General features: G+C 55.0%; 48 protein-coding genes (1 of these 48 running past the window's edge). 22 read left to right on the forward strand and 26 right to left on the reverse strand.

Translation table 11 applies throughout. The annotated features are described in order from the left end of the window. A partial coding sequence (locus HXY34_05040) for an FAD-binding oxidoreductase (protein NWF95484.1) occupies positions 1 to 937 on the reverse strand: 937 nt, incomplete at its 3' end. Positions 938 to 1,237: 300 nt separating this feature from the next. On the opposite strand from HXY34_05040, the gene HXY34_05045 reads away from it, so the two are divergent. Next, positions 1,238 to 1,855: a GTPase domain-containing protein gene (locus HXY34_05045; GenBank protein ID NWF95485.1), complete on the forward strand. Its 618-nt coding sequence runs from the start codon at positions 1,238 to 1,240 to the stop codon at positions 1,853 to 1,855. Positions 1,856 to 2,351: 496 nt separating this feature from the next. On the opposite strand, the gene HXY34_05050 is transcribed toward HXY34_05045, so the two are convergent. Continuing rightward, positions 2,352 to 4,070, reverse strand: coding sequence for a methylmalonyl-CoA mutase family protein (locus HXY34_05050; protein ID NWF95486.1), 1,719 nt, complete (start codon positions 4,068 to 4,070; stop codon positions 2,352 to 2,354). Between the two features lie 299 nt (positions 4,071 to 4,369). On the opposite strand from HXY34_05050, the gene HXY34_05055 reads away from it, so the two are divergent. The 4 genes from HXY34_05055 to HXY34_05070 all read left to right on the forward strand — a co-directional run bounded on the left by HXY34_05055 (position 4,370) and on the right by HXY34_05070 (position 9,469). After that, the gene (locus HXY34_05055; protein ID NWF95487.1) at positions 4,370 to 5,578 is read left to right on the forward strand and encodes a hypothetical protein; all 1,209 of its coding nucleotides are present in this window, start codon (positions 4,370 to 4,372) and stop codon (positions 5,576 to 5,578) included. 77 nt (positions 5,579 to 5,655) lie between these two features. Further along, on the forward strand, positions 5,656 to 7,230 hold the full coding sequence (locus HXY34_05060; protein ID NWF95488.1) for a hypothetical protein: 1,575 nt from the start codon (positions 5,656 to 5,658) through the stop codon (positions 7,228 to 7,230). Positions 7,231 to 7,467: 237 nt separating this feature from the next. Continuing rightward, positions 7,468 to 7,887 carry a hypothetical protein gene (locus HXY34_05065; GenBank protein ID NWF95489.1) on the forward strand — a complete coding sequence of 140 codons (420 nt, stop codon included), beginning with the start codon at positions 7,468 to 7,470 and terminating at the stop codon, positions 7,885 to 7,887. A 73-nt stretch (positions 7,888 to 7,960) separates the two neighbouring features. After that, positions 7,961 to 9,469 carry a hypothetical protein gene (locus HXY34_05070; protein NWF95490.1) on the forward strand — a complete coding sequence of 503 codons (1,509 nt, stop codon included), beginning with the start codon at positions 7,961 to 7,963 and terminating at the stop codon, positions 9,467 to 9,469. On the opposite strand, the gene HXY34_05075 is transcribed toward HXY34_05070, so the two are convergent. After that, positions 9,456 to 9,647: a MoaD/ThiS family protein gene (locus tag HXY34_05075; GenBank protein NWF95491.1), complete on the reverse strand. Its 192-nt coding sequence runs from the start codon at positions 9,645 to 9,647 to the stop codon at positions 9,456 to 9,458. The two genes, HXY34_05070 and HXY34_05075, sit on opposite strands and share 14 nt — an antisense overlap. 350 nt (positions 9,648 to 9,997) lie before the next feature. On the opposite strand from HXY34_05075, the gene HXY34_05080 reads away from it, so the two are divergent. The 3 genes from HXY34_05080 to HXY34_05090 are packed head-to-tail and all read left to right on the forward strand — an operon-like array spanning position 9,998 to position 12,644. Then, positions 9,998 to 11,041: a hydroxymethylglutaryl-CoA synthase gene (locus tag HXY34_05080; GenBank protein ID NWF95492.1), complete on the forward strand. Its 1,044-nt coding sequence runs from the start codon at positions 9,998 to 10,000 to the stop codon at positions 11,039 to 11,041. A 15-nt stretch (positions 11,042 to 11,056) separates the two neighbouring features. Further along, positions 11,057 to 12,217: a thiolase domain-containing protein gene (locus HXY34_05085; protein NWF95493.1), complete on the forward strand. Its 1,161-nt coding sequence runs from the start codon at positions 11,057 to 11,059 to the stop codon at positions 12,215 to 12,217. A gap of 49 nt (positions 12,218 to 12,266) precedes the next feature. After that, the gene (locus HXY34_05090; protein ID NWF95494.1) at positions 12,267 to 12,644 is read left to right on the forward strand and encodes a Zn-ribbon domain-containing OB-fold protein; all 378 of its coding nucleotides are present in this window, start codon (positions 12,267 to 12,269) and stop codon (positions 12,642 to 12,644) included. Between the two features lie 30 nt (positions 12,645 to 12,674). Here the strand turns inward: HXY34_05090 and HXY34_05095 are convergent, their stop codons facing one another. After that, a complete protein-coding gene (locus tag HXY34_05095; GenBank protein ID NWF95495.1) occupies positions 12,675 to 13,433 on the reverse strand; it encodes a metallophosphoesterase in 759 nt (252 codons plus the stop codon). A 70-nt stretch (positions 13,434 to 13,503) separates the two neighbouring features. Here HXY34_05095 and HXY34_05100 point away from each other — a divergent pair, with 70 nt between their 5' ends. Further along, complete coding sequence (locus HXY34_05100) at positions 13,504 to 14,496, forward strand: DUF359 domain-containing protein (GenBank protein NWF95496.1); 993 nt, start codon at positions 13,504 to 13,506, stop codon at positions 14,494 to 14,496. Position 14,497: 1 nt separating this feature from the next. Here HXY34_05100 and HXY34_05105 read toward each other — a convergent pair whose 3' ends face one another. The 5 genes from HXY34_05105 to HXY34_05125 all read right to left on the reverse strand — a co-directional run bounded on the left by HXY34_05105 (position 14,498) and on the right by HXY34_05125 (position 22,120). Continuing rightward, positions 14,498 to 16,012: an NAD(P)H-hydrate dehydratase gene (locus tag HXY34_05105; protein NWF95497.1), complete on the reverse strand. Its 1,515-nt coding sequence runs from the start codon at positions 16,010 to 16,012 to the stop codon at positions 14,498 to 14,500. A gap of 265 nt (positions 16,013 to 16,277) precedes the next feature. After that, positions 16,278 to 17,744, reverse strand: coding sequence for an NADPH-dependent glutamate synthase (gltA, locus tag HXY34_05110; protein NWF95498.1), 1,467 nt, complete (start codon positions 17,742 to 17,744; stop codon positions 16,278 to 16,280). Next, the gene (locus tag HXY34_05115) at positions 17,745 to 18,587 is read right to left on the reverse strand and encodes a sulfide/dihydroorotate dehydrogenase-like FAD/NAD-binding protein (protein ID NWF95499.1); all 843 of its coding nucleotides are present in this window, start codon (positions 18,585 to 18,587) and stop codon (positions 17,745 to 17,747) included. Between the two features lie 72 nt (positions 18,588 to 18,659). Next, positions 18,660 to 20,330, reverse strand: coding sequence for a VWA domain-containing protein (locus HXY34_05120; protein NWF95500.1), 1,671 nt, complete (start codon positions 20,328 to 20,330; stop codon positions 18,660 to 18,662). An 86-nt stretch (positions 20,331 to 20,416) separates the two neighbouring features. Next, positions 20,417 to 22,120, reverse strand: a complete 1,704-nt coding sequence (locus HXY34_05125; GenBank protein NWF95501.1) for an AAA family ATPase — start codon at positions 22,118 to 22,120, stop codon at positions 20,417 to 20,419. Between the two features lie 172 nt (positions 22,121 to 22,292). On the opposite strand from HXY34_05125, the gene HXY34_05130 reads away from it, so the two are divergent. From HXY34_05130 to HXY34_05140, 3 genes are read left to right on the forward strand one after another with little or no spacing between them, the layout of a single operon-like run. Beyond that, positions 22,293 to 23,321: an AAA family ATPase gene (locus HXY34_05130; protein ID NWF95502.1), complete on the forward strand. Its 1,029-nt coding sequence runs from the start codon at positions 22,293 to 22,295 to the stop codon at positions 23,319 to 23,321. A gap of 17 nt (positions 23,322 to 23,338) precedes the next feature. Further along, a complete protein-coding gene (locus HXY34_05135; protein NWF95503.1) occupies positions 23,339 to 26,710 on the forward strand; it encodes a chromosome segregation protein SMC in 3,372 nt (1,123 codons plus the stop codon). Positions 26,711 to 26,750: 40 nt separating this feature from the next. Then, positions 26,751 to 27,359: a hypothetical protein gene (locus tag HXY34_05140; protein ID NWF95504.1), complete on the forward strand. Its 609-nt coding sequence runs from the start codon at positions 26,751 to 26,753 to the stop codon at positions 27,357 to 27,359. 607 nt (positions 27,360 to 27,966) lie between these two features. On the opposite strand, the gene HXY34_05145 is transcribed toward HXY34_05140, so the two are convergent. Both HXY34_05145 and HXY34_05150 read right to left on the reverse strand, forming a co-directional pair. Next, positions 27,967 to 28,326, reverse strand: a complete 360-nt coding sequence (locus HXY34_05145) for a TFIIB-type zinc ribbon-containing protein (protein NWF95505.1) — start codon at positions 28,324 to 28,326, stop codon at positions 27,967 to 27,969. A gap of 53 nt (positions 28,327 to 28,379) precedes the next feature. Next, the gene (locus tag HXY34_05150; GenBank protein ID NWF95506.1) at positions 28,380 to 28,892 is read right to left on the reverse strand and encodes a hypothetical protein; all 513 of its coding nucleotides are present in this window, start codon (positions 28,890 to 28,892) and stop codon (positions 28,380 to 28,382) included. A gap of 699 nt (positions 28,893 to 29,591) precedes the next feature. On the opposite strand from HXY34_05150, the gene HXY34_05155 reads away from it, so the two are divergent. The 3 genes from HXY34_05155 (at position 29,592) to HXY34_05165 (ending at position 34,366) form a co-directional block, all read left to right on the forward strand. Then, positions 29,592 to 31,892: a sodium-translocating pyrophosphatase gene (locus HXY34_05155; GenBank protein ID NWF95507.1), complete on the forward strand. Its 2,301-nt coding sequence runs from the start codon at positions 29,592 to 29,594 to the stop codon at positions 31,890 to 31,892. 299 nt (positions 31,893 to 32,191) lie between these two features. Further along, complete coding sequence (locus HXY34_05160; protein ID NWF95508.1) at positions 32,192 to 32,482, forward strand: hypothetical protein; 291 nt, start codon at positions 32,192 to 32,194, stop codon at positions 32,480 to 32,482. A gap of 99 nt (positions 32,483 to 32,581) precedes the next feature. Beyond that, positions 32,582 to 34,366 (forward strand): hypothetical protein, encoded by a 1,785-nt coding sequence (locus tag HXY34_05165; protein NWF95509.1) that lies wholly within the window; start codon positions 32,582 to 32,584, stop codon positions 34,364 to 34,366. Between the two features lie 5 nt (positions 34,367 to 34,371). Here HXY34_05165 and HXY34_05170 read toward each other — a convergent pair whose 3' ends face one another. From HXY34_05170 to HXY34_05180, 3 genes are all read right to left on the reverse strand, one after another. Next, positions 34,372 to 35,574, reverse strand: a complete 1,203-nt coding sequence (locus HXY34_05170; GenBank protein NWF95510.1) for an aminotransferase class I/II-fold pyridoxal phosphate-dependent enzyme — start codon at positions 35,572 to 35,574, stop codon at positions 34,372 to 34,374. Positions 35,575 to 35,806: 232 nt separating this feature from the next. Then, complete coding sequence (locus HXY34_05175) at positions 35,807 to 36,196, reverse strand: roadblock/LC7 domain-containing protein (GenBank protein NWF95511.1); 390 nt, start codon at positions 36,194 to 36,196, stop codon at positions 35,807 to 35,809. Between the two features lie 88 nt (positions 36,197 to 36,284). Next, positions 36,285 to 37,307, reverse strand: coding sequence for a hypothetical protein (locus tag HXY34_05180; GenBank protein NWF95512.1), 1,023 nt, complete (start codon positions 37,305 to 37,307; stop codon positions 36,285 to 36,287). Positions 37,308 to 37,526: 219 nt separating this feature from the next. On the opposite strand from HXY34_05180, the gene HXY34_05185 reads away from it, so the two are divergent. Further along, a complete protein-coding gene (locus HXY34_05185) occupies positions 37,527 to 38,501 on the forward strand; it encodes a hypothetical protein (GenBank protein NWF95513.1) in 975 nt (324 codons plus the stop codon). Here the strand turns inward: HXY34_05185 and HXY34_05190 are convergent. From HXY34_05190 to HXY34_05200, 3 genes are read right to left on the reverse strand one after another with little or no spacing between them, the layout of a single operon-like run. Further along, on the reverse strand, positions 38,496 to 39,557 hold the full coding sequence (locus tag HXY34_05190; protein ID NWF95514.1) for an ABC transporter ATP-binding protein: 1,062 nt from the start codon (positions 39,555 to 39,557) through the stop codon (positions 38,496 to 38,498). The two genes, HXY34_05185 and HXY34_05190, sit on opposite strands and share 6 nt — an antisense overlap. Next, complete coding sequence (locus HXY34_05195; GenBank protein ID NWF95515.1) at positions 39,557 to 41,197, reverse strand: iron ABC transporter permease; 1,641 nt, start codon at positions 41,195 to 41,197, stop codon at positions 39,557 to 39,559. The genes HXY34_05190 and HXY34_05195 overlap by 1 nt, the downstream gene beginning before the upstream one ends. A gap of 14 nt (positions 41,198 to 41,211) precedes the next feature. Next, a complete protein-coding gene (locus HXY34_05200) occupies positions 41,212 to 42,336 on the reverse strand; it encodes a thiamine ABC transporter substrate-binding protein (protein NWF95516.1) in 1,125 nt (374 codons plus the stop codon). Here HXY34_05200 and HXY34_05205 point away from each other — a divergent pair. Next, positions 42,335 to 43,345 carry a hypothetical protein gene (locus HXY34_05205; GenBank protein NWF95517.1) on the forward strand — a complete coding sequence of 337 codons (1,011 nt, stop codon included), beginning with the start codon at positions 42,335 to 42,337 and terminating at the stop codon, positions 43,343 to 43,345. The two genes, HXY34_05200 and HXY34_05205, sit on opposite strands and share 2 nt — an antisense overlap. A gap of 58 nt (positions 43,346 to 43,403) precedes the next feature. Next, complete coding sequence (locus tag HXY34_05210; GenBank protein ID NWF95518.1) at positions 43,404 to 44,264, forward strand: GNAT family N-acetyltransferase; 861 nt, start codon at positions 43,404 to 43,406, stop codon at positions 44,262 to 44,264. Here HXY34_05210 and HXY34_05215 read toward each other — a convergent pair whose 3' ends face one another. Beyond that, complete coding sequence (locus HXY34_05215) at positions 44,265 to 45,836, reverse strand: hypothetical protein (protein NWF95519.1); 1,572 nt, start codon at positions 45,834 to 45,836, stop codon at positions 44,265 to 44,267. Between the two features lie 164 nt (positions 45,837 to 46,000). Between HXY34_05215 and HXY34_05220 the strand changes: the two genes are divergently transcribed. The 3 genes from HXY34_05220 to HXY34_05230 all read left to right on the forward strand — a co-directional run bounded on the left by HXY34_05220 (position 46,001) and on the right by HXY34_05230 (position 48,406). Further along, positions 46,001 to 46,546, forward strand: coding sequence for a GNAT family N-acetyltransferase (locus tag HXY34_05220; protein NWF95520.1), 546 nt, complete (start codon positions 46,001 to 46,003; stop codon positions 46,544 to 46,546). Between the two features lie 18 nt (positions 46,547 to 46,564). After that, positions 46,565 to 47,074 carry an amino acid-binding protein gene (locus HXY34_05225; protein NWF95521.1) on the forward strand — a complete coding sequence of 170 codons (510 nt, stop codon included), beginning with the start codon at positions 46,565 to 46,567 and terminating at the stop codon, positions 47,072 to 47,074. Positions 47,075 to 47,191: 117 nt separating this feature from the next. Next, entirely contained in the window at positions 47,192 to 48,406 is a 1,215-nt protein-coding gene (locus HXY34_05230; protein NWF95522.1) for an MFS transporter, read from the forward strand. Here HXY34_05230 and amrB read toward each other — a convergent pair. The 7 genes from amrB to HXY34_05265 all read right to left on the reverse strand — a co-directional run bounded on the left by amrB (position 48,382) and on the right by HXY34_05265 (position 56,321). Further along, positions 48,382 to 49,221: an AmmeMemoRadiSam system protein B gene (amrB, locus tag HXY34_05235; protein NWF95523.1), complete on the reverse strand. Its 840-nt coding sequence runs from the start codon at positions 49,219 to 49,221 to the stop codon at positions 48,382 to 48,384. The two genes, HXY34_05230 and amrB, sit on opposite strands and share 25 nt — an antisense overlap. A gap of 90 nt (positions 49,222 to 49,311) precedes the next feature. Continuing rightward, positions 49,312 to 50,592: a histidine--tRNA ligase gene (hisS, locus tag HXY34_05240; GenBank protein ID NWF95524.1), complete on the reverse strand. Its 1,281-nt coding sequence runs from the start codon at positions 50,590 to 50,592 to the stop codon at positions 49,312 to 49,314. Positions 50,593 to 50,774: 182 nt separating this feature from the next. Further along, entirely contained in the window at positions 50,775 to 52,109 is a 1,335-nt protein-coding gene (locus HXY34_05245) for an MgtC/SapB family protein (GenBank protein NWF95525.1), read from the reverse strand. A gap of 96 nt (positions 52,110 to 52,205) precedes the next feature. After that, a complete protein-coding gene (locus HXY34_05250; GenBank protein NWF95526.1) occupies positions 52,206 to 52,856 on the reverse strand; it encodes a DNA-directed RNA polymerase subunit K in 651 nt (216 codons plus the stop codon). Between the two features lie 38 nt (positions 52,857 to 52,894). Continuing rightward, positions 52,895 to 54,544 carry a thermosome subunit gene (locus HXY34_05255; protein NWF95527.1) on the reverse strand — a complete coding sequence of 550 codons (1,650 nt, stop codon included), beginning with the start codon at positions 54,542 to 54,544 and terminating at the stop codon, positions 52,895 to 52,897. A 366-nt stretch (positions 54,545 to 54,910) separates the two neighbouring features. Then, positions 54,911 to 55,828, reverse strand: a complete 918-nt coding sequence (locus tag HXY34_05260) for a DUF89 family protein (protein NWF95528.1) — start codon at positions 55,826 to 55,828, stop codon at positions 54,911 to 54,913. Continuing rightward, a complete protein-coding gene (locus HXY34_05265; GenBank protein NWF95529.1) occupies positions 55,818 to 56,321 on the reverse strand; it encodes a GNAT family N-acetyltransferase in 504 nt (167 codons plus the stop codon). Before HXY34_05265 ends, HXY34_05260 begins: the two co-directional genes overlap by 11 nt. Before the next feature lie 296 nt (positions 56,322 to 56,617). Between HXY34_05265 and HXY34_05270 the strand changes: the two genes are divergently transcribed. Beyond that, positions 56,618 to 57,193, forward strand: coding sequence for an AAA family ATPase (locus tag HXY34_05270; protein NWF95530.1), 576 nt, complete (start codon positions 56,618 to 56,620; stop codon positions 57,191 to 57,193). Positions 57,194 to 57,203: 10 nt separating this feature from the next. Here the strand turns inward: HXY34_05270 and HXY34_05275 are convergent, their stop codons facing one another. Further along, positions 57,204 to 57,671, reverse strand: the 3' portion of a protein-coding gene (locus HXY34_05275; protein ID NWF95531.1) for a hypothetical protein. The gene runs 141 nt beyond the window's last position; the window shows 468 of its 609 coding nt (coding positions 142-609); its start codon lies beyond the right edge, outside the window — the gene reads right to left on this strand; the stop codon is at positions 57,204 to 57,206.

Raw genomic sequence — 57,671 nt, forward strand, 5'->3', positions numbered from 1 at the left:
CCTTAGACCACGCCCAGACCTCGTAGTTCATCCAGTACTCGGAGATGCCTATCTTCTTGTAGAACTCGTAGTCGGTGGGCACGTTCGTCTTCGGCCAGCGAGTCATCACTAGCGGCCAGTTGCCACCCTGTACCATCACACACCTGTCGGCAATGCCCATCTCATGTTTCGACACATCCCATGTCGGCTTCACAATGTCATCCCAGTTCTGACCGCCATAGGCGACGACGGTCTTGTAGTGCGGATGGGGGACCATCTTGATAGCGGCCTTCGTGATTATGCCCATCGAACCCTGAGAGCCCAAGAACAGTCCATCTGGATTCGGGCCCAGCCCCCATCTGTAGTAGGGCTTTGCGCCTTCCAGAGCCCACGAACCCGTCCTGAAGATCTCTCCGGTGGGCAACACAACCTCAAGACCCATGATCATGTCCGCCTGTGGTCCATACACGCCAGTCACTAGCGAGAAGCCCCGCTCAATGGCGTCACCCAGAACAGTGGCGGCCGGCGGTGCCCCATCGGGAATTGGTGGTGCCCATTCAGGGTACTTGGTCTTGAAGATCCGCCATGCATCCCCGGACTTGACGCCGGGCTCCACGACCATGACGCGGTTCTCCGTATCGACCTCCATCCGATTCATTCGGGTCATGTCCATATAGATTCCGCCCGGTTCTATGGCAGGCAGTGCAAAGCCTCCGCTCAGACCCCCCGCAGCGGGAGTCACCGGACTCAGGTTCTCATTGGCGACTATGAGGATCTTGGACACCTGTTCGGCGTTCTCAGGTCGTACAATGACCTCCGGAACCACCGCTTCGAGGCCCATGATGCCCCGCGCCATGTAGCTGTGACGCAGTGGCTCGCTAGTTGTGACGTACTTCTCGCCACAAATGGCCTTCAGCTTCTTGACCACTGCGTCAGTAACGCGGTTGTATTCTGTCACGAGATAGTCCTCCTTGTGGGGTCAGTATTCCTCCATGGAGTCTTCGATGCTAGGTTGCGGCCATAAGAAATCCATCATAAATACGCATCGGGTTGCGGCAGCACCCGACCACATGGTTCACATGACAGACAGTTGGTCCATGATTGATGCATTAGAACACGTGTTCTACTGCGAACCGAAGATTCATTTACCCGAGTGCGATAGGCGCGCGAAGACTCGCGCAACGCGAGGATGGCTTGCCTAGACAGTCACATCAACCAATCGAGAGACTCGTCGCATTCCACAGGGGACTTCGAAACCATGACTCAGTACAAGCCATGCGACTACAAGGCGTTCATCACTGGGCCCTATCAGTCGGGCAAGACTCACCTCATTCACACCCTAGACCCAGACGCCATATCCATCGAGAGGCCGATGTTACGACCCCATCGAGGTCACTTGGGCAGCACAACTGCTGGATTCGACCTAGGCCGGGTCGTCTGGCTGCACAAGGACAACAAGGATCTCATACTGCCCAGGAGCGAATACGCAAAGAGCAATGGCCAGTACGCCGGCTGGACAGCCAAGGAAGTCGAACTACGTGGAGTCCCCGGTTCGCTACAGTACAGGCTAGTGAGAGACGCAATGCGTGCCAGGTCCGACCTCGTGCTCATGGTAGTTGACTCGTCTGACCCAGCGATGGCGGCAGACGCGCTCAAGATCCTTGAGGAGACCAGGGAAGGCTCAAACGGTACACACATCGAGTTCATTGCGAACAAGCAGGACCGAGAGGATGCCGCATCCCCGCGGGAGGTTGCCTCATGGCTCGGTGTACCAGACGTAATGGGGCTCTCTGCAACCGACTATGAGCAGTGCAAGGAGGCACTTGTGGGTGCCCTGAGGAAGCTCGAAAAGAAGAAGAACTCTGAGCCGAAGTGACAGGGGATAGTACCGAGGGACAGAGTTCAAGAATACACGGACCATAGCGTGCGTATGTCATGTGAAACATGCTGCACCATAGAGAGATATGGGAGGAGGGTGGCGACGGGCCGATTCATATGTATAGATTGCTGGAAGACTGCTGGCAAAGAGACCAACCGTGACAGACATCGTGTCAATCAGGATGAATGCAAGTGACCTCTTTCGTGTTCGAAGCAAGTCTTTTGAGGGACCAATGACGAATAGTCAGTGGTGGACCGATGCTGGTACAATGTAGTCGCACGCCCTCTGACTACTGACGCGCTCACCCGTGACCCAGACCGGCGTCGGCCACCGCTCTGCACCATGTCAGCCTGAGCAGGTCCTCTTTAGGTCCGCCTCTGCAGCAAGATGGCGGTGCTCGCTCGGGTCCTGCGACTTGAAGAACCGGCAGCACGTTGACTCCACACTGGTTGTCCAAGGCCAGTCTTGCTGTACGCCAGTGGATATGCAACTACTAGAATATCTTCGGCTCGTCCCACTCGCCGTACATCTCACGCCAGACGTCGAAGATCTCTCCGACGCTCGCGTATGCCTTGACCGCCTCGACTATGTGGGGCATCACGTTGTGACCCTGGTCCGTGGCTCTTCTCAGACCATCGAGCGCCTCGCGGACTGCTTGGTTGTCGCGCGTGCGTCGTATATGATTGAGCCGTTCAATCTGCTTGCGCTCCACCTCGGGGTCTATCTTCAGCACAGGAATGGAGATGTCTTCATTCTCCAGGACAAACTCATTGACGCCCACGATGACCCTCTTGCGTTCTTCAATCTCTCGCTGATACCTGAAGGCGGCGTCAGCTATCTCCTTCTGGAAGAAGCCCTTCTCAATCGCCGCAATCACACCTCCGAGTGCTTCGACTTGGTCAAAGTACTTGTATGCAGCCTCTTCCATCTCATTGGTGAGCGCTTCGACATAGTATGAGCCAGCGAGAGGGTCAATTGTGTTCGCCACGCCGCTCTCATATGCAAGAACCTGCTGAGTACGAAGGGCCACCCGCACCGCCTCCTCTGTGGGCAGGCACAGAGCCTCGTCCATCGAGTTGGTGTGCAAGGACTGAGTGCCACCTAGAACTGCTGCCAGGGCCTGGTATGCGGTCCGCACCGCATTCACCATCGGTTGCTGTGCGGTGAGAGAACAACCTGCCGTCTGTGTGTGGAACCGAAGCCACAGTGAACGTTCCTTCTTCGCTCCGAACCGTTCCTTCATCTCCCTGGCCCAGATCCTGCGAGCTGCACGGTACTTTGCGACCTCCTCAAAGATGTCGTTATGCGCGTTGAAGAAGAAGGAAAGACGCGGGGCGAATGTGTCTACATCGAGGCCTCTGTCAATACCCGCCTGGACATAGGTCATCCCGTTGAGCAGTGTGAAGGCGAGTTCTTGCACAGCGGTCGAACCGGCCTCGCGAATGTGATACCCGGAGATGGAGATGGTATTCCACCGGGGGATGTGCTCAGAGGCGTACTCCATGATGTCAGTGATGATTCGAAGAGATGGTTCAGGAGCGAGAATCCAGCTCTTCTGAGCCATGTATTCCTTCAAGATGTCGTTCTGTATGGTGCCTCCAATCTGATCTGACGAGACTCCCTGCTTCTGCGCAGCCACCATGTACATCGCTAGAAGGATTGACGCTGGCGCATTGATTGTCATGGAAGTGGTGACCTTGTCAAGAGGTATGCCCGAGAAGAGAATCTCCATGTCCTTGAGCGTGTCCACCGCCACGCCCAGCTTTCCCACCTCGCCATGTGCAAGTGGATGGTCGGACTCTCTTGCAAAGATTGTTGGGAGATGGAAGGCCACGCTCAGACCAGTCTGGCCATTGGCGAGCAGGAACTTGTACCGTGCGTTCGACTCCTCGGCAGTCCCCATACCTGAGAACTGCCTCATGGTCCACAGCCTCCCACGATACATCGTCGCCTGGACCCCTCGCGTGTACGGATACTGGCTTGGAAAGCCGAGGTCCCGTAGATAGTCGAAGTCCGGAATGTCCACAGGCGTGTAGAGTCGTCTCACAGGAACACTGGAAGTGGACACGAACTCGGAGCGCCGCTCAGGGTCACGTCGCATCTGCTCTGCGAGAGTAGTTGACTCCCAAGACTCCAGCGCCGAGCGGATGGCCTCAATCTCGGAGTCCTTCCTCTCAGCACCTCCTTCTTTGCCAGTTCTCAGAACGGCCATCGACATGTCTCCTTTTGGACGAACCTGTGCTTCGCTCAGCTCACCAGATATTAAGTGTTCGATTGGCGTGACTCTGTTGCATGAATGGCTCCGACCTGTCGCAAGGGCTGAGACTGGCATATGTGTTCGTCTTGTGTGCGGTACTCGTACGAGTCGGCCAGCGCGACGACCCTCTGCAACTCCGGACATGACTTCTGCAAGAGTCCGTTCTGGGGAAACGTTAATAACAGCTCCAAAGCCCGACGCACAGCGCGCTAGGCACAGTGCCTAGAGGATGTCACAGCGGATGGTTTTGACCCATGAACAAGGCCAAGGTTGCATGCGTGACCGTTGTACTGACTCTCGTACTGCTATCTATAGCTGTCCCGCCGGCTTCTGCGAATCCCGGTACTCGTCTTGACTCCCTGTATGCCTATCTGAATACGAGATATGACTCTGCGAACGAAGGTGGCTACTCTGTCTCCGGGGAAGTCATATCCCGGATTGGTTCCACCTACTCTGCTCTGGTCGCGCTTGATGAGCTGGGGTATCTCGCAACACGGCCCCCGTTGATTGACCTAGTAAAGACAAAGAACTTCACTACAAAGGTCCAGTACGAGTCTTCGAAGTATGAGATCAAGAACATCAACTATGGAGGTTGGGGCGACACCTTCGCAGTGAATGCAACCACAGTGACCACATATCAGGCCTTGAACTTGTGGGAACTGCTGATAAAGCACGACGATATTCCCAAGATGAGCTTGCTGAACATCAAGATAAACGAGGTCCCAGTCTTCATAAACCGGACACACTCAGTCTCAGGTGGGTTTGCCAACAGACCAAACGGTACAGCAGATGTCTTGTCCACATTCTACGCACTTTGGTCGCTCGACTATGTGATCAAGAAGAGCCCGCAGTCAAACAACTGGACCACGTGGCTGCCAAACCCTGACAACACTACCCAGTGGATACTCAGTTGCATGGATGGCAACGCATTCAAACTCAGTCCTGCTTCTAGGGTCACGGGGGTCACTGCTACAGCAGCAGCTCTGATGTCTCTCAAGATCCTTGACAAGTTGAACATGCTTAACAATACGCAGGGCATTCGCGACTGGCTTCTTGCACGGCAAGTGCAGACTGTATCGGTCGGTATGCATGTGGGCGGTTTCACGGAGGGTGTCGCCACAAACGACACGAATCTCATGAGTTCCTACTTCGCTCTGCTAGGGCTGGACGCCCTTAACGCTCTGGAACTGGTCAATGCGACTGGTGCGATTGACTTCATACTGGATTGTCAGTCCGCCGATGGCAGCTGGGGTCTGGTTCCTCAGATGACGACGGGCAAGATTGGGAACATTGGCATTGCAATCAAGGCCCTGAAAATGCTGGAGTCCAACGTCTACGGTCTCTTGCTCGAGCAGGATCCAAACCACCCTGCACCGTCTCTGGTCGACTGGAGAGTTGTGGTGATTGTCGCCGTGACTGCGACGGCTGTGATTGCTGCAGTCGTGTCGGTGCGGCGCGACTAGTAGTGACTCTTATTAGACCAATGTAGTGTGGGATTCGCAGGACGCGCGAGGTAGCAGTCATCCTGCGAGGTGCTTCAATGCCCGACCATACTCCCGACGATGAGAACATTCCGAGATACACCAGGGGATTCGAGTGGTTCACACATCTTGTGAGAACTGACATGAGAGGACGGCCTTGGAGGAAGCTCGGCCTCTTCTCCTACTATGATGCGCCCTATGTGGAGAGTGAACGTCTCTACCTGTCGCCAAAACAGGCGATGCTCGCGATGGCGGCTGATGTCAAGAGCCAAGGACGCAATGTGGTCATGGTTGTGGACGCGATGGAGAAGGCTGAGATGGGCCTGAGCACAAAGCAGGGCTTCGATCAGTTCATGGAGCTGTACGACGGCATCTTTCCGGACGCGGCAAAGTTCTATTTCGGGTCACGTGACTCGGACCGCACCTGGCTTCACGACTATCCCTCACTTAAGATTCCACTCCAGTGGGTGATTCAGCACCCTGTGGTCTTTGCAGAGGTGCTCTCGGACGCATCTCCGGTCGGAGAGATCGTGGGACCTGCTGATGCGTCCTTTGAGGACTTTGCTGGCATGACTGAAGTCCTTGTGGAGAAGCTTGGTCCTCCCTCGCTGTCAGAGGAAGTACTTGGGAAGATTCGAAGCACTGAGGCAAGCGAGTATGCAGGAGAAGCGGTTGGGCTCCTGACCGTCTTCATCAGTCCAGCGACAGCCGTGACGAGAAGCGTTCGATACTTGGGAAAGTTCGTGAGTCTGTTGAAGAACCGGCGGAAGCAAGAGGTGAAGGAAGTCTATGAGGAGTGGGCGCAGCGCGTGCGCGATGGCTACTCAGAAGAGAATCTGCGAAAGTACTTCGATGACGACCCATCATTTGAGTCCGAGCTCACAAAGGCAGTTGAAGAGGTCCGTCCTGTGCTCTTGGTCCTTGAGACCCGCGGAACATTGTACGACCTGTTCATGCCGCTCATAACCCAGCAGCTCGTTGAAGTGGTCGGCTACGTACGTCCGGAAGATCGGCCAAAGGAGGCTGTTGTGTCATCGAGCAGAAAGAGGTCCTCTAGTAGTGACTCGGGGTGGGACAGTGAGGAGCTCGCTTACGAAGAGATTGATACGCCTGATGGCGAGTCTGAGGAGAGTATCGCCGGGGCCGTCGCTCCCGACGTAGAGCTCTCTACAGACGTGGAGATGTCCTCTCAGGAGTTCGAGGGCAAGCCCGAGACAGTCCTGTTCCTAGATGCTGCCACTCACCTGTCCAAGTTCAACCGCTCTTTCAAGTTCTCGCTCAAGATACCGGAGCGCCACCCCAACATGTCGGTGGCAGCGTCCTTCTTCACCCAGCGGGAGAAGATCAGTCAGGCTCTACGAGACGCCGTTGTTGAGTATATGTCAGACAGAGCACTGGTCTTCGACCTTCACCCCGACCTGTTTGACGCCGTCACCGCCAACATCCCAATCTCCACAAAGGCGTGGCTCATGGGTCAGCTGCAGGAGATGGAGCGCATTCATGCCGCTGGGGGCGTGGCGTTCCTCGAATACTATGCTCCGCAGAAAAACAAGTGGACCCTCCGCTCTGTTGATAAGCCGGACCCCAAAGTCATACGTGAGATTCGGGGCTGGTTCAGAAAGAAAACCGACTGAAGACAGCCACAACCGTTCTGTACGGTTCGTCGCCAGTCGGAAACAGATGGACACCGAAGATGTACACAGCTGCCTCTGTCGTCCTTCACTAAAACCGGAACGCATTCAAGTGGAGGGAGTCGCCGTCCCGTGTTGAATCACCCCCTCTCTCATGTGACTCCACTTCACACGGTATTCCCACAAGAGATATAATCCCTGCATTCATGATACGGTCGGTCTCAGTCCGGAGGTATCCCATTGAGCAAACCAGACATGACACAGGCTAGGGTCATGAAGATCCAGAAGGGCACTGTCATCACATTGCCCAGTGATTTTGTCGATGCCATTGGTCAGCCTTACGCACTAGTTATACTGGTGATGAAAGACAAGAACGTGAAGCTCTATCCGGTCGATAGCGGCAATGTGATGTATCTCAAGTTGGAGATAGAGAAGCTAAGCAAGAGCTTCCTTGAGGAGCTCACGATGGTCTTCGAGAAGGCCGGACTTGAGGACATCCTGTTTACCAGCGGAATCTGTCAGGCTGCGAGTCAGTGCTACTATGAATGCTACTTCACTCCCGAGCAGTTGAAGATATCGCCCAGTGACTTGGAGTTGCACATGAAGCAGATATCCGGTGTGCAGAAAGTGATACTGAAGAAGGTCCCGCTAACTGGATAGTGTTGCCTGCGGGGAAGGCCTGCGTCCAGTCGCCGTCCTACTCACGAGGCGGGACAGACAAGGAGGTCATCCATTGGTAGCCTTCTGGGGTCTTCTCGACCACGATGGCGACTTGGCCCGATGCATTCGCAGTCGTGCAGCCTCGTTCGACCACTACTGCGGCCAGATGCAGACTCACTATGTGGATAGGCTCCCGTCTGAGAATGGAATCCTCTGCGTTCGCTCAGGCTCAGGACACGGACCTCTTGTCACTGTACACGAGCATGAAACAATGCTTGTGTACTCCACCTACGAACTGCCGGAGCGTTATGCACCGATCGCGGAGTTGACACTGAAGTCGCTTGGGCAAGTGCCGAGTGCGCTGCCTGACACTGAGGGTAATGGTGCTCATCTTGCCTTGCAGGTCTCGGCATCAGGGATTCGGTCCTATGCAACGCAGTACTTCATGTATCCGTTCTATGTGTGGACCTTGGATGGAAGTACTGTATTCTCATCGGAGCGGAAGTTGCTCTGGGGTCTCCCGGAACTGCGTTGTATTCGACTCGAACCCTCGCAGTGGTTGTTGATTGACTCCGCCGGACGGAAGCAGGTCGGCTCGGGCGGCCACACTCGCCCCTCGGTCTCACTGGTCTCCTCTCCCTCCGAACATGTCACTGCACTGAGCCGCCATCTGAGGAAGTCCTTCGAGCCCATCCGAGGACAAGGATGTGCCATTCTCTTCTCGGGGGGTGTGGACAGCTCCTTACTCGCACTGTTGGCGAATCAGGAGTGCGAGAGTGTGTCTCTGCTGACGACCTGCACAGAGGACTCTCTTGACGGAACGGCTGCCGAACGGGCGGCTGAACTACTTGGAATGGACTTTCACCGCATCTTGCTGGACCTTGACCTGGCATGGCAGATGCTTCCCGAGGTTGTCTTTGCTATCGAGTCGTGGGCGATGATGGATGTTGCAATTGCCCTGCCATTTGTACTGGCATCAAAATACGCATCGAAGCGAGGCATTGTACACGTTGTCTCTGGTCAGGGTCCCGATGAGCTCTTCGGGGGATATTCAAGACACGCTGAGACCTTCTTGAAGAGCGGGCCTCGGGAGCTGGACAATCAGCTGTGGTGTGATGTCTCTGTGACCCACCGAGTGAACATTGAACGTGACATCAAGGCAATCAACTGGGGGGGCTGTGAACCTTTCTTTCCCTATCTAGCACCGGAGTTCGTCCGTCACTCGATGTCCATCCCCTCAGAACAAAAGATCGTGGCACGAGATGGCGCCACTGTTGAGCGAAAGCATGTCTTCAGGGCATTAGCACGAAGTCTTGGTCTGGCGGAGTCACTGGCCTCCGCGTCAAAGCATGCGACTCAGTACAGCTCGGGTTCTGAGACCACAATCTCTGCTGCAATCAGGCGCTACGGACTGGAGGCAAGAGACATGACCCGGAGGCAGATGCACGCATACCAGCAGACGGTACTGGACTCCATGGCCACAGTAATGGGACTCAAGTCCGCTCCTCGGTCTCCAGCACGTCAACCCCACTTCGACACTGAGTCCATGCACCGATTCTTGGACCGGCTCAGCCACCAGTGATTGTTGGAAGCACAATCACAGAGTCGTCCTCGTTCAGGATGTCATTGAGCTTCAACCTCTTTCCGGCCAGGAGAACAACGTGGTCATGCGTCATGCCTAGCTCTGCCAGCAGCTCCGAAACGGTCTTCTGAGAGGTGATCTTGACAGTCTCGACTCTGATACGCGATAGTTCGGACAAGTGTTGCACCAATCAGACATCTCTCATCTGTCCTTATATCGTTACTTGATACGACTGTGTTTCCTTGATTCGCAGTACTGCTGGCTCCTGACTGGTCTCGATCCTCTGTATCACGCAAATCCATCCTCTATCGACGAATGCCGTAATTATACATGTACATCGTTATCGATATATACTGCCAGTGAGTCCGTACGAACGTCGTCATGACACTACAAAGTTGATTCCATTCGGTGAGAGCCGTTCTGCCTTGACATCTCTACAGGAACGTTCATAAGACGGATTCCTGCCGAAGCGGGAAAAATGACGTAACGTGATTCGGCGAACATCGAATGCAAGGAGAAATGCTGTGAATGGTGGGAATTGTTGGTTATGGCGTCTACATACCTCGATATCGCATAAAGACTGAGGATATCGCAAGTGTATGGGGCGAGGATGGCGCTGCAATGGCGTCAGGACTTGCCGTGTATGAGAAGTCCGTTCCTGGACCAGACGAGGATGTGGCCACCATCTCTACCGAGGCTGCACGGAACGCAGTCAAGTATGCCGGGATAAACCCAACCGAGATTGGCGCAGTATACGTCGGCTCTGAATCGCATCCGTACGCGGTCAAGCCGACCGGAACAATCGTGGCCGAGGCAATTGGTTGTTCCCCCCAGATGACCTGTGCTGACTTTGAGTTCGCCTGCAAGGCAGGCACGGCAGCAGTGCAAGTGTGCATGGGTCTAGTATCGTCGGACATGATCAAGTATGGTCTGGCCATTGGCTCAGACACTGCTCAGGGACGTCCCGGTGACGCTCTTGAGTATTCAGCGGCTGCTGGTGGTGCAGCAATACTCATCGGAAAGACCAATTCCGTCGCCACGATCGAGGCGACCGCATCCTTCACGACCGATACTCCTGACTTCTGGCGTCGAGAAGGCTCAGACTTTCCGAGTCACGGGGCGAGGTTCACGGGAGAACCTGCGTACTTTAGACATGTGGAAGAGGGCGCCAAGTTGTTGATGAGTCGTACGGGCCGTGGAATTGATGACTATGACTACTTTGTATTCCATATGCCCAACGGCAAGTTCCCTGCCATCGTGGGTCGGAACATCGGTGTACCCAAGGAGAAGTTGGAAGACAGCCTAGTGGTGAAGAGGATTGGAAACACCTACTCAGGGTCTTCAATGATAGGTCTGTGCAGGGTTCTGGACATCGCGAAACCTGGAGCGAGAATCTTCATGGTCTCGTACGGGTCTGGTGCGGGTAGTGATGCTTTCAGCATTCGTGTTGAGGACGAGATACTCAACCACCGGGGTAGAGTCCCCACTGTGGACGACTATATCGAGAGAAAGACATACATCAGCTATGCAGTGTACGCCAAGTATCGACGCAAGATCAAGGCTATCGGGTGAGGGAGGTATAGTAACATGACACGTAGAGTGGCAATAGTCGGAGTTGGAATCAGCAAATTCGGAGAGCTATGGGAAAAGAACCTTCGCGACATAACTCTTGAAGCTGGTATGTACGCGATATTTGATTCTCAAGTGTCCGGCAAAGACATCGACGCAGTCTGTATCGGAAACATGAGCGCAGGAAGATTCACGGGCCAAGAGCATCTTGGAGCCCTCGCGGTGGACATGGGTGGTCTTGGACACATCCCATCCTACAGCGTGGAGGCTGCCTGCGCAAGTGGCGGTGCAGCAGTGCGACAGGCGTACATGTCAATACTGTCAGGTGAACACAAGGTCATGCTGGTGCTTGGCTGTGAGAAGATGAGCGACGTCAGCCAGACCGAGGCCATGAACACAATCGGGGTTGCAAGCGATTGGGAGTGGGAAGGGCTGTTCGGAGCGACTTTCCCGGCCCTCTATGCCTTCATGGCCCGTCGTCACATGCACGAATACGGTACAACAGAAGAACAGCTCGCGAAGGTGGCTGTGAAGAACCATGCAAACGCTGTGCACAATCCGTGGGCTCAGTTTCAGAAGGCAGTCTCATTGGATACCGTGATGACATCCGGCCTGCTGGCGGACCCAATTCGAGTGCTTCACTCCTCGCCGGTGTCTGACGGTGCTGCAGGGCTCGTCATGTGCTCTGAGGACATAGCGAAGAAGTTCACGGACACGCCTGTCTACATAGAGGCATCAACTCAGGCCAGCGACACACTTGCACTTCACGACCGTCGTGACATATGTACCATGGATGCTGTGGTCATTTCTGCAAGGGATGCTCTGAAGGAGATTGGGGCCACGGTCGACGACATCGATGTATTCGAGCTGCATGACAGCTTCACAATCAGCGAGATCACACTCACCGAGGACATTGGGCTGTGCAAGAAGGGTGAGGGTGGCAAGATACTTGACGAAGGCCTCACACAGATAGGCGGCAAGTATCCTGTGAACACATCCGGTGGTCTGAAGGCACGGGGGCATCCGATTGGAGCAACTGGTGTCGCTCAGGTTGTCGAGCTGGTACTCCAGCTGAGAGGCGATGCCGAGAAGCGGCAGGTGGACGGAGCGGAGAAAGCGATGGCTGTGAACATCGGCGGCACGGGTGCAACGTCCATTGTTCATGTACTTGGGAGGTGATTTGGTGGCAGAGAGAGGTGTTGCAGGTGTCTGGAGAAAGGAGAAGGCCATGTACAGCATCGTCGGCAATCACTGTACGACATGCGGTACTTACTACTTCCCGCCGAGACCGGTCTGTCCGGAGTGCCGGCGCAAGGGTCATCTAGAGGAACACAAGTTCAAGGGACTTGGCAAGGTCCACACCTTCGCGATAGTCCGTCAGGCTCCGGATGACTTCAAGCGTCAGGTACCGTACATCATCGCACAGGTTGAGCTTGACGAAGGAGCGAGGCTGACTGCTCAGATAGTCAATTGCGATATTGACGCAGTAGAGATTGGTATGCGGGTCCGTGCGTGCTTCAGGAAAATAACCGAATTCGGACCCGAGGGTATCATCGTCTATGGATACAAGTTTGAACCAACCATGAAGGTCACTGGTCACAAGTAGCCTCATGACGGGGGCTCGGGACAGAGCCCCTCACACCTTTTCTGAGTACACGACCTCTTCGACTTCTTCTTCCACGTCAACTGACGATGTGTCGGTGTTCCAGAGGTCTAGACTGGTGACTCGCTCTGTCGCTGGAAAGGCGACATTCAAGACCAGAGTCGTACCCACTCTGGCCTCATGAACAGTCGCATTGTGAACGTGTCCATGAATGACTAGGTCAGGTTGTTCGTTCCTGACAGCGGAATAGAACTTACGGCTGCCAAGCCAAGAGAATGTCTTGGACTCCTCCCCCTCGCATGTCTCGAGGCAGGGACTGTAGTGCATTAGCAGTATCCTTCTATCGACAACTCCTCTGAGTTCTCTGAGGAGGGACACGGCTCTCTCTGCTCTTCTTTCAAAGATGATCCTGGGTTGCGGCATATTGCGCTTCTGCCATAATGTGGGCTTGTCCAGCGAGCCCTGAGTGCCCACAATCCCCACTGTCGTCTTCCCAATCTCAAGTACCGTGGACTGCTCGTCGAGGAATGTCACACGGTCCCCGGTAGACGCCCTGAGCTTGGTGCGTGTGTCAATGTATTCCTCATTACCAAAGCATGCAACAATCGGCACGTCATCTCCAATCTGTTGCTCTATTGTATCGAGCACCCTTGGAAACTCCGCGGACATGCCCCTATTCACCATGTCCCCGGCCATCAGAAAGATGTCGGGTTTCCGACAGCCTCGGAGTGCAGCTGCAAACTCCGTGAGATACCTGGGGCAATGGACATCCGCTACGGCCAGTATTCTCATCTCTGCACTTCGTGGTTTTCAGCGTGAACACATATTAAAGGTTGTATCGGCGACCTAACATGTGACCAAGATGCAGACTGCTACCTGGGCTCTGAACCTGTTTGATAGGCTTCACCTTGGCCACCACGTGCTGATCGAACGACTCTCTGAGATGCCCAATCCGTCTGCATGTGTGCTGGACGGACCTCTCATCGACAGCGAACTTGAGCTACGTGCCATTGTGCAGCCTGCTGACATCCGTGTCGCTAGGCTCCAGGCCTTTCTTCGCGATGAGGGTCTTTCCGAGACAGTTGCGGTGTCCTTAATCAATGATATCGACCAACTGACAAGGGCCGAGAGCCGGACGCGCTTCATGATGTTCGAAGGTCCATGCTGTGCGGAGATACAGGCGGGGGTACTGGAGCGTTGGAGCGGTGTTCGTGATGCGAGAGACGCCTTCGAGTTATTGAAGCCAGTGCGAGCCAGCGATGGTGACAAGCTCTCGTCCGCGCGAATACGAAAAGGTGAGATAGACCGTCTTGGAAGACGTCTCAAGGGAACGCGGGAGCCTGCCCGGCGTCTTGAGGTTCAAGACCGAGCTTATCTCCAGGCGCCGAAGGGGCGGTTGTATCACACTCGTGACGGTCCCCCAGAGGTACAGGTTGCGTCCGAGCTTGTCAAGACTTCTCCTCCAAGAGTGATTGCAGTGGGCGATGTGACAAGTGCGACGCTGGCAGCGCAAGGAGCCCATGTGGACCTGAGCATAGTCGACGGCGCGACCAAGCGAGGCGCATTTAGTGGACGCCCGACCTCGGAGTGTGAGTACCACATCTACAACCCGCCGGCAGTGATTTACCCTGAGGCGTGGTCGACAATCGACACCGCACTTGACAGCCGGGAGAAGTCCGTGATCCTAGTTGACGGGGAAGAGGACCTGCTTGGATTCCCGGTCGTCCTGCTGGCTCCAGAGGGCTCTGTCATGCTCTACGGACAGCCAGACGCGGGAATAGTCTGGGTACCGGTGAACCGAGAGAACAAGTCACTGGCGAGGGCTCTGCTGGAAAGGATGCCCACAGTCGCCTGACCTATCCTCTCATTGCTACAGGTATCTTCGCGATGCAATCAGTGGCCGTTATGTGGTTGCCCAGTTCCTGATATGCTGCCTCTCCAGCGAGTCCGGACACAAATGCAGCCGCTGCTGCAGCCTCGAATGCGTCTCTTCTCCTTGCCATCATCGCTGAGGAGATCCCAGTAAGCACATCGCCAGTCCCTCCAACAGTCATGGCTGGCACTCCTGTCTTGTTGAGCTTGTGGCGGCCGTCCGGATGAGCGATGACATCTATTGGACCCTTCAGGAGTATGACTGAGTCATACTTGGCTGCTGCCTCTCTTGCCCTCCTGATGCGCTCTTGAATGTCTGGACGAGGCTCCGACTTCTGACCCAAGAGGATCTGGAGTTCTCCCCAGTGTGGCGTCAGGATGCACCTTGAAGGGTCCATCTTGATACCGATGCCGGGGAGCGCTTTGAGTCCATCTGCATCGACTACGACTCCCATGTCTAGACTCAAGACTCGCTTCAGCAGGTCTTGAACTCCCCTGATGGTCTCCGGGGCCATGCCCAAGCCGGGTCCGATGGAGACCACATTCGCACCTCTTGCCGCTTCGACTGCCATGTCGACGGAGGTGACATCAAAGACACGAGTGGGGAGCGATTCCACCATCAGATTCGGGCTGTATGACCTTATCGGTGTCACTACTGCCTGAGGCACAAGCACCCTCACTAGATCAGCGCCTGTCCGAAGTGCTGCAAGACCGGTCAGGGCAGGGGCACCTGAGTACACATCGCTCCCTCCGATGACGAGGACTCGACCGTAGTCGCCCTTCTTCGAGTCCGCAGGTCTGGGACGGTTGAACAGCCAGAGGTCTCCGGGCCCACACATCTTGGCGGCTTCGGGTGGAATGCCTATGCGTGCCACTACCAGCTCTCCAACGAACTCCTTTGCCAGCAGCAGTCCCGTCTTTGGAGCATGGAGTGTGATGGTCACATCCGCTATGATGGCCGGGCCAAGTGCTTGTCCACTGTCTGAATCGACCCCGGTGGGCACGTCTATGGAGTACTTCCTCGCGCCGGATGCGTTGAAAGCCTTGACAGCGGTAAGCATTGGCTCGCGAACCTTGCTCTTCTGGCCAAAGCCCAGCATCGCATCAACGAGGACGTCCGCCTGGCCTGCTGAGTTGTAGCTCCTGACGTCCGACTCGGTCAGCAGAGTCGTCTTGACAATACCATCGATGTTCTTGAGGATGCCCCAATTCAGCTCTGTGTCCTTGCTCGTGAAGGCCTTCTCTGAGCCGATGAGGCCCACCTCGACGTTCGCACCGGCTTCATGGAGGTGCCGTGCAGCGACCATTCCGTCGCCACCATTGCCACCTGTGCCGCACAGAATGACAATCCGTTTCTGCTCAACGGTCTCTCTCTTTTCGATGGCCCTTGCGACTTCCCTGCCAGCCTGCTGCATCAGCATTCCAAGTGTGATACCAAGATGCTGGGCATTCAGTTCGAGTACCCGCATCTGCTCTGCTGTCATGGGCTCAGTTCTCACAGGCAACACCTCTTATCACACCGTTCATTTTTAGTTGGACAAAATTGGACACAGGAGTCTTGTCACTCCCAGGAGACGGCACTGGGGTCACTCCTCGAGGTCTCATGAGGTGTCGAACCGACCTCGAGCTCTCAGCTCCCGCACGGAGGTATATATGCATCACGCAGTGATGTCCAAGACCGTCCAACTTCTGGGCAGCTGCTGCCTACCCACTGTTGCATACTAATGAATGTGATTGGTCGCCTATGTGGAGGACGCGAGTCGTTCAAGTGTCTTCTTGTTTCTTTTCAGGCCTCTTGGCTGGCTTTTCTTTGCCGCCATTCTTCGACAGGTATTGGTGTATACCTCTCGCTGCTCGCTTGCCCGCACCCATTGCGCTGATTACCGTTGCGGCCCCAGTCACAATATCACCGCCAGCAAACACACCAGGAATTCTTGTCATTCCAGTCTCTTCATCGATGATGACAGTCCCCCATGGATTGACTTCCAGTCCCGGCGTCGTCTGGGGAATTATCGGGTTGGGAGAGTTACCAATCGCGACTATCACTGTGTCAATGTCAAGCACGAATTCGGAGTTCGGAATCACAACGGGTCTGCGTCTGCCTGACTCGTCAGGAGGTCCCAGTTCCATTCTGGTGCAGGTCATACCTATGACCCTGTTCTTGTCATCTCCCAGTATCTCGGTGGGATTGATCAGGAATTGAAACCTCACTCCTTCCTCTTCAGCGTGGTGAATCTCCTCCAGACGCGCTGGCATCTCTTCCCGTGACCTGCGATAGAGAACATAGACTTCGGCCGCACCCAGCCGCAATGCAGTTCTTGCAGCGTCCATGGCGACATTGCCGCCCCCTATGACTGCCACCTTCTTACCAATCCGCACGGGCGTGTCATACTCCGGGAATCTGTAGGCCTTCATCAGGTTGACTCTGGTGAGGAATTCGTTCGCGGAGAAGACATCGACAAGGTTCTCACCTCGTATCTTCATGAAGTTGGGCGCACCAGCTCCGGTGCCGATGAACACGGCCGAGTAGCCATCCTGCTCAAGGAGCTCTGGTATTGTCTTGATTTTTCCGATGACGTAGTTGTACTTGATCTCCGCTCCGAGTTTCATCAGATAGTCCACTTCTGCCTCCACAATGCTCTTTGGCAGTCTGAACTCGGGGATTCCGTACATGAGAACACCCCCGGGCTTGTGGAACGCCTCGAACACAGTGACATCGTAGCCCATCTTGAGGAGGTCTCCGGCGCATGTGAGTCCCGCCGGACCCGAACCAATCACTGCTATCTTCTTTCCGAGCTTCGGTGGCAGCTCTGGCAATGTCTCGCCCTTTGCCCTTGCATAGTCCGCCACGAACCTCTCCAGTCGACCGATTGCAATAGGCTCGTTGCGCACTCCACGGATGCAGGACTGCTCGCACTGAGTCTCTTGAGGGCAGACCCGCCCGCAGACTGCAGGAAGGCTGTTGGTCTCCTTTATCTTCGCCGCTGCAGCCATGAAGTCGCCCTTGCGAATCAGTTCAATGAATTCCTTGATGGGCACCTCGACTGGACAACCGCTCACACACTTTGGGTTGCGACATTGAAGGCACTTCTCTGCCTCAGCCATGGCCTCTTCTGCTGTGTATCCCAAGGCCACCTCATTGAAGTTGCGCCTCCGGACATTCGGGTCCTGTTCTTTCATAGGGGTCTTCTTTGTGGGGGGCTTTCGCTCCTTCTTTGGTCCCTCGCTCATCTATGCCATGCCTCCGCGTTCCTTTATCCACCGTCCGGTGGAAACTGCTTCTTCCTCCCAGTATGCATTCAGGCGCCCCATGAGCTCGCTGTAGTCGACGAGGTGTCCATCGAACTCAGGACCGTCGACGCAGGCAAACTTCATCTGACCGCCCACTGTGACTCGGCAGGCGCCACACATCCCTGTTCCATCTACCATTATGCTGTTCAGGCTCACCCACGTCGGGATCTTCTTCGGCTCGGTGGTCCTGCTCACGAACTTCATCATTGGCACGGGCCCGACCGCAAATACGAGGTCAATCTTCCGGCCCTTCTGAATCAGGTCGGCAAGGACGGCTGTGACAAAGCCATGCACTCCACAAGACCCATCGTCGGTGGTTTCATAGAACTCATCGCTGATGTCGTACATCTCCTTTCTGTAGAGGAGAAGGTCCATGCTGCGCGCGCCGTTTATTGTGATGAGATAGTTGCCTGCTGCCTTGAAAGCCCTAGCAACGGGATAACAGATTGCACTGCCACACCCACCTCCTACGGTCACAACAGTACCGTAGTACTTGTCCGTCGGTGTAGGCTTGCCAAGTGGCCCCACGAAATCGAGAATCTTGTCTCCGATGTTCAATGTGCCAAGAAGCTTCGTAGACTTGCCGACCTCTTGAAAGACTATGGTGATGTCGCCCTTCTCTCTATCAAAGTCGGCAATCGTGAGTGGAAATCGCTCACCTGTTTCGTTGACTCTGATCATCACGAATTGGCCAGGTCTGCAGACCTTTGCTACATCAGGAGCTCTCACGACCATCATCTTGGTCATGGGATTAAGGATCTGCTTGAACTTGATCTCGTACATCGAGCCACAATCCCTGTATATGGAAACAGCCCCTTGCGTCCGGGGGTTCTCCGTCGGCTGCACAACAGGGTCTTATATAGCTTGGTCCCTAGACCATCGTCTGTAGAGCTGTCCCACTTCACGAATCACGATGCCGCACAGGTCCTTGGGCGTTGTGACTGGGACTGCTGATGCGCCCGCTGTTCTCAGGGCTTCAAGCGTCTCTTCGCGGGCTTCTCCAATATGGAACACGTAGAACTGGTGTCCCTGTGCTGACAGCCTCTCAACTGAGTCCACGAACTGGTCCCAGTTGGCGATGTCTGCGTCGGTCATGACTAGGACCAGCACCCTGCCTTCCGACTCTCCGCAGACTCTGGCTATATCCTTGACCGGAGCCACTGTACCACCCCCCTGATATGACAACAGGATGTCTTCGACTTCCTGTCGGCTCCTGGTGAAAGTGCATGTGCGGATGTCGTCTGAGAAGTTGATTACAGCAACACGCTGGTTCCTCTTGAAGGCAAACTCGACTGCGGCGAAAGCAGAGAGTAGAGCCATGTGATAGGGCCCTGATACTCTCTTCGCCGTCATCGACCACGTCATGGATCCGCTGGAGTCTATAACAATCAACAGGTCCGGATACTCTTCGGCCTCACTGTTGCCCAGCAACTCTGTTCGCTTCCACTTCCTAGTGGACATGTTCGGGACAATCACAGGAAACGCCTGCAAGGACTGGACAATGTCGAGCTCCTCAATCGGGTCTCCCAAGCGCCAGATGTCTTGACTCAGAGGCAAAGACCCTGAGGGCCTCTGCTCCCTCACATCGATTGAGACCATGCCTCTTGCTTTTGCTCTGTACCAGAATCTTGTCCAATTCCTTCCCTTAGTATCCATGCCAGCAAGCAGCAGTACCCCACGCAGGTCTCTTAATGACCCTCCCCTCTGCTCCACTTCCCTTGCGAGCCTCTCCATCTCCGTGTCGCTGTCGCTGGTTCTCGTGCCCTCGATGCATCTCTTAGCCATGTCCCCATTCCTGACTTCAAGAGGGTTGCCCATGAGGCGGTCGATGTCATCAGCCACCTTTTGACTCTGGTCAGTAGTGGATGAGGCTCCCCCAGAAGCCTTTCCTCTGAGACCGAGCCCCTCTGAGGACTCCTGACTCCCCACTTTGGGCAGCCATTCCTTCACTATCTTCGCTATCTTCTCTGTTGCAACAGGCCATTGTGTTTCACGTTCCAGACACTCGCGTGCTACCCCCACTATTTCAGTGGCTGCCTTTGCGGTCCTATCATCCACATTGCATGTCGGTGGCAGCGGAAACCCCCACATCATCCTGTATGTGGCCACAGTCAGAGTCCAGAGCTGGCTGTGTTCATGTGTACGTAGAGCCGCGTCATGGATTGATGTGACGATTCTGTCGTAAGTCAGGGCTTGATGCTTTTTCAATAGCCTGGAGTCCACAACCAGGTCTGCAAACAGATTACAGGTGAACATTGCAAGGTCCGAACTCAGATGTCTACTGGCTGCAGCAAACATCATGCCGCTGGACACGCCGTCGTAAGGACAGAACACATAGTGCTGTATCTCATGCTGCGACACAGAGCGCATGAATGCCTCGCACTCTCCCTGCGTCAGGTGTACTGGTACTCCAGCAGTGTTCAGGTGCACGGTCCACGTTGCAGAGTCTATGTAGAAGTAGCTGCTCTTGTCCGGTTCGTACTCTATCACCGGCTCGGGCAAGGGTGGATGGTAGTGGTCTGCCACCGCCTGCAGCCAGCCTCTTCGTGATGCATCCAGTAGCCAGTCGGGGGGTAGGGTTTCACCTGACTCGGCAGCCAGTTGTCCTCACCTCACTCGCGTAGAGCAGCCTCTATGTCGTTCCGGAGTCCGAGTGCTTCCACGCCTCCGGATATCTCAAGGAACACCGCAGAGTCGGGGGAGTTTCCGGTCACGTATACCACCAGTGTGAGATGCTGAGTTCTGATCACTTTCCTCTTCGGTGGCTGCAGGGTTTCCTTGAGAATCTGGGTCATGCCCGGATACTTGAGGCTTATTGTAGTCCAGAGCTCTTGCCACTTCTCGAAGTTGAGGGTGAAGGTGGCGAGTGTCAGTCTATGGAGTGCCTCGGACACCCTTGCTAGGAGCATTGCACGGTTTGGAAAGTCCGTCTGTGCGGCCAGGTGCTCCTCAACTCGCGACAGTTCCTTCACATCCTTGTTCCCAATCCCCCTCTCGATTCTGTGGACGACCTCCATATAACTGGACTTGGTGAGCTCCTTTGCAAGGTCCACATAATCAAGCATCACTATCAGGTCACTCCGCGCCATCTCCTCGAGCTCCTTGAGTTCCTTCTTGGATGCCTCCCCTCGTTTCAGGCGCTCTACCAGAGCGATGGAGGGTTCCCGTTGCGTGAACCTTGATGCTGCCAGTTCGACAAGATGTTCTGCGAACTTGAATCGGTCTCCGTAGTAAGGTGATTTCGTCAACTCTTCTCGGACGAACTCGATTCTGTGCCAGAAGACGAGCGGTGCAAGCGCTTTGACTATCTCAAGGGACACCTCTGGAGCCTCAACAAGCCAAGCCAGGGCCTTGCTATACCGATTCAGGTCCTTTGCTGCTCGTACACTGAGTGGTACTGTCACCTTGTTGCAGATGCTCTTGGCAGTGTTGAAGTGGCAGCCGTCACAGAGACCGGTCTCAACAGTCAGTCCGTGTGCCTGGCTCTTGTCAGCCCTGATGCAGGCTCCAAACTCCCGAACTAGGGATCTCATGAACTCCGATGCTACTGAGGACACAGGCACCTTGTCAGCAAGGTTCCATATTGTCAGGAGGTCCTCCTCACTGAGAATCGCAGGCACCTGCCAGAGCTCATCATATCCGAAGAGCCGCTCGTCTCGCGATGCCAGTATCAGCTCAAGATCGTTTATGGTGGGCATGGTGATGGGCACAGCCATACCGAACCTGTCTCTGAACGGAGGCGACAGGTCGAAGGTGCCTGAGTCTGCAGGATTCATCGTCGCGTACAGGCAGTACTCTTCGCAGCGCTTCACTTCGTCATAGTACTTGAGTTCGCCCTCTGCCAGCATGGAGAGAAGGATGTTCTGTGCGTGAGGAGTGAGGCGGTTCACTTCATCGATTATCTTCCAGAAGCCCGTCACGAACTTCCGCCAGACGACCACTTCAACCCCGTCCTTCATGAGCGGACCGGGTCGAAGCGTGGCGACCATCTTCTCTTCTGTGAGCTGGGGATGTCCCCTGATGACCCCGTCCTCGATGTCATTCAGACTCTGTCCGGTCATCATCCGACCGAGCAGCTTGCACAGAGTGGTCTTCCCGCCTCCATGTCCTCCCACCAGTAGCATCGCAGAACGTGGCACGATTTCATTGAGGACGCAGGCTCCAGCGATGAGTGGGAGTCGTGTGGTCTTCTTGTCTCCACTGATCGACCTGTATCTTATGGTCAGAGCAGAAGAGTGAACGAAGAGACCACGACTCTCCACTGTGGATATGACCGACCACACATGCTGCCTGAGACGGTCGCCAGGAGTGCTCATAGTATGCTCGGTGTGGCTGCCGCACACTCAGTTATGGTGTCTTCGGTCGGTAGCGCCATTCGGTATGCAGGGCCGAAGCGACTATATGCAGTTGTCTTGCTCTTGTAATGCCGACGCCGGGGGTCCGACTTTGGAAAGAGACAGTCCTGCAGCCGAGGTCTTGCGCCTCGTCATGCCCGAAGAAGTGGCTTCAGAACGCATTCAGCAGCGTTCACTGGTTGAAGCAGCTGATGCCTTTGTCGCATCACTGCGAAGGTTCTCCGAGCTGAAGGAAGGCCTGCTAGAACGCGGTCTGGAGTTCGGAGGACGCACGCTTCTCATGGGTCCGGTAGGCACCCACTTCAGGTCCTTCTCGGACAGAGTGGCATCTGAACTCCCTATCAAGATGGTTGTAGTCCGGAATGAACGTGTCTTGGCCGAGCCCGCGAGTCTTTCGGAGTCCATCAGCACCGTGATGGAGTTCGCACGAAGGAACTCTCCTGCACTCGTCCTGATTCCAGAGATTGATGAGCTCTCAGGCATTGGCAGACTTGCCGATGCGATTCTTCGTTCAGAGCTCAGCGGCTACAGCTGGGTCAAGGACGAGGTGCTTGTCCTGTCTTGGACGACAAGGCCGGAGGGTCTGAGTAGGGAACTGACAACGGTCTTCGACCGTGTCCTGCTGTTCGACTATCCATCCTCGGAGGAGCGACTGCAAGTCCTTGAGTCCGTTCTGGATGGGCGTTCCGACCTGGACCTCCCGGCGTTGGCGGAGCTGACCAGTGGATGGGGTTTCGCTGACATGGTGCATCTTGCAACAAGCCTTTATCTCTCTGGAAGCAAAGGCAATGAAAAGGTGTCAGGGTCGAATATGGAGGAGCTGGTGGGTGGAAGTGGGGTGACCCCCATGGGTGATGCACGGACCTTCAGAAGCGTGGTCTCTCGCATTCAGGGGATGGTTCCCACGGAAGAGGTGAAGCTGGAGTCTCTGTACCCCGACGACTTTCTCGACCAGCTCTACCTGATGGCGGTGGGCGACGACTACTCACGGACTCACAGAGTGATTGAGACCCTAAACGCGGGGACTCCGATTGGTCCATCAGACCGTGAATTCCTCAGCAAGTATCCGTTCTTGCTTGTGGGCACGCCAGAAGACCGGCTCACACGGATGCTCAGAGCCAAGAAGAGCAAAGACCGTCTGAGCAGAATCGTGGGACGATAGAACGAAGGGACGGACTCATGTCAGGCCGGCATGTCACTATTGCATCGGTGCGGCTGAAGAACTTCCTCTCCTTCTATGAGGGGCTAGTGGTACTCGACCCCGGCTTGAACGTGATTCTGGGTCCCAATGGCTCGGGCAAGACCTCGGTCTTCCATGCTGTGAAGTTCGCACTGGGCTCTAACCAACGTGAGAACAGATACGCAAAGTGGAGCGACTTCATACGTCATGGTGCATCCATGGCTGAGGTCGAAGTCACACTCATGGTCGACGGTAAAGCGACTCGATTCCTTCGAAAGATTGACCGCGACGGTATCCCGCGTGCCTACATGGACGGACGGAGGATCAAGGCTGCAGAGCACCGTGTCATCGTACAAGCACTTGGTCTCGATGTGGACAACACGCTGGTATTCATGCCACAGGAACGAATCAATGCTCTCAGAGACCTCAACCCTCTTGAGGTGCGAAAGCTGGTCGAAGAGGGGACGGGTCTAGCGGCTCTGAGGGACCGGATTGCCGCTCAGGAGGTTGAGGTCGCTCTGGACCGGCAGCGTCTGGAGTCGGCCGTCTCGGAGTCAGAACTCGTGAAGAGGGAACTGGACCTACTACAGAAGGACCTCGAGCGCCTCCAGAAGAAGCGTGAACTACAGAGAGAAGAACGAGCCCTCGGGATTGAAGTGAGATGGGCCTCGCTCGAAGACGTCCGCCAGCGTGCCAGCACGGTCAGGAGTGAGATGGCAGAAAGAGAGGCAGGACTGGTCTCGCTCGACGCGGAGCACAAAGCTGTTGGTGAGCAGGTAGCTGCCGCGGAACGGGCGACTGCAGCCCTTGAGACGAAGGCAGAGGAACTTCAGATGGAACTGGGAAAGATTGACGCCCGGCTCCAAGAGGAGGAACTGAAGCTCCAGAGGCTGCAGGACGACAGCAAGAAGGCAGTGGTGGAGGTTCGTCAGCTTGAGAAGGATGTGGTGAGCGCAAAGAGGCGACGAGAGAAGACGTCCCAAGACCTGGTCCGGGCGTCGAAGGCAAAGGAGCAGTATGAAGAGTCTGTGCGGCTGCTTCGTGCACAGACGGAGGAACTGGAGAAGGAGCGAGCGGAGATTGACGCAAAGCTCGAAGCCTTTGCAGAGTGGAACGCTCGGCGTGCTCAGGCCCACGGAGTGTACCGATCGTTGCAGGCCGAGGCGGAGGGCAAGGAAGTACTTCTCAGAAGTCTGAATGAGCGGCTACAGAACGAGCAGGCCGAGTACCAGAGCATCCAGACTCGCTGGGGCAACATCTGGTCTACTCTTGAATCGATGGATGAGAAGGAACTTGTAAAGAAGAAAGGTCATCTTGAAGCTCGACTCGCCGCTCTCAACGAGGAGCGATTCAGGGAGACGAGCCGTGCTTCCCAGATTCAGAAGGAGGTGGAGGAACTCAGAGGGCGCATATCCGAGTCATCCCGGCGAATTCCTGACACTGTCCGACAGCTGAGAGAAGCGATTGATGAACACAAGATTGGCAGCGCGGCTGGACCACTGATTGCACTGGTGGGGCAGGAGAGCCAGTACTCTGCTGCACTGGAGGGCGTCCTCTTCAACGATCTCGCCTTCGCCTTCATCGTGAAGGACAGTGCAGACTTCTCTCTGTTGGAGAAGCTGAGAAACAACCTCGAGTCCCCTTCTCCTCTCATTCTCGTCAGTCAAGATGTGGTCCTGCAGGAACGTCCCGTGCTTCCCCCCGCAAAAGGCGTGTTGGGGTGGTTGTGGGACCTCGTGGGGCTGGACGCTCCAACCACAGACATGTTTCGTAGAGCCATTGGCGACTTCGTCCTTGTAAGTGACTATCGCACGGCGTCACGTCTTGCACAGAAGGAAGGTCTTTCCGCGGTCACGCTCTCCGGCCAGGTAGTGCTGAGAGAGGGCGGACGGACAGTCAGTCATCCGGCGAGAACACCCACAGGGGTCCTGTCGACAGCACCACTCCAGAGTAGACTGTCGCGAGCCTTGAAAGAGCTGGAGGCGGCCAACAAGAAGGTCACTGAGCTGGTGACCCAGAGCGAACAGGTGACAAGGGAGCGTGAGGCAGTCCTCGACCTGATTAGTCAAATCACCCGCTGGAGTGGGACCTGGGAAAGACGAAAGCAGCTCCTTGACAGCATCCCCCAGTTGGAGGAGAGAGTTGCAGCAGTCGATGACGAACTCAAGTCCCTTCAGCAACGCCTTGGAAAGGCGGAGAGAGACCTCCGGTCACTGGATGCTTCTCAGCCGCCAGAACGCAGTAGACTCGTTGGGGAGCTGTCCGCTGTAAGAATGAAGCAACGAGGAGTCCAGTCAGATCTCTCGAAGGCAGAAGAGGCTCTCAGCTCAGCCGAGCGTGACGAGGTGACACTGCGGTCTGAGCTCAGGAGTATTGACGAGACCGTCACAGCGCTCAGCGACCGACTCGAGGAGCTGAGAGAGGAGCTCCGCTCTTCGAAGGATACGGCTTCTCTCATCCACCAGACAATTGAAACACTGCGTGACGGCCGGGAGGCAACGAAGAATGCCCATCAGGAGGTCAAGCTACAGATTCAGCGCTCACGAGAGACCGCGAAGGTTCTCACCAGTCGACTTGTGGAACTCAGTCTGTCCATGCGGGAGCGCCGACAACAGGCGAATCAAGCCCGGCGTCAGCTCAACGCACTTGAGCAGGAGGCTCGGGAATTAGAGGACTCGTTGAAGGGCGAGCCCAGACCCGACCGGGTTCGCGCGCTTGCCACGGTGCGCGACGAGCTGGTACGGGTTCGTCACCGGCTTGACGAATACCATGATGTGACGGAGGCTGTCGCTCAGACCGAGAGTGAGTTGAAGGGACGACTACAAGGGCTCGCTGCTCGTGTTGCAGAGTTGAGAGAAGAGCTCTCTGCCGCAGAGACCGCAGTGATGAACATCCGGTCTCAGTACCACCATGGGATGTATGATATTCTCTCGCGAGTCGAAGCGGAAGTAAACCGCGTCTTGAGCATTGTCAGTTTTGCGGCCAGTGTCAGGTTCGAGCTTGTTGAAACTGATGGCGAATACGGAGTGGAGTTTAAGACACGAATCAAGAGTGACCAGTTCTCGAAGATCAGTGCAGGGTCCGGTGGAGAGCGTTCCCTGATAGCTATTGCTCTGATACTGGCTCTGCAGCGATTCAGTGCGGCCCCGGTGTACGCTCTGGATGAGATTGACATCTTCCTGGATGCGACCAATACTGAGATGGTAAGTATGCTGCTTCATGACTCCTCAAGACGCAGCCAGTTCATCTTGTTCACGCCTGCCAAGAGCACTCACCTCCTGAAGCATGCCGACAGAAGAATTGGTATTGTCGCTCCAAGGGGTACAGAGCCCTCCGTGGTGATTGAGAGCCCGGAGTTTGCAGTCCAGTAGAGGGGAACGATACATGTCGACCATCGAGGAGCTGTCGCGAATGGTCCTTGAACTGGCGGAGTCAATCAGGACTGGCAAGACCGACGCCCTTGAGTATCGACTGACAGAGCACTATAGAGCCCTGTGCGAGTCGGCGGCGTGTGTCGACAGCAGAATCGACGTTGACGAGGTGCTCAACAGCATCCTTACTGCAAAGGTGACAAGGGTTGAGGAGATTGCCCGGGTAATAGGTACTCCCGAGGTCTATGTCAACCGTATCAAGGCTCTCTCTGCATCACAACTGGCCGGACTCATCGCATATCGTTCTCCTGTCGTCATGCACAGACTGGACCGAGAAGGGCTCGAACGGTCGCTTGAACGCCTGACTCAGCTCATTGATGCTCATGGCCGACCGAGACCAGCCGATCCCGTTCCATTGATGTCCGGTCTGCCCAACGACTTCAAGTTCACCTCAGAGGAGTCCGTCTTTCTCGCTGACCTAGAGGCCTTCAAGAAGAGAATACCTAAGGGAATGCGCCTCTCTGTCGCGGAAGTCGTGAAGAGCGATGACTTCGACGAGTTCCTTCGTCGATTCCTCTTCGTCATCGTTCTTGTCGCTCGAGGTATGGTTGACTATGACCCTGTGACCAAGACACTGAAGCGTGTCTAGTACATCATCCACTACGCTCAGGACGGAATTCGGATCGCACTCCCTTCTCGGAGACAGGCGGAGGTGCCATGCATGACAGTTTCTGATTCGCTCGAATCGTTCAACCAACACACGCACGAGCAGCCCCGACTTGATAGCCAGAGGACTTGAAGAAGGAGAGGTGTGGGCCGCGGTCCAGAAGAGAAGAGAAAGTAGGTATTCGCGTGGTTAGGAGGGGGATTAGGGAGATATGAAGTAGCTTCTGAACCTCAACCCACAATAGTGAATCCAACTCTTTGTTTTAAAAACGTTCGTGATTATGCATATAGTCGAACTCCACTCTCTCACAGGTTGAGGCTTGTTCAGGAGGTCAAGCGACTATCTGACAAGTGGTCCGTTTCTGTTTGTGGGTGTTCTGACCTCGTTCTGGTACGCTATCGCCTCTGCAAGCGGAGCGGTACTCGGTTTCTCATCACAGGTTGTGTCTTCTGACCGAGATGCTGGTGTGCGGAACCTACTGAGAGGATGCTCATGTAGTACTGCTGAGGTGAATGAGACCGTGCGCCAGACAGACCCGGAAACCAAGATGTCCCTCACTGATTCTGCGGGGACTCCCCAGACACGGGTACTAGTATCCCCACTCTTGTCCCAGTCTCTGTCGATACCAGCGCTGGCCGTATCGACTCAGGCGGTAGCTGCCGGCTTGCTCTTCAAGTATGCCCATGCCAATCATGCTCTGCAGCACACCATAGAGCTGTTCCTCTGAGGAACCTGTCAGTTCCCTTAGCCTTCCAAAGGTCAGTGCACCCTCTCGCTTCAGGATCTGCGCCACTTCGAACTTGCCGACCGCGCGGGTCTCTCCCCGGGTGATCACATGCCCGCAGACAGTGCAGAGCAGGTCTCCCTTGAGGTCGTCGCGCGCCACTTCGGAGCTACCACAGACTGGGCAGTTCGACTTTGCGAATCTGAGTGACCGTCTGTGTGACATCTATAACCACAAGAGCCCAGATAGATTCCAAGATAAAACTAGCGAACGGACAGCTACTCGGTCCGTGTTTCGTCAAGCCTTCTGAAGAAGGCATCGTAGTCAATCTCAAAGCCGACCCTGCTTCCCGGCCTGGTCTTCTGCCTCGTTGCATCAACTTCAAGATAGCCCTTCGACTCGAGCTCCCTTATGTCCTCGATGATTCCCCTGCGAGTCTTCTTTCTCAACTCTCGGACGCTATCAATCGCCACCCAACCCCCCTGCTGGTATGCCAGCGTGATGACCACCAGTAGCGTGGCAGCGAGGCGGTCAGGAAGGGTATGACTAGCCATGTCGCCATCCAACCTACCCACTGTTTCCACATAGAACACATGGTCTACCGGGTTGTGACGAATGGTCATGCCCATCAGGGCCAGTTGCCTCTGGAGTCCTGCAAGGTGACGAAAGAGTACGTGGCGGCCAAAGTCCTCAGGAAGACCGAGGGCGTCCAGCATGTCTTCCACTGCCGCTCCGATTGGTGTCCCTGTCCGTGTCAGGAGCCGCATGAGAACAGAATACTCGTTCATCAAGTAGTTGTATACTGCGAGATGTATAAATGAAGTGCCCGGGACTCGTGCTCAGCTCTTCCAAGCAGTTTCCAATCCATGACACCTGACGGTGGAAGCTGAGTTGATCCAGCTGCCTATGACATGGTATGAACGGTATAGTTGGCCCCTCCAGACCAACCATTCTCTCCTCTTCTGAACGCAACTGGCAGTCATATCTCCACCTGTCTATTTATGTCCTTTGGCTCAGTGTCCCGGATGGTCCTCGCATTCGCGACCGGGCTGGTGAGCGGGGAGTCGATGCTCTTGTGCGTCCCTCAGGCGCACGACGGTTGTGACATTGGAACAGGTGCCCAGCAGACACCTGTTATGCCTTCTGTCGGGCGGCGGTCCTCGGCGACGAGATATTCTTCCAGAACGAGCGTTCGCTCCGAACGTGTGTGGTCCGACTGAACCGGAGTGGTGTCCATGCAAGACACAAGTGCGAGATGCACCTGCCATTCTGTCCGCATAGCATAGACCGTGCAACTATCATTTGGTCGTGCATGCTGTCAGTGTTGGCATTTCGTTCAACCGGCAACGCTTAAAGGGGGTTGTTTTTCTCGCCCGGCCAAAGCCTAAGGGTATCTAGGCCGAGATAGGCATCATACCCCTGCCAGACGGACCTGATATCCAAGCTGGTGATAGATCAAGATGCAACTGTTTGACACATTCCTAAGCGCAATGACCCTTCCCGAGCAGCTCATGGTTCTCTCGGTTATTGGAGCTGCAATCGTGAGCTTAGTATATGCGTACTGGCTCTGGGTGGGGGTCAAAGCCAAAGAGACTGGTACCGAACAGATGAACTCGGTGTGGAGTGCAATCCGCGAGGGTGCTCTGTCTTACCTAAGGAAGCAGAGACGCTCCATCATCCCGATTCTGCTGGTCCTGACCATCATCCTCTTTCTGAGCGTCTATGCGGTGACTCCGACTCAGCAGGCAAGTGACCTGTTTGGTCCTGATGCTCCTTTCATGGTTGCAATGGGGCGGACGATTGCTTTCCTCATGGGTGGCACGTTCTCACTGCTTGTCGGACAGCTCGGCATGCGTGTCGCTATCAACTCAAGCGTTAGGGTGGCTCAGGCCACTCGAAGTAGTGGCGAGCGCGGTGAGAGATACAACAAAGCCCTTGAGATAGCATACCACGGAGGCACCTTCACTGGAATGCTCACAGATGGACTTGGTCTCATGGGTGGTACTACAATCTTCATTTTCTTTGGTGTCGCTGCCCCTGATGCACTTCTAGGATTCGGTCTTGGCGGCACACTCCTTGCTCTGTTCATGAGAGTCGGTGGTGGCATATATACCAAGGCGGCAGATGTCGGTGCTGACCTCGTGGGCAAGGTCGAACAGGGACTTCCCGAGGACGACCCAAGGAATGCTGCGGTCATTGCGGACCTTGTCGGTGACAACGTGGGTGACTGCGCAGGCATGGCGGCCGACATATTCGAGTCATATGAGGTCACCATCGTGTCGGCACTCATCATCGGTATCACAATTGCCTACAACACAGGAATGTCCTTCCTTGGTTGGATTGTCTTTCCTCTAGTGGTCCGCGGGGTTGGTGTCATCTCCTCCATGCTTGGGACATATGCAGTGGCACTCTGGGGCAAGTTCCTACAAAGAGAAGTGGGTGCAGAACATGCGATGTTCATGTCCTATGAGCTGTCCAGCGCGTTCACGATAGGTGTTTCTCTTCTCCTATCCTTCTTCTACATGAATGACATTCGATACGGAGTACTGATAGCCATCGGTGTCATGCTTGCCGTGTCCTTCAATCCAATCACGAGCTACTTCACCTCCACAGAGAAGCCCCCGGTAAAGGAGATCAAGAAATCGACCGACACCGGCACTGCAACACTGATTCTCTCTGGTTTGGCATCCGGCTACGAGTCGACTGTCGCAGCACTCCTTGCCATTGTCACGACATTCGTCATGGCTTGGATTCTATTCTTGGGTTCCGACCTGATTATGGTACTCTATGCCATCGCTCTTGTCGGTATTGGTATGCTGACCCACACTGGCAACAATGTGGCAATGGACTCCTATGGTCCGATCAGTGACAATGCGAACGGAATCGGCGAGCTGTCCCCAGGCGACTTTGACGACAGTGCGCGTCAGGTGATGGCCGACCTCGATGCGGTCGGTAACACAACGAAGGCGATTACCAAGGGAGTCGCCATTGCGTCCGCAGTCATTGCAGCAGTCAGTCTCTTCGACAGCTTTGTAGTGTCCGTGAACGAACGACTGGTTGCGATGGGTCAAGCGACCATTGAGCTACTTCTCTCCGACCCCATCATATTCTCTGGTCTCCTCATTGGTGCGGCGGTCCCGTGGCTATTCTCTGCGTTCAACATCAAGGCCGTTGCACGGGCGGCGGGCCAGATGGTAACCGAAGTGCGCCGGCAATTCCGCATTCCTGGCATACTTGAAGGCACACGGAAGCCTGACTATGACAAGGCTGTCGCAATCTCAACTAGCGCAGCACAGAAGGAGCTCGTCAGTCTGGCTGTGATGACGATCTCAATACCGCTGCTTGTCGGTGTGCTGCTGAACATTGAGGCTCTCGGCGGCTTCCTTGCAGGCATAATCGTCTCAGGCCAGCTGCTTGCGGTCTTCATGGCCAACACAGGTGCAGCATGGGACAATGCGAAGAAGTCAATCGAAGACGAGCCGCGTGATGCGGAAAAGAACCTTGGAAAGGGCTCGGAACGACACAAGGCCAGTGTTGTCGGAGACACAGTCGGAGACCCATTGAAGGACACAGCGGGACCTGCTCTCAACCCGATGATCAAGGTCATTAACCTCGTGTCCCTCATCGCAGCTCCGATACTTGTGACCTACCGCTTCGGGGCAGACATGGTCATCAACCTTGCTCTGGGTGTAATGGTCGTCCTGCTTCTGACTGTCGTAATATGGGCGGTCCGGAAGAGCACAAGGTCGTCTGACTTTGGGAAGTCCGCGGTCATGGAAGTTGAGCAGTAGGCGCTGATCAGCGTGAAGGCGGCGACACTCATGCCGCCTTCCGCCTCTCTTTCTTTGCATCTTGGTTCATTTCCTCCGTCATCTGTGCTGAAGACAGTACGTCCTGCAGACCGTACCATACTGAGCGACTGAGTCAGGCGTGGTGCTGAACTCCTGATTGGCGTTTTGGAGAAGCATCTACCAGCACTACTCTCCCTTGTTGCTTGCCTGTAGTGAGTTGAAGTGGTTTCGTCTGGCAAACGCTAATATGCCCTCTGAGGTACTGTTCATGTCAACCGACTAGAAAGGTTGTACAAGCGATGACCGTACTAGAATACAAAGACAATCAGTTTCGCGAGTGTTCAGGACAGCCCACCACAGACATCACTCTGAAGGTGGACGACATGCAGAAGAAGCTGATTCTCACCATACCCAGCAACGTGTCCATGATTGAGGCACGAGCTGCAGAGAGAAACGCAAGGTCGATTGAGAAGTCCGGTTTCCAGACTGCGAAGCAGGGGCGGATAGGCAGAGGCTACGAGCTTGTGGTTGAGGGTCACGGTGGTGCTCTCCCTGACAGGCTGAAACACTCGCCAAGAGAAGTCTACTGAGACTATCCTGAACAACTTTGTTCTCCCTATTCTACTTGAGAAAGATAGAATAGGGGTTTGTTGTCATACCGACTACAACATAGAGGAGTCTGGACTAGAATGTCGGGCGAGGATGTTCGCAGAATCATTGAAGAGGCGACCAAGGAGTCACTCAACCAGTCCTTCACTGAAGCTGGACGCAAGTTTGTAGAGGCTGCGATGGCCAGCGAGCAACGAGGTGACATGGATGGTGCTGGTCGGCTCTACGGTCAAGCGGCGGATGCGTTCCTGAAGGCGGCAGAGAAATACCGAGCCTCCAAGAGTTACAAGAACGCTGCGCTCAACATGTGCGCGGCGGGAGACCTGTACTCCGAGCTAGCTGAAGCAGAGTCCGCCATGAAGGCCTATCAGAGAGCGGCTGAAGACCTGTTCTCTGCATCGGATGAACACCTCATGTGGGGCGAAGAAGCGGAGACCAAGAAGGGAACCGCACTTGCGGTGGTAGCCTCGATGGTGTACATGATGATCGGCATGGAGTCCGAGGGTTTCAAGAGAGCGAAGGCCTTCACACTCAAGAACTCTTCGAAGCTGAGATATCCTGCTACAGTGAGGATAAGCGAGATACCACAGATGCTCGAAGGTGCCATCAGGTCAGTTGACATCTCTGCGTTCTCGTCTGCCGAGACGGCAGCAGTCACTGAGCTCAAGAGTGCCCTGATCAACGCTGGAGCCCAGGACTTTGTCAAGTATGTTGACAAGGGCCTTGACATGGTGAGGGAGATACTCCGCGGTCAGCTGAAGACTCCGAAGGTCACAACAAGACTGGAGTTGCCCATCGATGCGACATTCAAAGAGCCGTTCCCCGTCACAGTGCACATAATCAATGAAGGCGACGGCGATGCCCTGAATCTCTCTGTGGAGTGGTTCTTGGACGACGAACTTGTCTTCGTCACAGGTGAGAAGAAGCGTTCCTTCTCGAAGTTGCCGGCTGGGACTGAGTTCAGTCTCGAGATGAAGGCACGAGCTGCCAATCCCGACCTGATGGGAACCGCCGACTACCAGGTAATGCTCCGTGGTAGCTACCTCGACATGCTGAAGACCGAGTACACACTTCAAGCTGGACCGGGTAGTGTCATCGTTCGCGACTTCAAGATGACCGAGAAGCTCATGCACGACATCGATGTGAGTGATGGGCGTGTAGGTCTGCTGGGTCAGTCTGTCAGGTCGTCCAAATTGGAGAAGGCCCCGCTCCTCAGACTCCTGACCGGTCTTGAGTCATCACTTCTCAAGGCACGGGAAGAGATACGCGCCAAGGACCTCGACTCGGCACGAGCAAGAATCGGTGTAGTCAACGAAGTGATTGACACTATAGACTCACTTCTGGGAGATGACGCACTGGTTCGGGAGGCTATCGCTCAAAGGGATGCCGAGAAGAAGGCATACGCCCGTGCTCTCCTGACGCCTGTGCGAGAGACCCTCTCAAGAGCCATCAGTTCAAGAGAGGATGCGCTCAGGTCTGAGATTGCATCAAGCCTCACCAGATGGGATGCAGACGCTACGAACAAGATGCATCTTGCACAGGGAGCAAAGAGCGTGTCCACAGGTCTACAGGAAGTGACGAGAGAACTGGAATCGCTCTACGCGCAGCTTCCTGCGGCGTCAGGCACCGAGAGCCCTGAAGAGGCTGCCCGGCGCACGAAGATTCGCACATGGGTGGAGTCACTGAAGTCGAAGGTTGCTGCCATGCAGGTTCAGGCCGCTAGCATGTCATCAAACCAGGCGCTAGTTCCTGTGCCTCGTCCCTCAATCCCCGAGAGAATCGAGCTGGCTCTGCGAGTCCTGAGAGAAGTGAGTGATGAGGTCGGCAGAACCCTTGAGGCCAAGAGTGCAGAGCTTGGTGTGTAGCTCTGCTATCTCTTCCTCTCCATGAATGACTGAAGTCGGTCCATTGCCTCTGTGATTGTTTCAGGTGGCGGCAGATAGACACTCCTGAAGTGACCTGCACCGTACTTTGCGCAGAAGCCTGACCCGGGGACAAATACCACGCCAGTGTTGTTGAGCACGTCGAGCACAAACTCCGTGTCGTTCTTCCATCTGCCCTTGAGTTCAATCTTGGGCATGATGTAGAAGGCCGCCTGTGGAAGTCTTGTGGAGATCGAGTCAATAGAGTTCAGTCTCTTGTAGATGGTGTCCCGGCGTTCACGAAGACGTCGCATCACATCTGACAGATGTCGCCCGTCGCTTCTCAGAGCGGCTGCCGCTGCAACCTGCGCAGGGGCGTTGACGCATATTCTGACTCGGGCCTGACGAATCATGGCGTCACGAAGCGGCTCGAGTTCGTTCTTCGGCTGGTGGAAGTACACGTATCCGACACGCCAGCCCGGCGCCAAGTACACCTTGCTCACACCGTTGAAGCCTACGACCGGCACATCCTTGGCCACGCGTACCATCGGGGTCATGGGCTTGTCGAATGTGAGCTGGTCATAGATCTCGTCACTGATCAGTGGCAGACCGTGCTCTCCAGCAAGATTCACAATTGCACGCATGGTCTTCTCGTCGTAGACCGCACCTGTAGGATTGTTGGGATTGATGACGAGAATGCCGACGGTCTTGTCGCATATCTTCTTCCGCATGTCATCTATGTCAGGAGCCCAGTCCTCTTCTTCAATGGTCCTGTAGGTGACCGGTTCCCCTCCGAAGAAACTGATGTAGCTTATGTACGGAGGATATGAGGGACCGGGCACAAGCAACTGTGAGCCGTTCTCGATGAGTGAGCCTGCGAGAAACTGTATCGCCTCGGACACACCGCTGGTGACGATCATCGTGGAAGGGTCCACAGTGATACCGTTGACCCGTCTCTCCTTCTCGGCCGCTGCGTTCCGGAGCTCTTCTAGCCCTTCGGATGGTGAGTACCAGTTCGCACCGTCTCTTGTGGCAGTACAGAGGGCATCCACCATGAAGTCTGGTGTTCGCCAGTCGAATACGTTGGGGTCGCCGATATTCAAGTAGATGGGTGTCTTTCCCTTCTCCTTCTGGTACTTCTTCGCAGCAACCACTATGTCCCGTATGGCGTATTGAAGATTCGCAGCCCTAGCAGTTATTCTCATCTTCATCGGTGACTCGCCCGGAGCGAGACCCAAGTTGACGGGTATTTACGGTTTGTGGACTGAACGCCCTTGATTGTCAGTGAGCGGGACTGATGACGTATGTTGTCCAGTGGCAATACAGTTGTCAGAGGGACATGAGCAGACTCGGCTCTCAGTCACGACCGAGTCCCTATGTCCTGATAGGCTGGGCCTCATGCAAAACAGGACAGGGCACCGTCTGGTCTACAGAGTTGTGTCACTATGTACGTAGGAGGTCTCCTATCTCCTTCGCGTATTTCCGCATATGCGTGATTGACAGGCCCATGGATGTCAGGTCCTTCGCGGAACCCATGATGAGGAAGTCGCCTGCCTGGGAGAGCACGACGAAGCCTTTGCTACCCCTGATGATCACCTCGTATAGCTCGTCTAGGTCGAGCTTCTGAGCCGCCATCTCTCCCTGAACAAGCAGTGCCGCACTGACTGCCGCCATCAGGTCCGGGTCTGCATCGGACTCCTCCGTTGCGAAATAGGCCAGTTTGACTCCCTGCTTGCTGACCACTGCGATTGCATCGAGGTCCGTAAGATCAGTGAGCCCCATGAGCAGCTCCACAAGCTGTTTCTCCACTTTCGGGTCGAGGTTGGTAGACAATACGCGTTCCTCCGAGTCTGCAGAAGACATTCTGTGCTGATGTCCTTTAATACTTTGACTGCACAGACTGAGCGGATGAGAACCCGCCTCACTTCGCCACAAGCTTGCGTTTGGCTGGCTTCTTTCCTTCGGTGGTGGCACCTGTCGACTCGGTTTCCTCGAGTTCCGACCTGAAGAAGCTTATCAGGTCCCCCAGTCGCTCTCTCATCTCTGCCTTTATTGGGCTCAATATGGCGTCAGGAGTGCCCTTCAGAAGCTCTATTCCGAGTACGCGTCCATCCTTGACGATCACCCTCGGAATGAATCCTTCTGCCATGAAAGTGCCTTCTGGAGGATCGCGGACCTTCTCGAACCTTCGTTCTATCTTCTCCTGACCAAAGACCTTCACCTTGTGCTCGGCAACAGTGAAGATCTCGTTGTAGACAATCAGAAGTTCCCTCTGGTAGCCCTCCGGAGGGTCGGTGCGCTCAAGCTCCGCAATCATCTCACGAAGCTCTGGTGACATCTCAGCCGCTGAAGCAGGTGCAGCCTGAGCCGTTCGAGCTGTGGCTGCAGAAGCTGACGGTACGCTCGTGGACGTGACGGCAGTACGTACCGGTGGCGGCTGGGGTGGTTGAGTGGTTTCCGCGCTCCTGCTGGGTCCCGTCGAGGTGGCCTGAGGAGGCGACACAGTAGTAGCGGCGCGAGTTGTCGGAGGGGGAGTAGTGGTCGCCGTTGTGGTTTCTGGTGCTGACGTCGCTGCGGCTGCTGTCTTTGGGGTTGGTGGAGGAGTGCTTGTGGTTGCAGTCTGTCTGGGAGGAGTTGGTTGTCCGGGCTTCATCACTGGTGTCGCTGCTGTTGAACCGTCCAGTGCAGAGAAGAACGTAGGCGGCTCCTCGCCTTCGTCGACAGCCTTCACTTTGAAGTGAAATCCGTACTCTGTTCGAAGATTGGTGGCCACACGTGCTCCTACGAACTTCGCTCTGATGTTCGCCTGAGTGCCTTTCCATAGGTATATGCTCTTTGTCGCATCGTCTACAACACACAGGACTCTCGTCGAGTCTAGACTGTCCTTCGATAGCTCGACCGGTGTGAGTGTCCCATCTTCAGAAACTTCGTACCCGAGAACCATCTATCGTGCACCTGGGCCTGGGTCCTCACAAGATGCCAGTAGGCCAAGGAGAACTCCGTTTGGCTGAATCAGTCCATATCTTCTAGTGCTTATCCTTGTCGGTAGTATATTACTCTTTGCTGGATATGTGCAGGGATGCCAGTCCGGTCCAGTCTGCCCGCGGCACCTACTTGACCCAAGCAGGGAAGCCTTATCTTTCGGGTACCCCAACAGCGATTGGTGTTCAATCTGGTTAGTCACGAAGAGGCAGTCGCTGTCTACCGACAGCGGCTATCAGAAGGTCCTCGTCTGAAGCCCATCCATTACGTCATGGGCTTTGGCTTCTCCGCAGCACTGATGGGCGTCACCACCTTTGATCTGATGCTCTATGTCAATGTGGTCTTGGACCTCGGTCTGATGCTGTCGCAGATAGAATCATACACACTGCTGATGCTCTTCGTTTGGGCGGCGGTCTGCCCGCTGTCCGTGTGCGTGATGTACTTGGTGCGGCAAAGACCGAGCGTGATCTCACTACTTCTCCGTGTCCATCGTTTCTTGAAACGCGGGACTGGTGAGTACTTCCTCTGCCCTGAACCAGGTGGTAGTGACCTCCGACAGGTACTCAGAAGGTCTCTGTATGGCTCGGTCCTGGTATCAGGGATTGCGCTCACCGTTCTGAGCTTCCAGCTGATTGTCCCCTCGTCCAGTGAACAGGTAATGACCTTTGGAGCTGCAGTGATGGTTGTGAGTTTCATAGTCCTGCCACTGACTCTGATGGAGTTTTACTTCGGTCCGTGGCTCTTCAAGGACGCTGGTCTGTTTCACCTGGACTCACGAGACCGCTCTCTGAGTAATGTCGGTGATGACTTGGAGGACATGTTGGAGTTCTTCGCGGGCATCGACATATTGCTTGTGTGGCTGGAGATCACACTGAACACTAGTACTTGGGTCGCGCTCCTCATCATAGCCATAGTCCTAGGCCCTCTGTTTGCGATTATCATCAACTTCACTCTGGTCTTTACAATGATTGAGCGAGACGCGGTGACGTCGATGATCTCCTCGATAATGACCGACCATCAGATGGCCGACATTGTCCGTGACCCGGAGGGAATCCGGAAGAGGGTGCTTGCTCTAATAGACAAGAGGATGGTCATGCCTGCAGGAGAATCTGACGCACGAGAGGATTGCCATCTGAGTGAGACGGCGGTATCATGATGGCTTACTGACGACTCTCAACGACCCATCTCTTAGTTGTACGTTGACATGTGCGTCTTCGGAGAGATGCGGCAGTTCTCTCTGGGCCGTCAGACTCGTCACTCTGATGCCGTTGATGTCAAGCAGCGCACGAGTCATTCCTAGTCCACATGTCAGTGCAACGACTCTGGCTGGCAGTCCGTGTGGGTCGTCTCGGGCGGTGATTATCACGTCTTCAGGCTTGATGGTCACCGTCACTCTCGTTCCTACAGCTCCGCTGCCGATGGCTTGAAAGACCCCCCCGCATACTTCGACGCTCAATCGGCCATTCTTGTAATCCTCCAGCACAACCGCATCCAGCAGATTGCCTCTTCCGACGAAGGAGGCAACAAACGCACTCGAAGGCATGTCGTAAATCTGTCTGGGCGTGCCTGTCTGGAGGACAACCCCCTCGTTAAGGACTGCCACCCGGTCTGCGATGGCGAACGCCTCCTCTTGACTGTGGGTCACGTATACGGTCGTGACCCCTAGCCTCTTCTGTATTGATCTAATCTCGGACTGGAGCCTCTCTCGAAGGACCAAGTCAAGTGAGGACAGTGGCTCGTCCAGAAGCAGAAGACTTGGCCTTGTAGCAAGGGCTCTTGCGAGGGACACACGCTGCTGCTCGCCTCCGCTGAGCTCTCGTACCCGCCGACCGAGGAGATGTCTTATTTCAAGCATGTCGGAGAGTTCGAGCACACGTTCACGTATCTGTGACTCTGTCCATCCTGCAATGTCCGGACCGAATGCGATGTTCTCCATCACGGACATGTTGGGGAAGAGTGCATGCCACTGAAACACCATCCCAATCCCTCTGGCACGAGGAGGGACGCCCGCCATGTCTCTGCCATCAAACTTTACGTGTCCACTCTCTGCTGAGATGAAGCCCGCTATCATGCGCAGTGTTGTGGACTTTCCGGAACCGCTCGGGCCCAGCAGACACATGAGCTCACCATCCTCCACTGTCAGGTCGATGGGGCCTATTCGAGTCCCATCGGCGAACCTGCGAACCATCCCCTCGACCTCCACTCTCACCATTAGAAACGGCTCACCTTCTCGACCCCTGCGACTCTCTCAATCAATACGAACGCTGTAATGCAGCACATCACCAACACCAGAGCTGCTGCGCCTGCATGGACGAATTTGCGTACACCGAGATACTGATACACCGCAACGGACAGTGTGATGTTCTGCGGGAGTGCTATGAAGAGCGTGGCAGACATCTCTCCGATGGCCATGGCGAAAGCGAATGCGGCTCCCACGGCAATACCGGGTGCCAGTATGGGAAGTTCCACAAAGAACAGCTTCTGCAGCCGAGATGCGCCAAGGAGGTCAGCTTGGTCCATGATGTCTGGCTCCATTGCCAACAGCGCTATTTCTATCGACCTCGTCGTGAAGGGCAGACCCACAATTGTCTGGGCGAAGACTATCAGAAGCCAAGGGTTCTGGCCCAGACCTAGTGGTACTGCAATGGCCTGCATCAGACCGTAGGCGACCGTGATTGAGGACACTCCAAGCGGTAACATCACTAGTGCAGACGCGAGGGTGCCGGAGCGTGATGTCCTCCCCCTTCGCACATACGCAAGCGGGAATGCCAGCAGTACTGCGAACAGCGTGGAGATGGATGCATAGAACAGGGAGTTGATGAGCGGGAGCAGACCTCCTCCAGTACCGAACACCAGCAGATTCTGAAGCCCTTCGAGTGTATATGTCCTCCGGACTGAGTCGTACACTGCGGAGTGAAACGTTGAAACGACTGGACCAGCAACCAGCACGACTATCGCTGCTGAGTAGAGTACAACAAGCGTTCTCTGTGGTAGGGTCAAGTCTGACAGGTGCACGGTCCTGATTGAGCCCACAGTCATTGCCTGCTGCTCGTTCCTTGTCGCATAGGAATAGGCCACTGCGATGCTGGTGGTCACGAAAGCCTGCATCAGCACTAGCGCACTGGCCTCTGGATAGTCGAACGTTCTGAATGCGTTCCATATCTGAACCTCGACTGTCATGAAGTTGCCCTCTCCCAGTGCGAGCACAATGGGGAAAGACAGGAAACAGAATAGAAAGACTAGGAGTGAGGATGCCATGAGCGAGTGTGATATGTGTGGCAGTACTATCCGCCTAAGCCTCTGAAGTGGCGATGCGCCCAGTGCCTCAGCGACATCCTCCAGCTCGGGGGGCAACCTTTGAAGAGATGAGGAGATTACCAGCAGGACTATTGGGATGTTGTAGAAGGCGTGGGCGAGCACTATGCCAAGAGGACCTGATGCAAGGTTGATCACGGACGAAGTAGTGCCCAATATGGCCCCAAGAGCTGAGTCAACTATACCGTATGCTCCGAACATCCTGAGAAAGCCTATTACCACTGCAATCGGGGGCAGAACGAAGGGGACTATGATAGTTGCACGCACCAGCGACTTTGCGCGGAAGTCGAGACGAGCAAGGATGAACGCGCCCGGCAGGCCGATGGCAAGTGTGAGTGCTGTACTCACGAGTGCCTGAGCAAATGTGAACTGCAGGGTCCTGTGAGTTACAACTGACCCGAGGGTGTCTGTGAGTGATAATGGCCACTGTGGAACCAGCCCAGCAAAGGTCACGTACGCGACAGGATAGAGGATGAAGACGACCAACACGGTCAACGGGATGACTAGCACCCACTGTGCTGTATGTGTTGGTCGCAAGTGAATCAGCACACTCATTGAGTCATGATGATGTCCCACTCGTCGAGCCATTGAGTGAGGTTGGCACGTATCTCTGTCGCTGACAAGTACTGATTCAGGTCAGTGACATCCTCTGGGTGCAGCGCATATTGGAACGCTTCCGGCAGCGTGACCCCCGGACTGACAGGGAACATCCACTGGTTGAGTGCTATCTGCTGTTGTACCGGCAGAGTCAGGCAGTAGTCTACGAATGCCCTTGCCAGTCCCGGGTTCGGACCGTTCTTCACAACTCCAACTCCCTCGACCTGAAGCCAAGCGTAACTGCTGTTGTTGTATACAAACGGAGCGACTCCAATGTTGGGCGCTGACCCCGTGTAGTATGCGGAGTAGGCTGGGTCGGTGCCGTATGACACAAGCATATGTCTTGTTGGGTCGTCATCCCACTTGGACCATGCTTCTGACCAGCCCTGTTGAACGTCTATCTTTGATTTCACCTGAGTCCACCATTCAGTCCAATCCTTCCCAAGTATCTTTTCATATGCTGCAATCTGACTGAGCATGAAGGCCAGACCCGGGCTGCTCAGGTGTGGGTTCTCTGTCACGAGTGCAGACGCCATATCAGGAGCGGCCAGTGCTTCAAAGGTCAGGTTAGCAAGAACAGGGTGGGTTGTGGTGTTCATGTCGGCAAGAGAGTATACGACTGCAATTATGCCAAAGTCGAATGGAGTCAGATAGTGATCCGGACTCAGTGCGTTCACCAGTCTGGTGTCTATCAGCTCAACACCTGTCGCATTGTACGGTTCGAGGACTGCCCTTGCGGCCTCCTGCATCACAAGCACGTTGTCAATCCCTATCACGACGTCCGCCACCGGTTTCGAAGCCTCAGCATTCAAACGTGCCACAATGCCACTGGCATCCGTCTGCAGTCTGACTATCTCTATGTCCACCCCATGTGTCAGCTCAAATTGACCGAAGACGCGCTCATCGATTGTGCTCGGGTCGTCTCCCCATGCCATGAAGCTGTCATAGGTGTAGACATACATCTTGTGCTTGGGCCATGACCAGATTGCAAAACCGGCCACTGCAATTATGATCACTGCAACAATAGCCCCCACTGTGATCCGTGGGTCTCGTCTCTTGGTGTACTGTGGGATGCTCATGAACAGTCTCCTTATAAGGCCATTATACAACGGCCTTATGATACCAGACAGCGATATATACCTTTTCTTCAGGAGAGTAGCAGTTGTGAGACCTCCATGTGAGATTGTCCAGAAAGAACTCCTTCCCCTTGTGAGGTCATGCGTTGCCCGTGCTCTCAAGGACCATGGCCTCTCTCAGAATGAGATTGGGGCAAGGATGCGAGTGACACAGGCTGCTGTCAGCAAGTACCTTTCGGGCCCGCTTGCAGAAGGACCATTGTATGCAGAAGTCGAGGGGTTAATCGAGCAGGTCACGGAAGACCTGCTTGAGGGACGTCCCGAGTCCGATGTCATCGACCATCTGTGCCGGGTCTGCATGGAACTCAGGATTGGTTCCGTAGTGTGTCGCCGGCACAGGGAGACTCACAGGAGTCTGAAGGAGGAAGACTGTCAGGCTTGCGCGCAACTTCTCGGTGGCGAACGTGAGACGTTTCAGAGTCGATTCTCGCTGCTATCAGAGATGAGAGTGGCCATGGAGACCATCGAGGGTTGTTCTGTGTTCCATAGGCTCATTCCGGAAGTGCGGTCGAACTTGGTAGCATGTGACTCCAAGGCGAAGGAGTCGCGGGATGTCGTGGGGATACCGGGCAGGATTACCGTTGTTAGAGGTCGAGTACGAGCACTGGCATCACCTGAGTACGGTGCGTCAGGTCACACTGCCAAGATGCTACTGTGGGCCAGATCGTTCTATCCCCGTGTGCATGCATGTCTCGCGATAAGTGGCAAGGATGAGACTGTCAGAGCTGCACAGGACTCGGGTTTTCCAGTTGAGCGAATTGCGTCGCCGGCGGGTGCGGTGGAGGAGATAATCGAAGCTGCAAGACTGACAACAAACCGTCGTGCAGACTACACATCAGTGCATTTGCCGGGGGGACTGGGTATCGAACCCATACTGTACCTGTTCGGTCCCTCGGCCGTCGAGCTGGCGCAGCGGGCAGTGATCGTGGCCGAGAGGCTTAGCCAGTCCTAGTACTGGACGTGTTACAAGGTCTTATCTCACAATTGGTTCAGGGCTGAAGAGGATGCCCATGAAACCGTCACCTCAGATCCGGAATGGCCAGATGGATGACTGTAGGGACCTCCTGACAGTATATCAGACAACGAGACGACTGCGCATGGCGGACGCCACAGTGGAGGATGTGAAGACAGCTCACCGAGGGCCGCTCTTCAGAAAGTGGGGCTGGCTTGTGGCTTTGCAGGACGGACGCGCAATAGCTGAGATTGTCTTCCGGACTGAGAGGAGTGACGCATATGGCAAATTGGGAATCATCACAAGCATAGATGTGGACGTCAGGTATCAGAGAAGAGGCATTGGCTCCCTCCTGACCAAGGCCGCCGAGGAAGTTCTTAGAAGCAAGGGGGTGTCCCGTGTCCTTGTTGACTCCACTCCTGAGTCCTACAACTTCTGGATGCGGCAGGGGTACTTCAGCAGAGGCTCACTGTTTGAACTGAGTGCCGACTTACGGAGTCTGAGAAGAGGTGGTCCCAGAGCACTCAGCATGACGAGACTGGAGGATTCTGAGCGGTTGCCAGCGTGTCTGGAACTCCACAATCTCGCGCCTCCCGGCCTGCTGTCCAAGACAGCAGGAGCGATACTAGGAGGACGGTGCAGGGGGGAGGTCTTTGAGTTTCGTTACGAGGGTGAGCTCGTAGGCGCCGGTGCATTCGCGGTTGAAAACGATGACACGGCTTCATTTGTTGCGGATGCCTTTAATGGCGGGTCGGCTCAGTTGGGTTTCATTGCGTGTCGAACTGCGCGAGCTGCAAGTACGGCTGGAATCAGACGAGTCAGGACCGTTGTGTCACGAGATCTCATTCCTGAGTACGAGACACTTGCTAGTTGGACCGTCACGCCATCAAGCATCATGCCCGCCGTCAAGATTCTGTAGTCACTGCGGGTTCACGGGTCCCTCGACGAGCGGGAGAATCAGGTTGACGAATATCAGCGTCAGCCCGATTGCCCATATGCTTGCCAAGTTGAAGTGCCAGTACACCAGCGCCATTGATGTCACGCCGATGAGGTAGAACAATGCGAGCACCACTACTGCGAACACTAGGTCCACTATCAGTGTGGTGCGTAGTCCTTGTCCCTTCCGCCAGCGTAGGAGCGGTATTGCAAAGGCGACTCCCAGCAGAACCGCCAGGCTGAGGACTTCTTCGACTCTGATAGATGCGAAGCCGAACAGTCTCTTCGCCTCCGCGGTCAGGTTCTCATCGGTGACGACGACTACCTTCATCTCATGTTGCCACTTGGAGAATGCGCCGGTGTCGATATAGAATGTGAACTCACCGGGAGCAACTGTCTGATTGATGAGGCCCGGTACAGGAACCCCATCAACGAACACGGTCAAGTTGACCTGCTTCCATGTGCTCTCGATCTTGATGGTCACCGGAGCGTAACCCACTATGATGTCTTGGTCGGTCGAAACGAATGACACAGTCGGTACGCCATGATTGTTCACGACCAGCACCATGCGAACTGTGTAGTGATGACCGTATGCGTCGTATGCGATGAATGTAAAGTTGTGCTCACCCTCTGAGTACACAGTCGTATTGAGTGTGAAGGTCACAGTACCTGCAGAGAGTGTGATGTTCCGGACATCAAATGCCAACACATCGTCGACATATGCAGACAGGGTCACGTTAGGATAGGGCGTTGCCACATACATCTTGATCTCAGCATTTCCAGCTATTTCGCTGTATGATGTTATTCCCACCGTGCTGATTCTCACGTTATCAAGGAACGTGTAGTTGCGCGCGACGCTCGCAGTCAGTCCCTCAGGCGTAGTCACGACGATGTTGACCCTGTTGATTCCATTCTCGTAGAGACTGCCATTGATTGTGTAGTTGTTTACTCCTGTGAATATGAGCGTCTTGTTGTACTCTGGAAGGAGTCGTCCTGCAATGGAGATGTTCAGGTAGACTTGGGTATACGTCGATGTCACGTTCAGCGTAAGATTTGTCAGACCTGTGATGACACCATCTACCCCGGGTGCCACGATGGCCAGGGACGGCGATCCGTGGTTATTCACAAGAAACACCAAGTGGTAGGTCTCACGGTCGACCGGAGTGAAGGTCTCGTTCTCAAACAGGAAGGTGAAATTCAGGTTGCCTTCAGGAAGCTGAAGTGTGTCGACTGTGACGTTGACCACTCCGGTGCCAATCTCTGTACGGTTGTAAGGGGGGTATATGTCACCATTCACGAAGAGCGTGAGATTCACAGGCCCGTTGACTGAAGTCACATTGAGAGTCACGTTTACTGTGCCCATCAGTGTGCTCTGGTTGGAGGGTTGAATGAGCACTACGGACATATTCGGGGAGTCGTAACCAGCCAGTATGGGTTCACACGCTGGGCCGTCAATGACCACATCGCCAACTATGGTCAAGGGCTGGTAGGACTGAATGGCCCCGACGAAGACAAGCATAAGGAGTAGAGTTGCTAACAGACGGTTGCTCTTCATGTTGTTACCTTCCTGGGAACCAATGCTCTCCGAGGCGGGCGTCCCGCGCTCAGCGCGGGGGCCGTTTTAAAGATAGCGACAAAAAGAACCACGTACTGCATCTACACGACGGTACTACACCACAACGCTTTTCGTGTGCTTCAACTGGCGGAGTCTGATTTCAGTTGAAGAGGTCATGGGAATTCCCTTCGAAAGACGGCCGTTCAATCAGTGTGAGGGATGCGACCGCAAGGGATGCGCGGGACATGCACACCACCTTCTGTGATGTTGTCTGGGAGGGAAGGTGGCTTCCCACACTGCAACCGAACTCGACAGTTGCTGACTGGGTGACTTGGATTGAGGGTGCCCGAAGACGCGGTGACGTGATTCTGAAGGCGGAGGTCGAGGGACAGCATGCCGGACACCTGACTCTGCAGCCTGAGGAGTGGGCTGCATCGCGGCATGTGGCAAAGCTCGGCATAATCGTCCGCATGGACTACCGGAACATCGGAGTTGGGCGATCACTGATGCTTGCTGCGGAGCGAGCGGCACCGGAGGCTGGCTATGAGAAGATTGTTCTGAGCACATTTGCAGACAACTCGGCTGCCCAGCATCTCTATTCATCACTGGGCTACCGGACTGTCGGGACGAGGTTCAATCACTTCAAGATGGAGAAGGGCTTTATACACGAAGTGCTCTATGAGAAGGAGCTAAGTCATCCAATACCGTGACCGAAGAGGCCTCTCCGCATGTGGAAAGAGATTGTCGAGTATTTCGAGGACTCGCCTCAGAGACTAAGAGTGGCTCAGGCTATCATCAGGCATGGATTCAGGGTCGAGGCGCCCGGTGTGATAAAGTGCAGGGCCATAAGAGTCCCGTTGAAGGCCATAGGTGAGGCCCTCGGCATTGATCGCAGGACCGTACAGATGACTACTGAGAGGATATGTGCCAATAGTCGTCTAAGAGACTTCTTTTCCAGACTGGAACCTGCTGGCGTGTCACTCGAGAACGTGCGCAAGGTCCTCGGGTATGGTTGTGTTACCATCTATGTTGATGCGCCGGAGAACCCGGGAATCGTATCTGAAGTGACCACGACTATTGCGAGCCACAGGATTGCAATCCGACAGGTCATTGCAGAGGATGCAGCCATATACGAAGAGCCTTGCCTCAAGGTCCTTACGACTACCCCTCTGCCTGGAGAAGTGATACAGGAATTGACTGTCATATCGGGAGTCAAGAAGGTCATCATCGAGCAGTAGGGCTATCCTCTTGGAGCACATTGAAAAGGTCACTCTCAACTGACTCTGAAGGCGACTTGAGTGGACCAACACCAACCAGCACATCAGACGGTAGAGGACGTCCCACCTGATCGGGGAATGCGTAAGGGAGGTATGCATCAGGTTGTGATGCTGGCCTTCTCACTGGCAGTCCTCCAGGTCGGCTTTGGCATAGTCACTCCGATATTCCCCTTCTATGTCCTTGAGCTGGGGGTCGGAGGTGCTGAGCTTGGCGTTCTCGCCTCCTCATTCGCACTGACACGAATCGCGTTCTCAAGTCCGATGGGTGGGCTGTCTGACAATATGGGACGCAAACCGGTCCTGTTGATGTCTCTGCTCGGTTTTGCATTTGCCAATGTGGCCTATGCGTTCGCTCAGGACATATTCATCATGATCGCCGCCAGAGCTCTTGAGGGGGCGGTTTCCGCTGGCTTCTTTCCTGCAGCCAACGCGTTCGTGTCGGACATGACGACGCCCGAGAACCGCGGTACTGCGATGGGCTATCTCAGCATGGGCAACATGGTGGGTTTCGTAGTTGGTCCCACCGTTGGAGGTGTTCTTGCCCAGCTGTTGGGCATACGCCTTCCGTTCATTGTCGCCGCTGTCGCTTCGCTCGGTACGCTTCTCTCCATCTACATCCTTGTAGGAGAGCCAGAGGTGAAGACATCGTGGAGAGAGCAGACTCGGGGCGCACGCGCGTCTCTGAGGAGCGTACTCTCAAGGCATCCAAAGGCATACTTGGCTCTTGGAGTGTCCACGTTCGCTGACATGTTCGCTATAGGCATACTGGAGGTCGCCTTCATGCTGGACGCTGTAAAGAGGTTCAGCCTTCAACCGATTGACATAGGAGTGTTCTTTGGCCTCATAGGGGTCATTGTCATAGTCGGAAGCGTGGCCTTTGGCAAGACATCGGATGTCTATGGGCGCAAGTTGCTGATTGTTCTGGGTACGACACTGGTCACGATCTCGATGGTACTGTTCATCGTCTCTGCTGATATCAGAGGCATTCTCATAGGAGGTGGTGTTCTCGCGACGGGAATGTCCATGCGTGGGCCATCCAATCAGGCGCTGATTGGCGACCTGACAGAGAAACAGGCATATGGCAATGTCATGGGACTCTATGGAGCGGTTACGAACTCAGCCTATGCAGTCAGTCCACTCTTGGCCGGCGTGCTTCTCGACCGAGATGGGACCAGTTACTCCGCGTTACTACTGGGCGCATCTGTATCTCTCCTGGGAGTACTGACGACATCGCTCCTTTTGCCTCGGCGGGTCGTCAGTCAGAGCAGTCAGACGAATGTGGCTGCAGTGTAAGCAACGACACTATGGTAGTCCTTTGTGACCTCACCTGATGATGTGTACTTGAGCACATTGAATGATGTGGCTTCCCGTCGCTTTGCAAAGACGAGCGCAGCCGCAATAGGCCCTGCGCCACATATGCTGATGCGGTGTCCCTGCACAAAGTCGAGGAACCCCTTGGGGTCCATCATCTCAAGATACTCCATCGCCTGATTGTCCTTGCGCTTGGCCGCATCAGCAGACTCGAAGTGCGTGAAGTCCGAACTTGCAATGACAAGGATGTCGTTCTCCTCGGCTATGTCTGCGACAGTGTTACCAATAGACTCGCAGACTCTGTAGCTCTGGTCGCTGATGCATATCGGAACAAATCCCACCTCTGGCCCGAAGATGTACTGGAGGAATGGGATTTGAACTTCAATCGAGTGCTCGTTGCTGTGAGCGATACAGTCGGACTTGGCAAGGTCGCTTCTTCGAATGATCTCAGTTCCAATCTCCCTGTCATACTTGGCAACACCAAGAGGTGTCTCCCAGTCATCCTCACACACCGCAACTCTTGCACCCCAGCCGTGATGGTTTGGACCGAACAGGACTATGTGCTCAGGTCGCCCGTCCTCAAATACCCCAAGATATGCGTGGGCTGCCACGGCACCCGAGTACATGTAGCCTGCGTGTGGCGATATGACCGACTTCACCGACCTTGCAGTTCCCGGAGAACCCTCCGGCAATCGACCGGGTCCGGGTGCCTTCAGAAAACAGTCTTCAATCCGCTGCCTGAGAAGGCTATTCTTGCCTTCATAGAAAGACCCTGCTACGACCGGCATCCTGACCATAAGACCATCCCTTGCCTTATTACAGATGACAGCATCTGAGAAAAGCGTTTTGTCCCCTCAGTCAGAGCTCTGGTTTCTCTCTATCCCTATTCACTTCCGTCTCATTGCTTTGAGGACCTTCTTCAGGTCTGCAATCTTGACCAGTTGTGTCTCCTTTGTCGTCATGTCACGAACGCTGACCTCGTCGTTCTCGAGGTCACGCGGACCCACAATGATGACCGAGCATGCCTTCTTTGAGTCCGCCACTTCAAGGAGCTTCTTCAATGGTCGCTCTAGTAGGTCCACTTCTGCAGTGAATCCGGCTCTGACGAGGTCTGAACGTATTCTCATCGCATATTTCATCATGGGCTGCTTGATGGGCGCAACGTAGGCATCGAGTTCACTGGTCATGAGTTCTGCCCGCTTCTGTGCGATCACCAGATCAATCATCCTGCTGATTCCGAGCGACATCCCTGTGGCTGGCATCGGTTGGCTTCCAAGCTTCTCGATGAGGGTGTCATAGCGTCCTCCTCCGAGAATGGAGCCAACATCCGGCTCTCCAGCGTACTTGCCCTCGAACACAGGACCTGTGTAGTAGTCCAGTCCTCTGGCAAGCGACATGTCGAACAGGATTGACCGGTCAACCCCACACTCGGAGAACACATCAGCCATGAACTGGAGCTCGTCCACTCCCTGTGTGCCGGTCTCAGAGCCTGCCAACAGAGAGCGAAACTCGCTCAGTACGCTGCTGTCCCCGCGAAGCATAATGGCGTCGAGAAGGAACTGACTACTGTCGCTACTGACACCGCGGTCCTTCAGTTCCTCTGTGACTCCATCCTGACCAATCTTATCCAGCTTGTCAATTGCCCTGAAACACTCGTGGGCCAGCTCATCCTTGACACCCGCCTTCTCGACCAGTCCTCGCAACACCTTTCGGTTGTTGATTCTCACTGCATACCCACTACCAAAGACCCTTCTGAGAAACTCGAGTGCCACAAGGACGACCTCTGCGTCTGCCGCAGGACTGCTCGCTCCTATGATGTCTGCGTCCGCCTGTGTGAACTCTCTGTAGCGTCCAGCCTGAGGACGGTCGTATCTCCAAGCCTTCCCGATAGCATATCTCTTGAAGGGCTTCGGCAGCTGCGGATTGGTCGCAACAATCCTCGCCAGTGGGACGGTAAGGTCAAAACGGAGCCCAACATCACGGTCACCCTTGTCCTTGAACTTGAAAGTCTCGGCTTCAACGTCCTCTCCTCCCTTCGCTGCAAGTGTCTCCCATAGTTCCACTACAGGGGAATCAAGCGGCTCGTATCCAAAGAGCTGAAACACCTCTTCCGCCGTGTTGGCGAGGTATTGGCTCGCTCGCATCTCCGGACCAATCAGATCGCGCATACCCCGGACTGTCCTAAGGTCTGTCAGCGGGAAAACCTCCTCTGGTATAGGTGAGCCGGCTCTGCTAACGTGCACCTACTGAATGAGTCATAGAACAAGATGAACGAATGCACCAGCCTTCATGCCGTCACCATCAGCGATTTCGACTAGGTCGATGTTTAAAGGTTTTGCCTCACTCCGCTCTAGAGGTCCGGGAGTGGGATGGCACCAGCAAGAATCAGTGAAACGTAGAAGACCAAGCCGACTGCCATAATCAGAGCGTCTTTCGCAACCCGTTCCATAAGTTCACCCTTGTTGTCGGCAAGGTAGACGTAGAACACCTTGTTCATCACCGAGGTGGCAGTTGCAAGCGTCGCTGCGAGCACAGTCACTGAGAGGGAGATGGTCCCTGCGGAGTAGAGCGGAACAACAGCCGCTACAACTGCTCCTGCAGACGCGATTCCACCAATCATTGCGGCGAAAAGGACACCCTGGTCGTTGAAGAGCATCTGAAGGACGAGAGACGTGAGGGACACTAGGGTGAACAGTGTAGCAAACCTGACAGCTGCACCTAACTCAAAGGGCGAGACGAGTTTCATGTCTATCTCGCCCTCGTGGTGCATCTCCGCATACCTTCTCTCCCTCGCCAGTCTGAATAGACCCATGAACACAAGAATGGCCAATGGGACCATGTAGTACTGAAAGACCCGCAGTGTGGGATCGAGCAACACAACGAGAAGCGTGTTTCGCAATACCATGGCCAGATTCGCGAATATGGCCCCCAGTGATATTCGACCCGGGTTGGCGTGCTTGGTCGCAACATGGAACTCCGCAAGACTTGTGACCGTGGCCTCGCTGTTTGCAAGCCCGCCAAAGAAGCCGAAGAAGTACGGTCCTCGGTTCTTGTACTTCTTCACAAGTATGTAGTTCGCGAAACTGATGCCAAGCAGAAGCACAATGAGTATGTATGTCTGGAAGACTGGAAATGAGATGCCAAGTATCGAGATGGACTGCGGCATCAGGGGCCAGAGGAACAGTATGAGTACGGCCAATTCAACGGCACTAATCATCTCCTCCTTCGTTATCACGGCGACTGCAGCTGAGACCTCCTCCTTGAAGCCCAGTACTAGGAACACCATGAATGAGACGGTCATTGACAGGGTTGCCAGTGGTCCAACCAGCTGCGGGGCTGTCACAGGCTTGTCGAGTCCCACGAGGGCTCCCAGTATGAATACCAGTCCGAAAGCTATCGAGGTCGTGAGGCCCTTTCTGGTAGTTCGGAATACCTTGTGCACCACTTGCGTGGACACAAAGATGGCGGAGATGCATGCCGCATAGATCATGATTATTGGATTCGCCGACACTGTGAAGGAGTATGCAGCCAGCATGCCGAACAGGCTGTGCAGACCGAACGACCTCACCCCGATTCCCTCTCCCTCGGTCATTCGCTTCTGGCGCTCTAGCCCTATTAGTGCCCCTACAGCGAAACCTAGGAGGCATCGTATTATCACGTCCGGGCTGGAGAACACACTCTGCATACGGTATCACATTCTGGAAACGTCCATTGTCCTCAACGCCCATTTAGAGATTTTGCTGTTCACAGTGGGACACGAAAAAGAGAAGAGAGCTGGGCACTAGCCCAGCTTGGTGTTCTTCAGCAGAATTGAGAGTGGAATGTCAGCATACTCACCTGTTGGTAGAGTTCGCCTGACCGTCATCGGCAGTACTCCCGCCTTCATTTCCGCCTCTGCAAACCCGAAGAGCTCCCTTGTCTTCCCTTCCATGGGTATGAGCGTTGGAGCGCCCATTGAGACCTGCAAGGCTCGAGCGCCAATCACCCTGGCCTTCTCATACTTGGTCAGCCACTTGGGACCAATCGGCACTCCCATTGCCTTGTTGTCCGTCTCAATCCCTGACTCTACGGACACCTTCTCCTCCACCCTTCGGACAACCTCAAGTGGAGGTAGCTTGACCCTCTCGGGCTCTGCTTCGGAGCTCTTCTTCTTCTTCTTCTTGTCAGACGGCTCGTCCGACACCTTCTCATCCAGAAGGGCCTTTGCTGCCGAGATCATGCCTTCAGCCTTGGCCTGGCTCAGACCTGAGACTGTTTCAGCCAGTACTGCGGCATCCGCTTCGGCAACCTTGGCTACGGTATCATAACCTGCAGCTGCAAGTTTCTCTGCGGTCTTCTGTCCGACGTTGGGAATCCGAGTGAGGGCGGTAACTGGCTTCCGCTCTGGTTCTTCATCCTCAACGAAGTCACTTGGGTCGGGTGCATCTGACATCTGTTGAACACCTGTGTAGACACTACTCTGATTCTGGTCTAGTCTTCGTCATGATCGCCGCCGTCTTCTCCGCTCGGGGGCGCGCCACTCGGGCCCTTGCCGCCCTTGGAGCTGATGACGTCGTCAATCTTGAGAATCATCTGTGAGGCTTCCGCGGCCGAACGTATGATCTGCCTCTTTACCACCGCAGGCTCGACAACTCTGCTCTTCTTCATGTCTGCGACCTTGCCCTTCTCAATGTCAACTCCAAAGGTGAACTTCCCTTCGGTCTGGGCATTTCGCAGAGCGACGAGGATGTCTATCGAGTCCAGTCCGGCGTTCTCCGCAAGTGCTGCAGGAATGGCCTCAAGACTGTCTGCGAAGGCATTGACTGCATACTGTTCGCGACCCTCGAGGGTTGCGGAGTACTGCCTGAGCCTGTATGCGATGGCCGCCTCAGGGGCACCGCCTCCATAGACTATCTGGGGCGTCTGGACAACGTCCTTGACCACGTACAATGCATCGTTGAGTGCGCGGTCGACCTCGTCCGCAATGTGCTCGGTGCCGCCCCGGACCATGATTGTCACAGCTGAGGTCTTGGGCGTGCCTTCGACGAAGAGCATCTTGTCCTTGCCAACCTGTCGCTCTTCGACGAGCTTTGCGTGTCCCAGGTCCGCCTTCGTGAGGTTCTGAATCTTGGACACTATGGTGGCTCCGGTCGTCTTGTGCAGTCGCTCAACATCTGACTTCTTGATACGTCTCACTGCGAGTATTCCGTGCTTGGCCAAGAAGTGTTGAGCCACGTCGTCAATCCCTTTCTGAGCAATGACAACATTGGCTCCAGACTCCACAATTTTGTCAACCATCCCCTTCAGCATTCGGGTCTCCTCGTCGAGGAAGCTCTGCATTCCAAGCGGGTCAGTGATCGAGATCTTCGCAGTGAACTCGGTCTTGGTGACCTCAAGTGGACACTCTAGCAGAGCAATCTTGGCTCCTTCGACGCGCTTCGGCATTCCCGGATGCACGACCTCCTTGTCCAGGACAACGCCCCTTACGAGCTCGGTCATGTCTACATTCATGCCTTCCTGCTTCTGGCGTGGGATGCTGTCCATGTCGATCGTCTCGCCGGGCTTGAGGTCCTTTGCAACCGAGAGGACCGCCTCGACGACCACGTCTGCCAGATGGTCTCTTGAACCAGAGACGAACTTGCTGCACATCGCCGTCCTTGCAATGTCTTTCAGTATCTTCTTGTACTCGGCGCTGGCGGCAGGGTCAACCGTCTCCGCTATCTCATCAATGATACTGATGGCCTTCTCCGACGCCTTCCTGTAACCAGTGATGATTGTCGTCGGGTGTATCTTCTGGTCGAGCAGCTCCTCGGCTCTCTTGAGGAGCTCTCCAGTGAGAACTGTAGCCGTCGTGGTCCCATCGCCCACCTCCATGTCCACAGTCTTGGCCACTTCAATGACCATCTTGGCTGCAGGGTGTGCGACGTCCATCTCCTTCAGGATAGTTGCACCATCGTTGCTGACAGTGACATCTCCAAAGGAGTCCACAAGCATCTTGTCCATGCCTTTTGGTCCAAGAGCTGACTTCACGGCCTCAGCAATCACCGTCGCGGCCATGATGTTGTTTCTCTGAGCATCACGACCACGAGTTCTCTCTGTGCCTTCCTTGAGCACAATGACGGGTATCTGCTGCTGACTCATTGTAGTTTCCTCCACCTAGTCCGGAGTCATGCCGAACTAGTCCAATAAAACTGTGCATGGACTTCGGCCTTGTGCATTTAAAGCTTGTCTTCCGCACGCTGTCTTGGACCGTCAGACTGAACCCGCCGCGCCGGCGTGAGGATAAAAACCTTTTCAGCATGACAATGAACGACTTGGGCTGCGTTGCGAGTAGATGGACTGAAGAGAAAGCCCAGGTGCGTACCGCAGAGTACGTCATCATCTCTTTGTAGCCGGGCGAAGACCGCAGAGCGGACTGGCAGCGATGTACTTGTTATCATGGCCCATTTCTGCTTGCCGGGACTGCGACGACACCACCTAGAAGTCATCAGTTGGCATGCCCAGAGGTCAATCAGAATACGACCTCAGCATGACCACATTGGCCCCGGTCGGTACGCCGATGGCCTTTGCGATGTTTGGACACTTGGCCCTTGTGATGTAGAAGCAGTCGGTGCGAAACTCGTCCTGAATCTCCGGAAAGGTCTCTATGTTGGCTTGACCCTTGGACACTGCAAACTCCGAGGCCTTGACCGCATCCATGAACTCTTCGCTGACCAAGTCCTTTGGTACGCCATGCGCCCAAGCACCAGAAGACATGACCTCAGCAAGGCTGGGAATCTCCGTGCCGGCGACATCCGCCTCCGTTGCGTCGTTGATGATCGGTCGGGCCTTTACAACATAGACCACTCGCCACCCCATCTCATTAAACAGCCGCAACAAAGGCACGTCGAATATGACCTCTCCTGCGTTGTCAGCAAGATACAGTACCTGACCAGTCTTGCTTCTGAGTCTGTCCCAGAGTCGCTGTGAGTGGTCAGGAACAAAGCCCTCTGCGAGTATCCTTGCAAAGTCATCCGCGAGGCACTCCAGCTTCGGCTCATGCGCCGCGGTATTGAAGTCAATCAGATTGCCGACGATGGACGCGGCAAGTGCGTGTCTCAGTCGCACATATCCGCTCGTGCCGCTGACAATCCTGTCGACCTCAGCGAACGCTCTGCTGGCCGCGTCAGTGCTATTACGCTTTAGCACCTCATAGGGGTCTTCCGCCGCCGTACTGGCATAGAGCTCGTGATACAGACCGACCGAGAGCGGATGGGGCTTGGTTCGTCGCGCATAACCCTCTGAGACCCGCTTGAACGCGAGAGATAGCAGCTCGAACTGTTTCTGTCTGTTGCTGGTGAGGAGTGGAATCATGATGCCTAGGCTGCGTGCTATGCAGACTGAGCACGCCGGAGTGAGGGGGACCTCCACCGGTTCAGGCTTCATGATAGGGACTCTCCCTGAGTTCTCGGGCGCTTCTGACCATCAGGTATGCGTCTTCACCATCACGGTAGTAGCCCTTGAGGACACGTCGTATCTGGAATCCGAGATGCTCATACACAAGGATTGCCGCTTCATTCGTCTTCCTGACCTCAAGAAAGAACTCCTGTGCTCCATAACTTATCATGCCCTTCATGGCGGCTTCGACCAGAGCTGAGCCGACTCCCTTTCTGCGTTGTCCGGGCAACACAGCCACAGAGACGACATGGCCCTTCTTGACCGGTGCAATACCGAAGCTTGACACACCTCTCTCTATGCGGCACATGATGTAGCCAATGATACCGCTTGCGTTCTCGGCCACAAGGAACGCCAAGGGTGCGTGGTAGTAGAGACCAAGGAAGAACTGGTCTGGGTAGTTTTCTGGTAGACACACGCGGTTGATCTCAACGACAGAAGCCAGGTCCTCCTTTGAGAAGTTCCGTATTGTGTACTCGCTCATGGCGACAGTTCCCCGCCGAGATGCGCTGACTCTCAGCAATTCTTGGTTCTTTTATCGGTTTTGTAGCTGACTAGGTCCGATATGTCCCCTTCCAAGTACTGACGCAAGAGATGCCATCATCTGCTGACCAGAGGTGTGTAACAGTCGCCCTTCCATGCGCGAGTATCAAGATGCTTCACCACGAAAGACAGTCCGGGCGATATGACTTCGCTCGTGCAGGAGGTCAGCTTCTGCCGGTGATGATGAGCATCAATCTCGATAAGCTAATAAAATCAGTGACATGAGAAACCACTCCTATGACCGCGATTCTTATCGGCGGAACCCCGGGCACGGGCAAGTCCGCGGTCGCCAAGATCCTCGGCTCGCTTCTCTCGTGTGAGGTCGTTTCGCTCACCGACCTCGCAATCAAGAAGGGATGCATAAGTGCACACGATGCAGCGCGGGATACTGACATCCTCGATGAGGACTGCCTTGTTGAGGTCTTGTGTGACATACTTGATGACAAGCGCCGCAGGCTGATCGTCGAAGGTCACTACATCGACCTTGTACCCTTTGACCGCGTGGACTATGCAATAGTGCTTCGGACCCATCCAGAGAAGCTCCGCAGCCGTCTGACCGAGCGAGGCTACTCTGAAGCCAAGGTCAAGGAGAACGTCGAGGCGGAAGTCATAGGTGTGTGCCAGCTGGACGCGCTCGACTCGTTTGGCGAAGACAAGGTAGTAGAGATTGATACAACTGACATGGAACCACACGAAGTTGCGGAGGCGATTGTGCAGGTGACGCGGGGCAGGAAGACTCCCCGGCACCGCTACGACTGGATGGAACTCCTTGAGAAGGAGGGGCGGCTCGACGAGTTCTTGCCTCCGGACTGAGAGGCACCGTTCACTCACGCTCGCGCATTACGACCGCCAGCAGTGTCAGTGCTGCAGCAACTATCATTACCAGTGGGGTGCCCGTGGCATACACGGTCTCCTCGGGCACGGCAGCCTGAGCGAAGGAGATGAGGAAATAGACCGTGCCTCCGGACATCGCCATTAGTGCACCTGGAATCAGAGACAGGAAAGTGGCACGAGGGTCTCTGTATGCCATGCAACCGAGCACGACCATCATGACTCCTGCCACGACTGGGAGGATGAAGAACACATTGCCGGGCTGCTTCTCAAGACAGACTTGGATGAATGTGTCGAATCCAACGGATGCACTGTGAACCATAACGGGAAGGAACTCCGTCCACGCCGAGATCACCCCGTTCAGCACGAGGACTATTGCGGGCCACCTGTATCTCAGTAGTCCCAGTTGCTTCTTGCGAAGTTGCTTCTTGAGTTCCTGCGCCTTCCGAATGCGTTCCTC

Source organism: Candidatus Thorarchaeota archaeon (assembly GCA_013388835.1).
Classification (GTDB): Archaea; Asgardarchaeota; Thorarchaeia; order Thorarchaeales; family Thorarchaeaceae; genus JACAEL01.

Bases quoted from the DNA above. Each gene is read 5' to 3' on its own strand.
- HXY34_05045 (NWF95485.1), top strand. From the start codon at position 1,238: ATGACTCAGTACAAGCCATGCGACTACAAGGCGTTCATCACTGGGCCC.
- HXY34_05050 (NWF95486.1), bottom strand. From the start codon at position 4,070: ATGGCCGTTCTGAGAACTGGCAAAGAAGGAGGTGCTGAGAGGAAGGAC.
- HXY34_05055 (NWF95487.1), top strand. From the start codon at position 4,370: ATGAACAAGGCCAAGGTTGCATGCGTGACCGTTGTACTGACTCTCGTA.
- HXY34_05060 (NWF95488.1), top strand. From the start codon at position 5,656: ATGCCCGACCATACTCCCGACGATGAGAACATTCCGAGATACACCAGG.
- HXY34_05080 (NWF95492.1), top strand. From the start codon at position 9,998: ATGGTGGGAATTGTTGGTTATGGCGTCTACATACCTCGATATCGCATA.
- HXY34_05085 (NWF95493.1), top strand. From the start codon at position 11,057: ATGACACGTAGAGTGGCAATAGTCGGAGTTGGAATCAGCAAATTCGGA.
- HXY34_05090 (NWF95494.1), top strand. From the start codon at position 12,267: ATGTACAGCATCGTCGGCAATCACTGTACGACATGCGGTACTTACTAC.
- HXY34_05095 (NWF95495.1), bottom strand. From the start codon at position 13,433: ATGAGAATACTGGCCGTAGCGGATGTCCATTGCCCCAGGTATCTCACG.
- HXY34_05100 (NWF95496.1), top strand. From the start codon at position 13,504: ATGCAGACTGCTACCTGGGCTCTGAACCTGTTTGATAGGCTTCACCTT.
- gltA (NWF95498.1), bottom strand. From the start codon at position 17,744: ATGAGCGAGGGACCAAAGAAGGAGCGAAAGCCCCCCACAAAGAAGACC.
- HXY34_05115 (NWF95499.1), bottom strand. From the start codon at position 18,587: ATGTACGAGATCAAGTTCAAGCAGATCCTTAATCCCATGACCAAGATG.
- HXY34_05125 (NWF95501.1), bottom strand. From the start codon at position 22,120: ATGAGCACTCCTGGCGACCGTCTCAGGCAGCATGTGTGGTCGGTCATA.
- HXY34_05130 (NWF95502.1), top strand. From the start codon at position 22,293: ATGCCCGAAGAAGTGGCTTCAGAACGCATTCAGCAGCGTTCACTGGTT.
- HXY34_05135 (NWF95503.1), top strand. From the start codon at position 23,339: ATGTCAGGCCGGCATGTCACTATTGCATCGGTGCGGCTGAAGAACTTC.
- HXY34_05140 (NWF95504.1), top strand. From the start codon at position 26,751: ATGGTCCTTGAACTGGCGGAGTCAATCAGGACTGGCAAGACCGACGCC.
- HXY34_05145 (NWF95505.1), bottom strand. From the start codon at position 28,326: ATGTCACACAGACGGTCACTCAGATTCGCAAAGTCGAACTGCCCAGTC.
- HXY34_05155 (NWF95507.1), top strand. From the start codon at position 29,592: ATGACCCTTCCCGAGCAGCTCATGGTTCTCTCGGTTATTGGAGCTGCA.
- HXY34_05160 (NWF95508.1), top strand. From the start codon at position 32,192: ATGACCGTACTAGAATACAAAGACAATCAGTTTCGCGAGTGTTCAGGA.
- HXY34_05165 (NWF95509.1), top strand. From the start codon at position 32,582: ATGTCGGGCGAGGATGTTCGCAGAATCATTGAAGAGGCGACCAAGGAG.
- HXY34_05170 (NWF95510.1), bottom strand. From the start codon at position 35,574: ATGAAGATGAGAATAACTGCTAGGGCTGCGAATCTTCAATACGCCATA.
- HXY34_05180 (NWF95512.1), bottom strand. From the start codon at position 37,307: ATGGTTCTCGGGTACGAAGTTTCTGAAGATGGGACACTCACACCGGTC.
- HXY34_05190 (NWF95514.1), bottom strand. From the start codon at position 39,557: ATGGTGAGAGTGGAGGTCGAGGGGATGGTTCGCAGGTTCGCCGATGGG.
- HXY34_05205 (NWF95517.1), top strand. From the start codon at position 42,335: ATGAACAGTCTCCTTATAAGGCCATTATACAACGGCCTTATGATACCA.
- HXY34_05200 (NWF95516.1), bottom strand. From the start codon at position 42,336: ATGAGCATCCCACAGTACACCAAGAGACGAGACCCACGGATCACAGTG.
- HXY34_05210 (NWF95518.1), top strand. From the start codon at position 43,404: ATGAAACCGTCACCTCAGATCCGGAATGGCCAGATGGATGACTGTAGG.
- HXY34_05215 (NWF95519.1), bottom strand. From the start codon at position 45,836: ATGAAGAGCAACCGTCTGTTAGCAACTCTACTCCTTATGCTTGTCTTC.
- HXY34_05225 (NWF95521.1), top strand. From the start codon at position 46,565: ATGTGGAAAGAGATTGTCGAGTATTTCGAGGACTCGCCTCAGAGACTA.
- HXY34_05230 (NWF95522.1), top strand. From the start codon at position 47,192: ATGCGTAAGGGAGGTATGCATCAGGTTGTGATGCTGGCCTTCTCACTG.
- amrB (NWF95523.1), bottom strand. From the start codon at position 49,221: ATGGTCAGGATGCCGGTCGTAGCAGGGTCTTTCTATGAAGGCAAGAAT.
- hisS (NWF95524.1), bottom strand. From the start codon at position 50,592: ATGCGCGATCTGATTGGTCCGGAGATGCGAGCGAGCCAATACCTCGCC.
- HXY34_05245 (NWF95525.1), bottom strand. From the start codon at position 52,109: ATGCAGAGTGTGTTCTCCAGCCCGGACGTGATAATACGATGCCTCCTA.
- HXY34_05250 (NWF95526.1), bottom strand. From the start codon at position 52,856: ATGTCAGATGCACCCGACCCAAGTGACTTCGTTGAGGATGAAGAACCA.
- HXY34_05255 (NWF95527.1), bottom strand. From the start codon at position 54,544: ATGAGTCAGCAGCAGATACCCGTCATTGTGCTCAAGGAAGGCACAGAG.
- HXY34_05260 (NWF95528.1), bottom strand. From the start codon at position 55,828: ATGAAGCCTGAACCGGTGGAGGTCCCCCTCACTCCGGCGTGCTCAGTC.
- HXY34_05265 (NWF95529.1), bottom strand. From the start codon at position 56,321: ATGAGCGAGTACACAATACGGAACTTCTCAAAGGAGGACCTGGCTTCT.
- HXY34_05270 (NWF95530.1), top strand. From the start codon at position 56,618: ATGACCGCGATTCTTATCGGCGGAACCCCGGGCACGGGCAAGTCCGCG.